This is a genomic window from Pseudoalteromonas sp. 31A1, assembly GCF_011378815.1.
Classification (GTDB): domain Bacteria; phylum Pseudomonadota; class Gammaproteobacteria; order Enterobacterales; family Alteromonadaceae; genus Pseudoalteromonas; species Pseudoalteromonas arctica.
Genome location: NZ_WTKY01000004.1, coordinates 230,687 through 288,357 on the forward strand (window position 1 = coordinate 230,687; position 57,671 = coordinate 288,357).

Annotated in this window: 47 protein-coding genes (2 of these 47 running past the window's edge); 36 read left to right on the forward strand and 11 right to left on the reverse strand. The window is 38.5% G+C overall.

The genetic code is table 11. The features are described from left to right. The 13 genes from pepN to GQR52_RS06500 form a co-directional block, all read left to right on the forward strand. Positions 1-916, forward strand: the end of a protein-coding gene (pepN, locus tag GQR52_RS06440; protein ID WP_165727869.1) for an aminopeptidase N. It extends 1,679 nt beyond the left edge of the window; the window shows 916 of its 2,595 coding nt (coding positions 1,680-2,595); its start codon lies off the left edge, out of view; its stop codon occupies positions 914-916. Continuing rightward, a complete protein-coding gene (locus GQR52_RS06445; protein ID WP_010552655.1) occupies positions 917-1,138 on the forward strand; it encodes a DUF2835 family protein in 222 nt (73 codons plus the stop codon). Positions 1,139-1,390: 252 nt separating this feature from the next. After that, the gene (locus GQR52_RS06450; protein ID WP_165727870.1) at positions 1,391-3,490 is read left to right on the forward strand and encodes a DUF1302 domain-containing protein; all 2,100 of its coding nucleotides are present in this window, start codon (positions 1,391-1,393) and stop codon (positions 3,488-3,490) included. A gap of 13 nt (positions 3,491-3,503) precedes the next feature. Then, positions 3,504-4,868 carry a DUF1329 domain-containing protein gene (locus GQR52_RS06455; protein WP_165727871.1) on the forward strand — a complete coding sequence of 455 codons (1,365 nt, stop codon included), beginning with the start codon at positions 3,504-3,506 and terminating at the stop codon, positions 4,866-4,868. A gap of 126 nt (positions 4,869-4,994) precedes the next feature. After that, complete coding sequence (locus GQR52_RS06460) at positions 4,995-5,990, forward strand: YCF48-related protein (RefSeq protein WP_165727872.1); 996 nt, start codon at positions 4,995-4,997, stop codon at positions 5,988-5,990. Next, positions 5,990-8,311 (forward strand): MMPL family transporter, encoded by a 2,322-nt coding sequence (locus tag GQR52_RS06465; protein ID WP_165727873.1) that lies wholly within the window; start codon positions 5,990-5,992, stop codon positions 8,309-8,311. The genes GQR52_RS06460 and GQR52_RS06465 overlap by 1 nt, the downstream gene beginning before the upstream one ends. 208 nt (positions 8,312-8,519) lie before the next feature. Continuing rightward, positions 8,520-13,361, forward strand: coding sequence for an NAD-glutamate dehydrogenase (locus GQR52_RS06470; RefSeq protein ID WP_033027177.1), 4,842 nt, complete (start codon positions 8,520-8,522; stop codon positions 13,359-13,361). Between the two features lie 120 nt (positions 13,362-13,481). Then, positions 13,482-14,492, forward strand: a complete 1,011-nt coding sequence (gene pyrD, locus GQR52_RS06475) for a quinone-dependent dihydroorotate dehydrogenase (RefSeq protein WP_165727874.1) — start codon at positions 13,482-13,484, stop codon at positions 14,490-14,492. Between the two features lie 117 nt (positions 14,493-14,609). After that, positions 14,610-15,140 (forward strand): cell division protein ZapC, encoded by a 531-nt coding sequence (locus GQR52_RS06480; RefSeq protein ID WP_007586900.1) that lies wholly within the window; start codon positions 14,610-14,612, stop codon positions 15,138-15,140. 91 nt (positions 15,141-15,231) lie between these two features. Further along, positions 15,232-17,349 carry a bifunctional 23S rRNA (guanine(2069)-N(7))-methyltransferase RlmK/23S rRNA (guanine(2445)-N(2))-methyltransferase RlmL gene (gene rlmKL / locus GQR52_RS06485; RefSeq protein ID WP_007586899.1) on the forward strand — a complete coding sequence of 706 codons (2,118 nt, stop codon included), beginning with the start codon at positions 15,232-15,234 and terminating at the stop codon, positions 17,347-17,349. Continuing rightward, complete coding sequence (locus GQR52_RS06490; RefSeq protein ID WP_007586898.1) at positions 17,342-17,581, forward strand: glutaredoxin family protein; 240 nt, start codon at positions 17,342-17,344, stop codon at positions 17,579-17,581. Before rlmKL ends, GQR52_RS06490 begins: the two co-directional genes overlap by 8 nt. Before the next feature lie 15 nt (positions 17,582-17,596). Beyond that, a complete protein-coding gene (locus GQR52_RS06495; protein WP_165727875.1) occupies positions 17,597-19,510 on the forward strand; it encodes an ABC transporter ATP-binding protein in 1,914 nt (637 codons plus the stop codon). 11 nt (positions 19,511-19,521) lie between these two features. After that, positions 19,522-21,261: a DUF3466 family protein gene (locus GQR52_RS06500; RefSeq protein ID WP_165727876.1), complete on the forward strand. Its 1,740-nt coding sequence runs from the start codon at positions 19,522-19,524 to the stop codon at positions 21,259-21,261. A gap of 121 nt (positions 21,262-21,382) precedes the next feature. On the opposite strand, the gene GQR52_RS06505 is transcribed toward GQR52_RS06500, so the two are convergent. Beyond that, positions 21,383-21,889 carry a DUF2062 domain-containing protein gene (locus GQR52_RS06505; protein WP_007586895.1) on the reverse strand — a complete coding sequence of 169 codons (507 nt, stop codon included), beginning with the start codon at positions 21,887-21,889 and terminating at the stop codon, positions 21,383-21,385. Here GQR52_RS06505 and GQR52_RS06510 point away from each other — a divergent pair. The 7 genes from GQR52_RS06510 to tcdA are packed head-to-tail and all read left to right on the forward strand — an operon-like array spanning position 21,869 to position 29,330. After that, the gene (locus GQR52_RS06510) at positions 21,869-24,136 is read left to right on the forward strand and encodes a DNA internalization-related competence protein ComEC/Rec2 (RefSeq protein ID WP_165727877.1); all 2,268 of its coding nucleotides are present in this window, start codon (positions 21,869-21,871) and stop codon (positions 24,134-24,136) included. The genes GQR52_RS06505 and GQR52_RS06510 overlap by 21 nt on opposite strands. A 60-nt stretch (positions 24,137-24,196) precedes the next feature. Beyond that, positions 24,197-25,942 (forward strand): lipid A export permease/ATP-binding protein MsbA, encoded by a 1,746-nt coding sequence (gene msbA, locus GQR52_RS06515; RefSeq protein WP_165727878.1) that lies wholly within the window; start codon positions 24,197-24,199, stop codon positions 25,940-25,942. Continuing rightward, positions 25,939-26,919: a tetraacyldisaccharide 4'-kinase gene (gene lpxK / locus GQR52_RS06520; RefSeq protein ID WP_165727879.1), complete on the forward strand. Its 981-nt coding sequence runs from the start codon at positions 25,939-25,941 to the stop codon at positions 26,917-26,919. The genes msbA and lpxK overlap by 4 nt, the downstream gene beginning before the upstream one ends. Next, positions 26,909-27,106 carry a Trm112 family protein gene (locus GQR52_RS06525; protein WP_002961789.1) on the forward strand — a complete coding sequence of 66 codons (198 nt, stop codon included), beginning with the start codon at positions 26,909-26,911 and terminating at the stop codon, positions 27,104-27,106. Before lpxK ends, GQR52_RS06525 begins: the two co-directional genes overlap by 11 nt. After that, a complete protein-coding gene (kdsB, locus tag GQR52_RS06530; protein ID WP_165727880.1) occupies positions 27,094-27,855 on the forward strand; it encodes a 3-deoxy-manno-octulosonate cytidylyltransferase in 762 nt (253 codons plus the stop codon). The genes GQR52_RS06525 and kdsB overlap by 13 nt, the downstream gene beginning before the upstream one ends. Beyond that, positions 27,852-28,532 (forward strand): TIGR01621 family pseudouridine synthase, encoded by a 681-nt coding sequence (locus tag GQR52_RS06535; protein ID WP_121954939.1) that lies wholly within the window; start codon positions 27,852-27,854, stop codon positions 28,530-28,532. Before kdsB ends, GQR52_RS06535 begins: the two co-directional genes overlap by 4 nt. Continuing rightward, the gene (gene tcdA / locus GQR52_RS06540) at positions 28,533-29,330 is read left to right on the forward strand and encodes a tRNA cyclic N6-threonylcarbamoyladenosine(37) synthase TcdA (protein ID WP_101216486.1); all 798 of its coding nucleotides are present in this window, start codon (positions 28,533-28,535) and stop codon (positions 29,328-29,330) included. A 6-nt stretch (positions 29,331-29,336) separates the two neighbouring features. Here the strand turns inward: tcdA and GQR52_RS06545 are convergent, their stop codons facing one another. The 3 genes from GQR52_RS06545 to GQR52_RS06555 all read right to left on the reverse strand — a co-directional run bounded on the left by GQR52_RS06545 (position 29,337) and on the right by GQR52_RS06555 (position 32,415). Next, the gene (locus GQR52_RS06545; protein ID WP_165727881.1) at positions 29,337-29,753 is read right to left on the reverse strand and encodes a SufE family protein; all 417 of its coding nucleotides are present in this window, start codon (positions 29,751-29,753) and stop codon (positions 29,337-29,339) included. A 33-nt stretch (positions 29,754-29,786) separates the two neighbouring features. After that, a complete protein-coding gene (locus GQR52_RS06550) occupies positions 29,787-31,013 on the reverse strand; it encodes a SufS family cysteine desulfurase (protein WP_165727882.1) in 1,227 nt (408 codons plus the stop codon). A 115-nt stretch (positions 31,014-31,128) separates the two neighbouring features. Beyond that, complete coding sequence (locus GQR52_RS06555) at positions 31,129-32,415, reverse strand: citrate synthase (RefSeq protein WP_007586875.1); 1,287 nt, start codon at positions 32,413-32,415, stop codon at positions 31,129-31,131. 420 nt (positions 32,416-32,835) lie between these two features. On the opposite strand from GQR52_RS06555, the gene sdhC reads away from it, so the two are divergent. From sdhC to sucD, 8 genes are all read left to right on the forward strand, one after another. Then, positions 32,836-33,213, forward strand: coding sequence for a succinate dehydrogenase, cytochrome b556 subunit (gene sdhC / locus GQR52_RS06560; protein WP_076914908.1), 378 nt, complete (start codon positions 32,836-32,838; stop codon positions 33,211-33,213). Continuing rightward, positions 33,204-33,551, forward strand: a complete 348-nt coding sequence (gene sdhD / locus GQR52_RS06565; protein ID WP_007586873.1) for a succinate dehydrogenase, hydrophobic membrane anchor protein — start codon at positions 33,204-33,206, stop codon at positions 33,549-33,551. Before sdhC ends, sdhD begins: the two co-directional genes overlap by 10 nt. Further along, entirely contained in the window at positions 33,552-35,324 is a 1,773-nt protein-coding gene (gene sdhA / locus GQR52_RS06570; protein ID WP_007375750.1) for a succinate dehydrogenase flavoprotein subunit, read from the forward strand. A 10-nt stretch (positions 35,325-35,334) separates the two neighbouring features. Beyond that, positions 35,335-36,051, forward strand: coding sequence for a succinate dehydrogenase iron-sulfur subunit (locus GQR52_RS06575; RefSeq protein ID WP_007375751.1), 717 nt, complete (start codon positions 35,335-35,337; stop codon positions 36,049-36,051). Between the two features lie 94 nt (positions 36,052-36,145). Then, on the forward strand, positions 36,146-38,965 hold the full coding sequence (gene sucA / locus GQR52_RS06580) for a 2-oxoglutarate dehydrogenase E1 component (RefSeq protein WP_165727883.1): 2,820 nt from the start codon (positions 36,146-36,148) through the stop codon (positions 38,963-38,965). A gap of 3 nt (positions 38,966-38,968) precedes the next feature. Next, a complete protein-coding gene (odhB, locus tag GQR52_RS06585; RefSeq protein ID WP_165727884.1) occupies positions 38,969-40,486 on the forward strand; it encodes a 2-oxoglutarate dehydrogenase complex dihydrolipoyllysine-residue succinyltransferase in 1,518 nt (505 codons plus the stop codon). Positions 40,487-40,663: 177 nt separating this feature from the next. Continuing rightward, positions 40,664-41,830, forward strand: a complete 1,167-nt coding sequence (gene sucC, locus GQR52_RS06590) for an ADP-forming succinate--CoA ligase subunit beta (RefSeq protein WP_007586870.1) — start codon at positions 40,664-40,666, stop codon at positions 41,828-41,830. Beyond that, a complete protein-coding gene (gene sucD / locus GQR52_RS06595; protein WP_010552674.1) occupies positions 41,830-42,702 on the forward strand; it encodes a succinate--CoA ligase subunit alpha in 873 nt (290 codons plus the stop codon). Before sucC ends, sucD begins: the two co-directional genes overlap by 1 nt. 59 nt (positions 42,703-42,761) lie before the next feature. On the opposite strand, the gene GQR52_RS06600 is transcribed toward sucD, so the two are convergent. Continuing rightward, positions 42,762-43,832 (reverse strand): DUF3083 family protein, encoded by a 1,071-nt coding sequence (locus GQR52_RS06600; protein ID WP_165727885.1) that lies wholly within the window; start codon positions 43,830-43,832, stop codon positions 42,762-42,764. A gap of 218 nt (positions 43,833-44,050) precedes the next feature. Between GQR52_RS06600 and glnS the strand changes: the two genes are divergently transcribed. After that, complete coding sequence (gene glnS / locus GQR52_RS06605) at positions 44,051-45,709, forward strand: glutamine--tRNA ligase (RefSeq protein ID WP_010552676.1); 1,659 nt, start codon at positions 44,051-44,053, stop codon at positions 45,707-45,709. Positions 45,710-46,015: 306 nt separating this feature from the next. On the opposite strand, the gene fur is transcribed toward glnS, so the two are convergent. From fur to GQR52_RS06630, 5 genes are all read right to left on the reverse strand, one after another. Further along, positions 46,016-46,459 (reverse strand): ferric iron uptake transcriptional regulator, encoded by a 444-nt coding sequence (gene fur, locus GQR52_RS06610; RefSeq protein WP_007586857.1) that lies wholly within the window; start codon positions 46,457-46,459, stop codon positions 46,016-46,018. Positions 46,460-46,645: 186 nt separating this feature from the next. Next, positions 46,646-47,173, reverse strand: a complete 528-nt coding sequence (gene fldA / locus GQR52_RS06615; RefSeq protein WP_007586856.1) for a flavodoxin FldA — start codon at positions 47,171-47,173, stop codon at positions 46,646-46,648. Between the two features lie 14 nt (positions 47,174-47,187). Further along, the gene (gene ybfE / locus GQR52_RS06620; protein ID WP_002962928.1) at positions 47,188-47,466 is read right to left on the reverse strand and encodes a LexA regulated protein; all 279 of its coding nucleotides are present in this window, start codon (positions 47,464-47,466) and stop codon (positions 47,188-47,190) included. A 2-nt stretch (positions 47,467-47,468) separates the two neighbouring features. Next, entirely contained in the window at positions 47,469-47,690 is a 222-nt protein-coding gene (locus GQR52_RS06625) for a DUF2788 domain-containing protein (RefSeq protein ID WP_002962930.1), read from the reverse strand. 95 nt (positions 47,691-47,785) lie between these two features. After that, positions 47,786-48,553 (reverse strand): alpha/beta fold hydrolase, encoded by a 768-nt coding sequence (locus GQR52_RS06630; RefSeq protein ID WP_007586854.1) that lies wholly within the window; start codon positions 48,551-48,553, stop codon positions 47,786-47,788. 220 nt (positions 48,554-48,773) lie between these two features. Between GQR52_RS06630 and seqA the strand changes: the two genes are divergently transcribed. From seqA to GQR52_RS06665, 7 genes are all read left to right on the forward strand, one after another. After that, positions 48,774-49,370, forward strand: a complete 597-nt coding sequence (seqA, locus tag GQR52_RS06635) for a replication initiation negative regulator SeqA (protein ID WP_024589204.1) — start codon at positions 48,774-48,776, stop codon at positions 49,368-49,370. Between the two features lie 9 nt (positions 49,371-49,379). Next, the gene (gene pgm, locus GQR52_RS06640; RefSeq protein WP_165727886.1) at positions 49,380-51,017 is read left to right on the forward strand and encodes a phosphoglucomutase (alpha-D-glucose-1,6-bisphosphate-dependent); all 1,638 of its coding nucleotides are present in this window, start codon (positions 49,380-49,382) and stop codon (positions 51,015-51,017) included. A gap of 121 nt (positions 51,018-51,138) precedes the next feature. Next, positions 51,139-52,191 (forward strand): succinylglutamate desuccinylase, encoded by a 1,053-nt coding sequence (gene astE, locus GQR52_RS06645; RefSeq protein WP_165727887.1) that lies wholly within the window; start codon positions 51,139-51,141, stop codon positions 52,189-52,191. Positions 52,192-52,456: 265 nt separating this feature from the next. Next, positions 52,457-53,671 carry a thiamine pyrophosphate-dependent dehydrogenase E1 component subunit alpha gene (locus GQR52_RS06650; protein ID WP_024596866.1) on the forward strand — a complete coding sequence of 405 codons (1,215 nt, stop codon included), beginning with the start codon at positions 52,457-52,459 and terminating at the stop codon, positions 53,669-53,671. Next, the gene (locus GQR52_RS06655; RefSeq protein ID WP_008171214.1) at positions 53,671-54,648 is read left to right on the forward strand and encodes a transketolase C-terminal domain-containing protein; all 978 of its coding nucleotides are present in this window, start codon (positions 53,671-53,673) and stop codon (positions 54,646-54,648) included. Before GQR52_RS06650 ends, GQR52_RS06655 begins: the two co-directional genes overlap by 1 nt. An 8-nt stretch (positions 54,649-54,656) precedes the next feature. Further along, entirely contained in the window at positions 54,657-56,240 is a 1,584-nt protein-coding gene (locus tag GQR52_RS06660) for a dihydrolipoyllysine-residue acetyltransferase (RefSeq protein WP_165727888.1), read from the forward strand. Between the two features lie 149 nt (positions 56,241-56,389). Next, positions 56,390-56,755 carry a DUF805 domain-containing protein gene (locus tag GQR52_RS06665; protein ID WP_165727889.1) on the forward strand — a complete coding sequence of 122 codons (366 nt, stop codon included), beginning with the start codon at positions 56,390-56,392 and terminating at the stop codon, positions 56,753-56,755. A 73-nt stretch (positions 56,756-56,828) separates the two neighbouring features. Here GQR52_RS06665 and GQR52_RS06670 read toward each other — a convergent pair whose 3' ends face one another. Further along, on the reverse strand, positions 56,829-57,671 hold the 3' portion of the coding sequence (locus GQR52_RS06670) for a putative manganese transporter (protein ID WP_165727890.1). The gene runs 333 nt beyond the window's last position; the window shows 843 of its 1,176 coding nt (coding positions 334-1,176); its start codon lies off the right edge, out of view — the gene reads right to left on this strand; its stop codon occupies positions 56,829-56,831.

Genomic DNA, 57,671 nt, shown 5'->3' on the forward strand with positions numbered 1-57,671 from the left:
TTTTTCACGTTGGGATGCACAACAGCAGCTATTCATTAAGGCGATTAAATCTCAAATCACCGATGCAACGAATAGCGTATTAAGCAGCGAAATTATAAATGCGCTACGTGTACTTATAAACACCAAAGAGGGCGATTTAGCTTTAATTGCAGAGCTGTTTAAATTGCCGAGTTTTGACACGTTAGCTGCTGAATTTGATGTAATACCTGTAGATGACATTATTGAAATAACAGAAAAGTTTGAGCAACAAATTGCTGATGAACTTGCTGATGAGCTGCTTAGTTGTTACGAATCTCTTGAAGATGATGGCAGTATAAGTGCAAGCGCTGTTGCGAATCGTGCTTTAAAGCAAATATGTCTGCACTACCTTGCTAAAACACAAAGTCCAGAAGCTGTAACCTTTATTCAAGAAGCTGCAAGCTCGACTAATATGACTAATGTACTTGGTGCCTTAAGCGCTGTGGTAAAAGCTTCACACCCTGTTAGAGATGAGCTTTTGAGTCATTTTGATAGTCAGTGGCGTCATGATGTTTTAGTCATGGATAAGTGGTTTGCACTACAAGCTATGCAATCAGGCAGTACTGCTATAGATGATATTAAGGCACTTTACGAACACCCGTGTTTTGATTTTTCAAATCCTAACCGTGTACGTGCACTTGTAGGAAGTTTTAGCCACTTTAATACAGCACAATTTCATCGAGCAGATGCTCAAGGCTATGCGTTATTAGGTGATTTATTAATAAAACTTAATGCAATTAATCCACAAAATGCATCTCGTATGTTAACACCGTTTATGTCGTGGAAGCGTTACGATGATGTACGCTCACAAGCAATGAAGCTGCAATTACAACGCTTAGCCAACTTAGATGGCCTAAGTGCTGACTTGTATGAAAAGGTTGAAAAAGCGCTCGCATAAATGATTGAGTATTATTTTACCTTAAGATTGAGCTATAACGAGTGCATGGATTACTACCATGGCCGTTTTAGCTCTTTACAAGTTGTAGAGGATGGCGGTAAAACAATTCGTTTTGCTGCTACGCATTTGAGGCCCTTCATTTCGAGCTTGGGTGTACGTGGCCGTTTTAGACTCTTATTAACCCCCGAAAACAAGTTCATCCGCCTAGAGCGAGTGGCCTGACACTCGGTTTTTATGTTATATATACATAAAAATATTGTATTTTTGTTAATTTCAATTTGTCCTATTGTTAAATTACGTGTATAAATTATCTGGTACGACGTCTTACCAATACGTAAGCGTTAACCAGAATAAGAAGTATATGACAGATTAGAGCGAGTATTTGTAATTTTACTGATTCGCTTCTATCGTTATGATTACACTAAAAACAATAACTTGATCACACAAAATGACCCGCGACAGGGGGGAACCAAAATGATAAGAAGATCGCTTTTTGTTAAAAATAGAATCGCTATAGGTTTAGCAGCCGCTAGTTTAGGTTTATCTGCAGCAAGTACTCAAGCTGTAACATTTGAAGCTGGAGGTTTTGATATTACCTTCGATTCAACCTTTTCATATGGGCAAAGTGTTCGTGTAGAAGACAGAGACTTTAACCTAATTGGCAAAAGTAATAACCCAGCATTTGATTGGACAGGATACAACCCAGCGCTAAGTAATACTATTTACTCATCACAAGATGTATGGGCACAACCGGGCTCTTACTCAAACAATGGTGATGCGGGTAATTTAAATTTTGATAGTGGTGACTCCTTCTCAAAACTATTGAAGGGCACACACGACCTTTCAATAAATAAAGATAACTACGGTTTGTTCACTCGCTTCATGTATTTTTATGACTTTGCGTTGATGGATGGCAATCATGCATATTCAAATCCTACATCAGGGCAGGGTGTTGATCCATGTGACGATAAAGACACCAAAGCACAAAGTTGTGCCGACATACGTTTATTAGACGCGTTTGTATGGGCCGATTTTGATTTAAATGATGGTAATAACCCTTTATCTGTCCGTTTAGGCCAGCAAGTAGTTAACTGGGGTGAAAGTACGCTTATATCTCATGGTATTAACGTAAACCCAGTTGATATAGATCGATTAAAAGCACCTGGCGCTGAGCTAAAAGAAGCATTTATACCAATCGGTATGCTTTGGGCATCGCTCGGAATTACTGAGAATATTACGCTTGAAGGTTTCTACCAATATCAATGGCAAGAAACACGTTTACCAGCAGCAGGTACATACTTTTCTACTAATGACTTTGCAGCAGAAAATGGTTATCAGCAGAATGTTCAATTAGGCTTTACGTCTAATCCTGATATTGATGTTGCTTTTTTAACGGATAGTTTAAATAACCTAACATCTGATTTTGCATTAGCAGCAGCTGCTCAAGGTATTGATCCTTCAAGTGCTGAAGGAAGCGCTTTATTAGCCCAAATGTATCTTGCTTACCCAACTAAGGTTGCATTAAAAGGCAAAGGGGATAATGGTAAAACAGAACCTGAAGATGGCGGCCAGTACGGTTTACGTTTAGGTATATTTTTACCTGAATTTAATGATACTGAAATTGCGTTATACCACGTGAACTACCACAGTCGTCGTCCGCTTATATCTGGTCGTGTATCAAACTTTTCGCAGGCAGCAATTGCTCAAGATTTAGCGATGATCATGACAACAGAAATTACGTCAGATAATGTTGCTGATTTAACCGCTTTTTCTAAAGCTGAAAACGACTACCCAGAAGATATTAAACTATATGGTTTAAGTTTTAACACAACTATTGGTGAAACAGCCTTTGCGGGTGAGTTTGCGTTTCGTCAAGATGAACCACTGCAAATTGATGACGTAGAGTTACTTTATACAGCTATGCCTGAGCAGTTAGCTCTTGCAGGTCTTCGTCCTGATTTTGCAGGTATTTCGCAAATGAGTTTTGGCGATGATATTAGTTCTGTTGGTGCGGGTGAAGTTGCTCAAGGCTATATTGAACGTGATACATCACAAATTCAATTCACGGCTACTCACTTATTTGGACCTTCATTAGGTGCTGATAGTTGGGCTGTAGTTGGTGAAGTGGGTGCAGTAAAAATTCATAACATGCCAGAATATGACGAAATGCGTTTAAATGTATCCGGTACTGGCCGTAGTGGCACAATTACAGGCCCAGGTACTACTGATTATTCAACATTGCAACTTGGTTTATCAAATGGCGCTGAAGAAAAATCATTCGCCACAGCATCTTCTTGGGGTTACCGCTTAATTGCTAAAGGTGATTATTTTAACCTTTACAAAGGTATTAACTTCTCTCCACGTTTTGTATTTTCTCATGACGTAAATGGTAATACACCAGACCCTATGTTCTTATTTATCGAAGACCGTAAATCTTTGGGTGCAACCATGAACTTTAACTACCAAAATGCGTGGTCACTTGATGTGAGCTATAACTCGTTTTGGGGCGGCGGCGATATTAATACTTTCTCAGATCGCGATTACGTTTCTTTTAACTTAAAATATTCTATTTAGGGGTAACATTATTATGATTAAAAAACCTACCCTCATCGCTACAGCTTTTTGTAGCTTGTTTGCAAGCAGCGCAGCTTTAGCTAAATTAAACGCTGATGAAGTTGCTCAATTAGGTCAAAACTTAACGCCAATGGGCGCAGAAAAAGCAGCTAATGCTGATGGCTCTATTCCAGCATGGAATAATGGCATTACTTCTGCACCAGCAGGTTATGAAGCTGGTATGCATCACCTTGACCCATTTACAGCTGATAAAGTGCTTTTCACTATTGATAAAAGTAATATTGAAAAGTACAAAGCCAATTTAAGTCCGGGTCAAATTGCTTTATTTGAAGCATACCCAGACACATTTAAAATGCCTGTGTATGAAACTCACCGTTCTGCGTCTTACCCTCAGTTTGTGTATGATGCGACTAAAAAGTTTGCACCGACTGCTGAATTAATTGAAGGCGGTAACGGTATTAAAAATACGGCGATTGGTATTCCTTTCCCTATTCCTAAAACGGGTTTAGAGGCAATTTGGAATCATTTATTACGTTACCGTGGCCAGTCTATTGAGCGTTTTGGTGGTCAAGCTGCACCAACTGCATCTGGTTCTTATAACTATGTTGGCTTTGATGAGCAGTTATTAGTTAAGTACTCAGACCCTAGTGCAACACCAGCAGAGCTACAAGACTCAAATATTTTGTTTAAGTTTAAACAAAGCGTTACAGAACCAGCTCGTTTAGCGGGTACTGCATTATTAGTTCATGAAACAATGGATCAAATATTAACGCCGCGCCAAGCATGGACTTATAACTCGGGGCAACGTCGTGTTCGTCGTGCACCTAATGTTGCATATGATGCACCAGGCACAGCTGCAGATAGCCTGCGTACTACCGATGATTTTGATATGTTTAATGGCTCGCCAAATCGTTACAACTGGACACTAAAAGGCAAGCAAGAGTTATATATACCTTACAACAGCTATAAACTTCATAGTGATAAGCTAGAGTACGATGATATTTTAATGCCTGGCCATATTAACCCAGAACATACACGTTACGAAAAACACCGTGTTTGGGTTGTTGAAGCTAACTTAAAAGATGATACACGTCATATCTATAAAAAACGTGTGTTTTACATCGATGAAGATAGCTGGCAAGTACAGGTTACTGATATTTATGATAACCGCGACCAACTTTATCGTGTAGCAATGGCTTATGGCCTTAACTACTACGAAGTACCTACACAGTGGAGTACGCTTGAGGTTTATCATGATTTGAATTCTCGTCGTTATTTAGCAATTGGTTTAGATAACCAAGAAAAAATGTACGATTTTTCACAGTCATTTAACGATAACGAATTTACTTCAAGCGCTTTACGTCGCGCAGGTAGATAGTATTAAACTAGGCATTTAACAATTTGTTAAGTGCCTTTTCCTTTCTCATCGCGTTTGTCTTACAGCGCGCAACGCTTTCCCCAGTAAAAAGACAAACAACTCTCTCGTACAAGGCGATTAAAATTTATGAAGTATTTGGTATATGCCAGCCTGATAATAAGCGGTGCGAGTGTTGCACAAGAAGCCCCTAGCAATGCAATCAGTGCAACAAATGCAGCTAAAACCTTACTCACCGACATAACCAACACAGGCAATGGTCTAATTGCAGTAGGTAAACACGGTACTGTTATTAAAAGTATCTCGGGTGATAAATGGCAACAAGCTGAGCTAGTCCCAACTCAAGTGCTATTAACTGCCGTTGATTTTAGTAATGAAAATAATGGATGGGCGTGTGGCCACGATGCAACAATAATAAATAGTACTGACGGTGGTGTTAATTGGCAACTACAACAAGTACAACCAAAATTAGACAAACCATGTTTAGATATTCTATTTGAAGATGATTTAAAAGGTTTTGCAGTGGGCGCATATGGCATGTTTTATCAAACCACCGATGGTGGTAAACATTGGCAAAAACGCTTTTTAGATTCGCTATTATTTAGTGATGATCGTGATTACTTGAACGATTTAAAAGAAAATGACCCCGAAGGATACGAAGCCGAAACTGCTTCAATTTTACCGCACTTTAATCGAATCGAAAAAACAGATAATGGTTTAATGCTGGTTGGTGAGATGGGCTTGATGGCCAGAAGCATTGATGATGGTCAAACTTGGCAAAGGATAGAAGAAATTTATCCTGGTTCATTCTTTGCAGTTGCATCAGATAGCACACAAGAAATTGTGGCAGGGCTTCGAGGTAATGTTTTTGCAAAGCAAAATGGTGAACAGCAGTGGCAGCATTTCGAAAATGTTAAAACAGCGACGATCAACAACATCATTAATTATAATAACAAACAATGGCTTATGCTTGCCAACAGTGGCGTTATTTTTCATCTTCAAGATGGGTTACTCACCCATGAGCAGCTTGCTGACGGTAAAGCGATTCTTGATGGTGTAATATTAGATAACAGGCTGATTATGGCTACAGAAGATGGCATTAAAGTGAAGGAGTTAACCCCTTAATGCATAAACTACTCGATTTTATTGAAAAGGCGATTTTTAGACATCGCTTAATTATGCTTATAAGTTTTGCACTTATAAGCTGTTTACTTGTATTCAAAGCGACTCAAATTCAATTAGATGCATCGTTTAATAAAAATATTCCGTTAAACCACGATTATATGAAAGTGTATACCAAGCATGAAAAGCAGTTTGGTGGTGCAAACAGTATTTTGATTTCAGTGTGTGATGACAGTGGTGATATATTTAATCCAGAGTTCTTTACTCAATTAAAAGCGGTTCACGATCAGCTTTATTTCATTCCTGGCGTAAATCGTCCATTAGTTAACTCAATATTTTCACCCAGTGCTCGTTTTGTTGAAGTAGTGGAGGATGGCTTTGCCGGTGGCCCAATTATTCCTGCTAACTTTAAAGCAGATAAGCGTGGTTTAGGTGTAGTAAAGGAAAACATTGAAAAAGCAAAAGTTGTAGGACGTATGATTGCCAGCGATTATTCGTGTGCAATGGTAACTGCTCAACTTTTAGAAACTGATCCTCAAACACAACAAAAATTAGACACATTAGCTTTTGCACAAAAGCTAGAAAGTGATTTAAGAGAGCCTTTAAGTACGGACAAAGTAAGTATTCATATTATTGGCTTTGCAAAAATGGCTGGTGATATAGCGGAAGGTGCAAAAGGGGTGGTTGTATTTTTTGCCATTGCTATCGCTTTTACCTTTATTATGGTCTGGCTATTTTGTGGCAGTTTAAAGCTGACTATTTTGCCTATCGCATGTTCCATTATTGCTGTTATTTGGCAATTAGGCCTGCTTTCAAGTTTAGGTTTTGGCCTTGATCCTATGTCTATTTTGGTACCGTTTTTAGTATTTGCTATTGGTGTAAGCCATGGTGTGCAGATGATAAATGCGATTGGTAAAAAAGTAGGTGAAGGTAAAACAACACGTATTTGTTGTCAGTCAAGTTTTAGGGCTTTATTAGTGCCAGGCGGTATTGCACTGCTTTCAGACACCGTAGGCTTCTTAACATTACTTACCATCGATATTGGTATTATCCGTGAACTTGCCATTACAGCGAGTTTAGGTGTAGCAGTAATTATATTTACTAATTTAATCTTATTGCCAGTTTGGGCTTCGTACATGAACTTTGAAAACAGTGTACATATTCAATCTGGTGATGCAGCAAAACCAAACATGCTTGATAAAATCCGCGACTTACTTGTTAAAGCGACTGATCCTAAAGTAGCTAAAATGATTATTGGTTTTACCCTTGTTCTATTTGCTTTAGGTTACTGGCAAGCAGATAAAATGCGTATAGGTGACTTACATGCAGGCGCGCCATCACTGCATCAAGATGCTCGTTATAATCAAGACACGTTTTTAATATCAGACAAGTACACTATCTCGTCTGATATCTTAAAGGTAATTGTAGAAGCGTATCCTGCAGCATGTACTGAGCATGATGTGATGGAGCGTATAAGCCGTTTTCAATACAAAGTAGAGAATGTAGCAGGTGTGCAGTCTGCTGTAAGTTTGAGCTCTGTAGCTCAATCGGTTAACGCAGGCTACAACGAAGGCAATTTGAAATGGCAAAGCTTGCCACGAAATTCAGCAAGTTTAGTGCAGTCAACGTCTCGAGTTGAAACTAGTACAGGTTTACTTAACGGTGATTGTTCAGTTATGCCAGTGATTATATTTTTAGATGATCATAAAGCACAAACTATAGATACTGTAATTAAGAGTGTTAAGCAATTTGCGCAAGAAGAGGGCACTGATAAATTAGCATTTAAATTAGCTTCAGGACCTGTTGGTGTAATGGCAGCGACTAATGAGTCGGTTGCAGAGGCGCAAATACCAATGATGCTTTATGTTTATGGTGCCGTTATTATTTTATGCCTAATGAGCTTTAGAAGCGTAAAAGCAACAATAGCCGTAGTATTGCCGCTTTATATTGTATCAACACTTGCACAAGCACTTATGGTTCAATTAGAAATAGGCTTAACCGTTTCTACACTGCCTGTAATTGCGTTAGGTGTTGGTATTGGGGTTGATTATGGTATTTATATACTGTCGTCAATGATGGGGCAGCTTAAGCAAAACGTACCACTGAGTATTGCTTATCGTAATGCACTTGTTGAGCGTGGTAGTGCTGTATTGTTTACCGGTATTACACTTGCGATTGGTGTGAGTACGTGGATATTCTCAGATCTTAAATTCCAAGTTGATATGGGTATACTGTTAACCTTCATGTTTTTAGTGAATATGTTAGGTGCAGTGTTGTTATTACCCGCTATTGGTAGCCTTCTCTGGACTGACCAGAAAAAATAATGTGAATAATTTTGCTCCTAAATGGCCTGTAAAGGCCATTTATATCTACAATTTGTGAATAGATGACCAAATAGCTGAAATGCTTAAAATGTTTTCATCGAAAAGGCTGTTTATTAGCTGTAAAAGGGTTAGAATTTGATTGACTCCACGCTAATGAATAGCTGTACAAATTCCTGCTCCTGAGCAGTAATAGATTAAGGAACATACAATGACACGAAATGAAGGCCAAGCCTCGGTTATCCTAGATAATGTCTGTAAGCTGATCCAGAAAAAAGTTCGCGCTGATAATGTGTTACTCGTTGAGAAATTCGCCAAAGCCTTGTACAGCAATATGTCTAAAGAGGATTTGGCAAACCGCAACGATAGTGACCTATATGGCGCAGCATTAAGCCTTTGGAACTCGCTAGAAAAAAATACTACCGACGACGCAGTTATCCGCGTTTTCAACCCTGAAGTGGCAAAAGATGGCTGGCAGTCATCACATACAATCGTAGAGATTATTACTAAAGACATGCCGTTTTTAGTTGATTCTGTTCGTATGGCCATGACTCGTGAAAATATCGCCTCTCACTTATTACTTCACTGCCCATTAAAAATTAAGCGCGATGAAAACGCTAAAATTTCTGGATTATCAAATTTAAAAGCAGAGCAAGAATCCTCATCTACTAAAACAGTATTTTTTATTGAAATTGACCGTCAAACAGATTCTTCTGTGATTGAGTCTTTCAAGAAAGAGTTAGAGTCGGTTCTTGTTGATGTATCAGTTGCTGTTGATGATTGGCAGCCAATTCGTAAAAAATTGATTGCAGTAACCAAAGAGTTACCTAAACGTCATCATAATAAAACGACAGAAGAAGTTTCAGAAACAACTGAGTTTTTAGATTGGTTAGCGAAAGATAACTTTACCCTAATGGGTTACCGTGAATATGAGCTAAGCCCAGTTCAAGGTGATTACCAATTAAAAGGTAAAATGGAATCAAGCCTTGGCTTGATGAAAAACTCTACTGAAGAGCACACACGATTATTATCAGAATTACCAGAAGTTGCCCGCCAAGAAGCACGCAGCAGCAACCTACTGATCCTAACAAAAACTAACTCTGTTTCTCGCGTTCACCGTCCAGCTTACATCGATTACGTAGGTATTAAGCGTTTTGACGATGAAGGCAATGTAATTGGTGAAGACCGCTTTATTGGTTTGTTCTCATCAAGCTTTTACAATAACAGTGCTACTGATGTGCCTGTTTTAAAGAGTAAAATTAACCGCATTATGGAAATGTGTGATTTTGCTAAAGGTACACACGCTTACAAAGCTGTTTTAAATATTTTAGAAACCTACCCACGTGACGAGCTAGTTCAAGCGCGCGAAAGTGAGCTACTTGAAGTTGCTATGGGTGTTTTACAAGTACAAGAGCGCGATATGTGTCGCTTGTTTGTACGTAAAGATGCGTATGGTCGCTTTTTATCTTGCATGGTTTATGTTCCTCGCGAACGCTATAACACGGCTCTTCGTCGTGAAACGCAAGATATATTAGCTAATGCATTTAATTCTGACGATAAAGTCGAATTTACTACTTATTTCTCTGAGTCAACACTGGCGCGTACTCATTACACCGTTCGTGTGACCGACAACAAGATCGAATATAACGTGAAAGACATCGAAAACAATTTAGTAGAAGCTGCACGTACGTGGGAAGATAAACTTCAATCTGCACTTTTAGAGTCTGCGGGTGAAGCACGTGGTAACGATTTAAATCGTAAATACTGTAATGCATTTGCACGCTCATACAAAGACGAAGTGCTTCCAAGTGCTGCGGTTGTTGATATTGAAAAGTTAGAACTACTTAGCGATGAAAACAAGCTAGAAATGCTGTTTTACCGTCCTCAAGAAGAAGCAAACAGTAATATTGTACGATTAAGCTTATTCCATAAAGATGAGCCAATTCACTTATCTGATGTTATGCCAATGCTTGAAAACTTTGGTCTGCGCGTTGTTGGTGAAACACCATATTCAGTTAAAACTAGCGATGGTCGTATTAACTGGATCATGGACTTCTCGATGCTTATTGACAGCAAAGGGATGGCAGACTTTGATAAAATTTCAGCACGTTTTCGCGCTGCATTAACAAATGTGTGGGGCAACCGCCTTGAAAATGATGGTTTTAACCGTTTAGTATTAATGGGTGGCCTAACTGGCCGCGAAGCCTCTATTTTACGTGCTTACGCTAAGTACATGCGTCAAATTGGTGTAACGTTCTCACAAAGTTACATTGAAAGCACATTTGCAAATTATCCAAACATTGCAGCGCAAATTGTTAATTTATTTGCTAAAAAGTTCTCAGTTAAGAGCCCAGCAAGTGCTAAAACACTTGAAAAGTTAAGTACGCAAATTTACTTAGAACTTGAAAATGTAGCAAACCTTGATGATGACCGCATTATACGTTTATACGTAGATATGATTGTTGCGACACTACGTACCAACTATTTCCAAAAAGATGATGCAGGTCAGTTTAAATCTTATGTTTCGTTTAAAATACAGCCTAGCTTAATTCCTGATGTACCACTTCCACTTCCTGCGTTTGAGATCTTTGTTTATTCTCCGCGCGTTGAAGGTGTGCATTTACGTTACGGTAAAGTAGCGCGTGGTGGTCTGCGTTGGTCTGACCGTCGTGAAGACTTCCGTACTGAAGTACTTGGCTTAGTTAAAGCGCAACAAGTTAAAAATACAGTAATTGTACCTGTTGGCTCTAAAGGTGGTTTTGTATGTAAACAATTACCTAGTGAGCGCGAAGCGTTTATAAAAGAAGGCCAAGAGTGTTACAAAATCTTTATCCGTGGTCTTCTAGATATTACAGATAACATAGAGCGCGGTGAAGTAGTGCCAGCTCGTGATGTTGTTCGCCACGATGAAGATGATGCATACCTAGTGGTTGCAGCCGACAAAGGTACAGCTACTTTCTCTGATATCGCAAACGGCATAGCTAATGAATACAATTTCTGGCTAGGCGATGCATTCGCATCAGGTGGCTCGGTTGGTTACGATCATAAGAAAATGGGTATTACAGCTAAAGGCGCATGGGAGTCAGTTAAACGACATTTCCGTGAAATGGATATCGATTGTCAAACGACTGACTTTACAGTGGTAGCCATAGGCGATATGGCTGGTGATGTATTTGGTAATGGTATGTTGTTATCTAAGCATATTCGTTTACAAGTTGCCTTTAACCATATGCACATTTTTGTTGATCCGAACCCAGATGCTGCTACTTCTTACCCAGAGCGCGAACGTTTATTTAATATGCCGCGTTCATCGTGGGAAGATTACAATAAAGAGTTAATTTCTGCCGGTGGTGGTGTTTTCTCTCGTGCTGCTAAATCAATTACGCTTAGCCCAGAAATGAAAAAAATGTTGGGCACTAAAAAAGCAAGTATGACCCCAAATGAGTTAATGAAAGCTTCATTGATGATGGAGTTCGATTTACTGTGGAATGGCGGCATTGGTACATACATTAAAAACTCTAAAGAAACTGATGCAGATGTAGGGGATCGTGCAAACGATGCACTACGTATCAATGGTAGAGATTTAGGCGCTAAAATAATTGGTGAGGGCGGTAACTTAGGTGCAACTCAATTAGGTCGTGTTGAATTTGCAGCTAAGGGTGGTCGTGTTAATACTGACTTTATTGATAACGTAGGGGGCGTTGCCTGTTCAGATAACGAAGTTAACATTAAGATTTTACTTAATGGCTTGGTTGCTGAAGGCGACTTAACACGTAAACAACGTGATGAGCTACTTTATTCTATGACAGATGAAGTATCTGAATTAGTATTAAAAGACTGTTACCGTCAAACACATACTATTTCAATTACGCAGTCTAAAGGTACTTCAACGCTTAAAGAAAAGATTCGCTTTATTCATGCACTTGAAAAAGATGGTAAGTTAAACCGTGCTATTGAGTTCATTCCAAGTGATGAAGAATTGGCAGAACGTGCAGCCGCAGGTAAAGACTTAACTCGCCCTGAGCTTTCAGTGCTAGTGTCTTACGCAAAAATGGTATTAAAAGAGTCTTTAGTAAGTGATGAAATTACTGAAAACCCTTACTATCGCCAATTGCTTGTGAAGTCATTCCCACGTCCTCTACGTGAGAAGTTTAACGATGCGATGAACAACCATCCACTTCGTAAAGAAATTATTGCAACTAAACTTGCTAACAGTATCGTTAATGATATGGGTTTAAACTTCATGGTACGTATGCATGAAGAAACCGGTGCCAACGAAGCTGAAATTGCAATGTGTTACTCAATTGCTAGCGAAATATTTGAAATGCGTGATACATGGTCTTCTATCAGCGCACTGGATAATAAAATACCAGCAGCGGTACAAACTGAAATGCTTTACCAACTTCGTCGTACTGTTCGCCGTACTACGCGCTGGTTCTTACGTCATCGTAATAAGTCACAAACGATTGAACAAGGAATTGAATTCTTTGCGCCAACGTTTAAAGATTTAAGCGATAATTTAAATACATACATGATTGAAAAAGAAAATGACCGTATTGTAATTGAAGCTAATAAGTTAATTGATGCCGGCGTTCCTGCAGATATAGCTAAGCGTATTGTTTCGTTATCAAGCTTATTCTCTGTGATGGATTTAGCTGAGGTTGCTAATAATTCAGGTAAGAGTATTTCGATGGTATCGAATACTTACTTTAAACTAGGCGCGAGAATGGGTCTGCATTGGTTCTTAGAGCAAATAACTAAGCAACCAGTAGCAAATCATTGGCAAGCACTTGCTCGTTCATCTTACCGTGAAGAGCTTGATTGGCAGCAACGTACGTTATCTGAAGTGGTGCTAAATAGCTTTGAAGGTGACGAGAGCGATGTTGATAGTCAAATAGATGAGTGGATGGATAGCCAAGATTTATTACTTCAGCGTTGGAAACAAATGTTGGCTGAGTTTAAAACATCACAAAGCCACGACTTTGCTAAGTTCTCAGTTGCACTTCGTGAACTTATGTTATTAAGTCACAACTGTGATACATCAGGAAAATAATTTAGCTTTAATCAGTTATTTGTTTAGTAAATAAATAACTGATTGTTAAAATTGTTATACAATACCTCAGCCTTGTCTGAGGTATTTTTTTGTCTGAAATTTAAAAAGAGGATTATATTGATGTTTTATGATTTAGCTCGCCGTTTTATGTTTACCCGTGATGCGGAGTGGGCGCATGAGTTTGCACTTAATAATCTTCGTCGTTTTGCTAATACGCCTCTAAATATAGCTTGGTCACAAAGTGTTTCAGATAAACCCGTAAACTTTTTAGGTCTTGAATTTAAAAATCCAGTAGGGCTTGCCGCTGGCCTGGATAAAAATGCAGAATGTATAGATGCATTTAGCCAAATGGGATTTGGTTTTATTGAAGTTGGAACGGTTACACCGCGTCCTCAAGTTGGTAATGACAAGCCACGTATTTTTAGACTTCCAGAGTCAAACGCAATTATTAACCGTATGGGTTTTAATAATAAAGGTGTTGATAATTTAGTCGAAAATGTAAAAGCAGCAAAGTACAGTGGCATACTCGGTATCAATATTGGTAAAAATAAAGATACACCTAACGAGCAAGGTAAAGATGACTACATTCATTGTATGCGTAAAGTATTTGAGCATGCCTCATATATTACGGTAAATATTTCATCACCAAATACCCCAGGGCTTCGTGATTTACAATATGGTGCTGCACTTGATGATTTATTGCAAAGTCTTAAAAATGAACAGTTAGATTTAATTGCAAAGCATAATAAGCAAGTTGCTATGCTTGTAAAAATTGCACCGGATCTCGATCAAATACAAATAGAGCAAGTAAGTGAGTCACTTTTAAATAATAAAATTGATGGTGTAATTGCCACAAACACAACGCTTGAGCGAGCCGCAGTCATGGGGCAGCAATATGCACAAGAGGCGGGCGGTTTATCAGGTCACCCTGTTAGAATGCGCTCTACAGAGGTAGTAAGTGAGCTAAAACGCTTAACACAAGGTAAGCTACCAATCATCGGAGTCGGCGGTATTGATGATGCTACATCTGCAAAAGAAAAGTTAGATGCAGGCGCAAATTTAGTTCAGGTTTATACTGGGTTCATCTACAAAGGTCCACAATTGGTAAAGTCGATCGTTAACGGCTTATAAGGATCAGTTATCTAAGCTTTTGATCGTTAGCTAAATGTTCTAAGCAAACATTTTAAAAATGGTCAAAAGCGGTTATACTCTGAGCAATAATTATTCAACATACCCAAGGAGGAGTAAATGTTACAAGCATCAAAGCAATGGCAGTGGATTACTTGTCCTGATAAAAATCGTTTGTTACTTGATTTAAATGACGACATGCAATTATGCACGCCTTATAAATTAAGACAGCTCACCGATTCTGTTTTTAAAAATCCACGTTTTAGTCTCGAAGATGCTGCATTTTACGAACAAGTTTATAATTATCTGGATGGATTTGAATTGTGGTCTGCGGCTCAAATTTGTCAAATATCATTAAATGCTACTGCTGTTAAGTATCACTTAAAACCCGTTTTAGCAAAAAGTTGGTTTTTTGAAGAATATACCGGGACAGAGCCAAGCGTAGAGGCAATAGTAAAATTAACATCTAAAGCGCAGTCAGGTGATTTTTTAATTGTAGAGCATTGTCCTGATGCATCTATTTGTTTGAATTTAAGTGAAACCTTTAAATTAGACGAAAACTTATCTTTAGCGCAATTTGAAGTAATCCGTATTTTGAATAATCGAGTCCACCCCATCCTAAATCAGCAATATCAAAGTCAAACCGCCTAACCAAATTTAAGTCTTAAGCGTGTCTTTATGGCGTGTTTGTCGCCCAACCTATGTTATAATCCTGCGCAATTAGCTATTAAGGGTTATTACTTTGCAATTTATCGCACTTACTTCTATCGGAATCGAAAATTTATTGGTTGATGAACTAACAGAACTTGGCGCAACCGTGTCTAAGCAAACTGTTGGTTCTGTTCGTTTTGAGGCTGACTCATTACTTGCGCAAAAGGTTTGTTTATCAACTCGTTTTGCAACGCGTGTGCTTATGCTTATTGAAGAAAAAGAAGGCGTAGATGACAAAAATAGCTTGTATAATTTTGCGCGCTCGCAACCTTGGCAAGAATGGTTTGGACCTACGCAAACATTCGCTGTCGACTTCAACGGTACCAATGACTCATTAAAAAACACGCAATTTTCGGGTCTTGTAATCAAAGATGCGATTGTTGACTATTTTAATGATTTATACGAGCAACGTCCTAACGTTGATAAGCAAGATGCTAACGTGCGCGTAGTTGCACGATTAAATCGTTACGGCGTATCGATGTATATTGACTATTCAGGTCCTCGTTTGTCAGAACGTGGTTACCGCCAAGGCCAAGGTAAAGCGCCAATTAAAGAGCACTTAGCTGCTGCATTAATTAAGCGAAGTGGCTGGCTTGAAAATGTAAAACAGCCTTTATTCGATCCATGTTGTGGTGCGGGTACTATTTTGATAGAAGCTGCCGGTATGGCGCGAAACGAAGCGCCAGGATTATTCCGTGAAGGTTTTGCTTTTGAGCGTTTACCCAGTTTTAGAGCCGCTAAGTTTAAAGAGCTTAAAGAAGAGTTACTCGCTAATATTACTGATCCTAAATTGTGGTTAATTGGCCACGATTACGATGAGCAAGTATTAAGTAAAGCAATTGATAATGCTAAACGTGCAGAGCTTGACGACGTGATTAAGTTTAAGCAAAGTGATGCAACTAAACTTACAGCTGTTGCAAAATTACCGGGTGTTGTAATTTCAAACTTACCTTATGGTGAGCGTATTGGCTCTATGGCTGAGCTTGTTGATTTACACCGTAATTTAGGCGTTGGCTTTAAAAAGCACTTCAATCACTGGAAACTTGCCTTATTGGGTATGGACGAGAGCCTATTTAAACTTTTAAAACTTGTGCGCCTCAAGCGTTATAAATTTAAAAATGGCCCATTAGATGTTGAGCTTAACTTATATCAATTAGATGATAAGCAAGTAAGTTTGACCACAGATGACAAAAAAGCACTCAATTTTGAAGGCTCAACATCATTTGCAAATAGATTGAAAAAGAATAAACAAGGCTTAAAAAACTGGCTTAAACAAAATAAAATAGATGCTTATCGCGTCTATGAAGCGGATATCCCTGAATACAATGTTGCTGTAGATATTTATGGTGACTCTGCTGTAATTTTTGAATATGCAGCGCCTAAAGAAATTGATGAAAAAACATCAGAAAAACGCCTGCAAGACGTAATAAGTTTAACGGCTCAACAGCTTGAGATTTCACCTGAAAACATTGCTGTAAAAGTACGTAAAAAGCAGAAGGGCGAAGATCAATACACAGCTATGTCTAAACAAAACCGTACTATGGTTGTTGAAGAGTTTGGTGCTAAGTTCAAAGTTAATTTATTTGACTACTTAGACACAGGCTTGTTTTTAGACCATCGCTTAATGCGCCGTTATATTCAAGAAAATGCTAAAGATAAACGTTTCTTAAACCTTTTTGCATACACAGGTACAGCTTCTGTACATGCTGCTCTTGGTGGTGCTAAAGCCATTACTACAGTCGATTTATCAAAGACCTACTTAAAATGGGGCCAAGATAACTTTGATTTAAATGGTATTAGTAATACACGATACCGTTTTGAACAAGCTGATTGTTTAAAATGGTTAGAGCACGCGACAGCACAATATGATTTGATATTTTTAGATCCTCCAACGTTTTCAAACTCAAAACGTATGAAAGACGCGTTTGATGTACAGAGCGATCACATTAAATTATTAACGTGGGTTAAAAAGATTTTAAGCCCATCAGGTACCTTAATTTTCTCTAATAACAAACGTGGCTTTGTGATAGATGAAGTTGGTCTGATTGGTTTAGGTTTAAAAGCCATTAATATTTCAGATAAAACGTTATCACCAGACTTTAAACGTAATAAAAAAATCCATAATAGCTGGTTAATCACACATGGCTAAATGGGTTTTATACCACACTGATGGTTGCCACTTGTGCGAGCAAGCTGAGCAACTTATCACTGAGGTACTTAGTAATACGAGTGAGTTATTACTAATCGATATTATGACTGATGAGCAGCTTATAGCTGAGTATCAAATTACTATTCCTGTATTAAAAAGTGAAAAAGGCGAGCAATTATTTTGGCCTTTTACTTTACACACTGTGCGCGAATTTTTAGCACAAGCAGAATAAGAGCAAATAAGAACTATGGATTTAATTAGAATTTTAAAAGCACAACTTGCTTTTGGTACGCATGCTTTGCTTAACAAAGCAGATGCCGTTATAGAAAGTGGCGAAAGAGTGTGTGTTGTTGGTCGAAATGGCGCGGGTAAGTCAACTCTATTAAAAGTGCTTGATGGCGAAGTTGTATTAGATGATGGTGAAATAAATCAGCTAGGCGGGATTAGAATTTCTCGTTTAGAACAAGATCCACCAAAAGGCGCAAATGGCACTGTATTTGATTACGTTGCGCAAGGTATGCCTGAGATTGCAAACTTACTAATTGATTTTCATCATGTAAGTAATGAGTTGCAAACAGTGTGTACTGATAAGTTATTAAACAAGCTTGAACGTTTATCAAATCAATTAGAAGCGGCTGATGGCTGGCGCTTTGATAGCCGAATTCAATTAGTGCTAACACAATTAGAATTAACGCCAGAAGCTAAACTTGAGTCTCTTTCTGGTGGTTGGTTACGTAAAGTAGCACTTGCACGTGCACTTGTTAGTGAGCCTGATTTATTATTACTTGATGAGCCAACAAACCATTTAGACATGGCAAGCGTCATGTGGCTTGAGCAATTTTTAAAAGAGTTTAAGGGCGGAATCGTATTTATATCGCATGACCGTGCGTTTATTCGCGCTGTTGCTACGCGTATTTTAGATTTAGACCGTGGTAAGCTTATTTCGTACCCTGGTGATTACGCCACGTACTTAGAGCAAAAAGCCCATGATTTAAAAGTAGAAGAAAGCCAAAATGCATTGTTCGATAAGCGTTTAGCCGAAGAAGAAACATGGATCCGCCAAGGTGTTAAAGCGCGTAGAACGCGTAACGAAGGTAGAGTTCGTGAGTTAAAACAGCTTCGTACAGAGCGTAAGCAACGTGTTGACCAAGTTGGTAAAACTGACTTTAATATTGAAACAGCAGATCGCTCTGGTAAGTTAGTATTTGAAGCTAAGAATCTTTGTCATGCATTTAAAGACAAAGTTATTGCTGATGATTTTTCTACACTGGTAATGCGCGGTGACAGAATCGGTCTAGTAGGCCCAAATGGTATTGGTAAAACAACACTATTAAAACTAATGTTTGGTGATTTAGAACCAGATCGCGGCATAACTAAGCAAGGTGTTAATTTAGAGTTTGCTTACTTTGACCAATATCGTGAAAAGCTTGATGAAGAAGCAACAGTTCAAGATAACGTTGCCGAAGGTAAACAAGAAGTGATGATGGGCGGCCGCTCACGTCATGTTTTAGGTTATTTACAAGACTTTTTATTCCCGCCAGCACGTGCTCGAACCCCTGTTAAAGCACTCTCTGGTGGTGAAAAAAACAGATTACTATTAGCTAAATTGTTTTTAAAACCGTCTAATATCCTTGTTCTCGATGAGCCAACGAATGACTTGGACATTGAAACGTTAGAGTTACTAGAGGACATCATTAATCAATACCAAGGTACAGTGCTGATTGTAAGCCATGACCGTGAATTTATTGATAATACATGTTCAAGTGTATGGGCGTTTGAAGGTAACGGTAAAGTTACAGATATTGTAGGTGGCTATAGCGACTATGAGGCTTACGTTAACTATTTAGCTGAACAAGAAAAAAAAACGCAGCAGCAACCAGTAAAAAAAGTTGAAAAAGTAGTCGCTCCAGTTGCTAAACCTGCAGCTAAAACAAATAAACTCTCTTACAAATTAAAACTTGAATTAGAGCAACTACCGAATAAAATGGAAAAACTAGAAGCTGAAATTGAAGCTCAACAAGCTGTAGTTAGTGACTCAGACTTTTTTAAACAAGAGAGTGATGTAACAACTAAAGCATTGAACCATTTGGCACAACTTGAGTCTGACCTTGAAGCTGCGCTTGAGCGCTGGGAAGAACTTGAAGAATTACAGAATCAGTAGTAAGGACTAAAATGAAATATAAATTACTCGCTGCCAGTATTTTAGCGACATTAAGCACTTCAGCAACAAGTGCTACGTACCAGTTAAGTGAATTAGGGACTCTTGAAGACGCTAAATATTCTTATGTAACAGATGTAAGCGAAAGCGGGCATATTATTGGTTTCGCAAATGGTTTATACAATTTACCTATTGATATCAGCTATATAGATTTTACTGAAAATATTATTGAAAATAGCTACGATAATACAGAGGCTGCATTTGATTTAAGTGATAAAGAGATTACCTTTACACTTGATGACATTGAAAATAATGATGCAGTACTTACTAATTCTGATGCACATACTTTCATGGTTAGTTTTTTATCTTCAATTTCTACAAATTTTGAATATCAAAAATTAAGCTCATTAGTTGGCATAAAGTACAATGACACACAAGTAACAGAGCAACCGTTATTTGATGTTGCATCTGTTGATTATGATGGCTTAACGCGTTCAACTATTAACCTTTTTAATGCTGTAAGTGAAGATGGCGTTTCGGTTGGTTGGGGCAGTGCACCTTATGACAAAGTATCTTTTACACCCGATGGTGATGATGAAGCAGAAACATGGTTCACTCATGAATTTATAGAGCGTGGGATTGTAATAAGTGCTGATGGCAGTATAAGTGTTGAGTTAGAACCTGAATTCAATGAATATGGCGGCACAAGTCGTGCTAACGGCATTATTAAAACAAATAGTGGTTATACTGTAGTAGGTAACGTTTCAACTAGTATACCAGTTGAAATGCAAGATGATATTGATGATAGGTGTGATAATGAAGACGAACCAACATCAGTATGCATTAATTTATTGAGTTCATCGTTTGGTGTATTCAATAAGCGTGCTGTTAAGTGGGAACTTGATGAATCGTTAAATATTATTTCTGTTGAAGAGCTTGGTATGGCACTGACACCTGATGAAGGTGAAACGGAAGATGACGCATTTACGAGTACTGCTTTAGCAGTGAACAACAACGGTACAATTGTAGGTTCATCAAATACGCGTTATTACAAAAATGATGATACGATTCTTACAATGCCAGTTTATTTTAAAGACGGTGCAGTCACTGACTTTATTAATCAAGAAGACGATTGGCAGGCTGGTAAATCAATCGCTATTAATGATAATGATGTAATTACAGGTTATGCGACAAAGCGTATTGAAGGTACTCTTCGTAATAAATTCTTCTATCATGACATCGAAACAGGTAATACAGTTTTTCCAACTGATTATTTTTCAAGTTCAAGTTCTTATGGCAACGATATAAATAATCAAGGATATATTGTAGGCGAAGGGGAAGTGGGTGTATCTGATAGTTCACGACTCAAAGAAGCCTTTATTTACAAAATTGGTGAAGATAAAATCACTAATTTGAATGATTTACTGCCTTGTTATGACACTGATGGCGAAACTGACTACGCTTACTCAATGGTTGAAGCAACAGCTATCAATGAAAATAATGAAATATTTGGTACTGCGACTAAGACAGTTGAAAAACTTGATTCTTTAGGCGGTGTTGTAACTGATATCAATGGTGAAATTGAATACGAAAGTATTGCAGTTGCAGTTAAGTTAACGCCAATTGCAAATGGTGAAGTAGAAAACTGTGCTCCAGTAGAAGCAGAAGTGTATGAGCGTAACTCTGCTAGCTTTCCTTGGTATACATTATTGCTATTACCATTAGTTGGCTTAAGACGTATATTTCGCTTTTAAAGTTGACTAATATTGATTATAAAAAAAACCAACTTAATAAAGTTGGTTTTTTTTCGTCTATAATATTTTATAAGATTAGGATTGCCATGAATCTTATAATTATTATTTAGCTTTAACGCTACTAATTATTTCGCGATAACCATGCCTTTTTAACAGAACGACGCCAAATAATATCAATACCAAAATAGCCGATAATTGATGCAATAGAAGCACATACTAACGAACCTAGTAAAAATGCAGGACCAATAGTTTCTATGCTCTCTAGAAACCAAGACCAACTAGCTTCAAATACAAAGTGTTGCTCAGGCTGATTAAGTATTAATGTACCCACTAAGTATGAGCCATAAAAAATAGGTGGCATAGTTAGAGGGTTTGTAAGCCATACTAGTGCTACTGAGATAGGTAAATTAACTCTAAATAATATAGCGCCGGCTGCTGCTAAAACCATTTGAAAAGGAACAGGGATGAAAGCAAAAAATAACCCGACTGCAAATGCACCTCGAGCAGAACGTCTATTTAAATGCCAAAGATTTGCATCTTGTAAAAGGCGTCCAAATATTCTTAGTGATTTATGATGTCTAATTTTATTTGGATCAGGTAAAAATCTTTGGATCGTTTTTTTAGCCATTTAAAGCAACCATTTACATCAGTGTGGATAAGTCTTGGGTTTGTAATTGGCTGTATAGCAACCGTATTTTATTATCAAACTCTCGAATTTACAGTATTCACAATTTTCATTGTAATAATGAGCGCTTATTTTAAGCCGTTTTCAAACGTATTGTTAGGCTTTATTTGCGCAATTTGCTTTGTCGGACTGCATTTTTACCTATTTTATAGTTTTGAAATACCAAAACCGGATGAAAAGTATGCACTTGATTCTACATTAATTGTTGAAGAGGTTATTTCTGACAAAAAACCTCAATATATTAAAGTTAAAATAGTGGCATTAGAAGGGAGTAATTTCTCGGATTTTAGAGCACCCAAAGCAATGCTCAGTGTTAATTCTGCACAGTCTTTAATAGTAGGTGATGAATTTTCTGCTTTAATTCATTTAAAACATTTTCGTAGTAATAAAAATTTTAATGTATTTGATAATGAACGTTATGCTTTTATAAGTAGAATATTATTTAAAGGTAAAGTACTTAATAAAAATCTTAATATTATAAATAGCGACAAACAAAGCATAATTTTAGATTATCAACACTTCCTTAAAAACACTTATACGGATACAAAACTACAGTGGCTCTATTATGCATTGCTTAGCGGTGAAAAATCTTTGATGAGCTACGCTGATAGACAATTAATGCAATCTCTTGGGCTAAGTCATTTACTTGCTATATCGGGGTTACATATTGGTTTGATTTTTAGCTTCGGTTATCTATTTACTCGATTCATTTTTGCAAAAATTAATTCTTCGATCGGGCAATCATTCAACCTGACTCTTTATTACAGTTCATGCGGATTTTTAGTAGCCTTGGTTTATGTGTACTTAAGTGACTTTTTAGTATCGGCAACGAGAGCGCTTATCATGCTGGGTTGTTATTTATTATTGTATTTTCTTGCTAAGCAGTCGCTGCGTTGGCGGAGCATTTTATTTGCCTTGGTTATTGTTCTTATTGTTAACCCATTTAATTTACTCAATCCAGGTCTCTACTTTTCATTTTTAGCGGTTGCTATCATTTTTACAGTTATTAATAAATTACCAATATTAAACACTCGCATAAAAAACAAAGTTATTTCACTGTTTGTTATTCAAATAGCGTTATTTATTGGTTTATTGCCACTTTCACTCTATTTTTTTAATGGGGTAAGTATTGCCGGTTTGATAATAAACTTAATTGCTATACCGCTGCTTTCAATTATTATCTTACCTTTTTTAATTGTTTTTACATTACTGAGTATTTTCTTAGATATAAGTATTTTAATAAACCTGTTTGATACTGGCTTATATGTGCTATTTAAATTGCTTAATGAAATACCAGAATCGTTAAGATGGATAACGACTGGCAGAATTGACTCAATATTTGTCGTTTTTACTTATATTATTATGTTGATGGTTTATTTTCTTCCTTATAAATGGCTCGCTTTTATTCCAGCAATAACGCTTTTATTAAATTATTGGCTAACAGAAAAGTCTAAGTGGCAACTACATGTATTTGATGTTGGGCATGGACTTATGGCATTAATTGAAAAAGATAATCAAGTGCTTATTTATGATTTTGGCCCCAGTTATTTCAATCGCTTTAGCCGTACGCGAAGTATTTTATTGCCTTATATTAAAGCCAATAATTTAACAGTGAAAACGGCGATTCTAAGTCATGAAGATAATGATCATGCTGGAGGATTACAACATTTCATAGATGCTGGCTTTGGTGAAACATTACAACAATTTCATCCTAAAAATACACATAATGTATGTGAAGTCATAAACATTGATTTTGCTGGATTAAAAGTACAAAGCTTTAGTACAAAAGGGTTTGGAAATGAAAATGATGATTCATGCGTTGTTAGGGTATCAGATAATACTCATAGCGTTTTACTTACTGGTGATATATCAAAAGCGCGTGAAGCATCGTTATTAGCGGATAATACATCATTAAAAAGTACAGTAATGTTAAGCCCGCATCATGGCAGCGATACATCCTCAAGTGTTAATTTTATAAATAACGTTGCTCCCCAAGTAGTCATTCATTCAAGTGCCTATAAAGGGCAATGGGAATTCCCCAAGCCCATTGTCGTTGAACGGTATAACCAAATAAATGCTCAGCAATTTACGACAGGCGTTGAAGGGCAAATTAGTATTAAATTTTATGCAAAGAATTTGGCTATAGAAACAGCAAGAGGGCAGGAAAGTTACTGGTTTATCAAAGATTGACGTTTAGTTTTATCTCATCGGAGGATACAATACAGATTGTTTCTGTATTTAGAGAGTGTTATGGATCAAAGTACTACACAAATTTATAAACGTCTTGTCTCATATGTTGGCACCTACAAAAGCGTCGCATTTGTCGCAATTATTGGGATGATAGGCTATTCAGCAATGGATGCTTTATTTATTCAATTAATGAAGCCGTTTATTGATCAAGGTTTGAACCAGCGTAATACAGAAGTTTTAAAGTACGCTCCTTTTGTCGTTATCGCGTTAGTTCTAGGGCGTGGTGTTTTTAACTTTATGTCTTCTTACTGCTTAAGTTATGTAGGCTCCCAAGTTGTACGCTCTTTACGCCAAGAGTTATTTGAGCACATATTGCACTTACCCGTTTCTTTTCATGACAAAAACTCAACGGGAGATTTAATTTCAAAAATCACATTTGATACAGAACAAGTTCAACAAGCGATTACTAAAGCCTTGCTAATAGTTGTACGTGAAGGGGCATTTGTTGTATTTTTACTTGCGGTAATGTTCTATACCAGTTGGCAACTATCACTGATATTTTTAGTGATCATTCCATTAGTGGCTATTATTGTTGCCGTAGTATCTAAACGCTTTCGCCATATTTCAAAAAATATTCAATCGGCTATGGGGCAAGTTACTCGCAGTTCTGAGCAAATGTTAAGTGGGCATAAAGTAATTCATGGTTTTGGTGGTCAAGATCAAGAGATTAATCACTTCTCGAAAATTAATAATCATAATCGTCAGCAACGTATCAAAATGGACGCAACTAAAGCGCTTAGTGTGTCTATAATTCAAATTTTAGCGGCAAGTGCCATGGCAGTTATTTTGTGGGCGGTGTCGTTGCCATCAATGATTGATACGATTACATCTGGTGACTTCATGGCATTAATTGCCTCAATGATGATGTTATTGCGTCCGCTAAAACAACTTGCCAATGTTAATAGTGATATGCAACGTGGTATCTCTGCAGCGCAAAGTATATTTTTAGTTTTAGACGAAGAAATGGAAAAAGACACAGGTACAGTTGCTGTTGATAAAGTTAAAGGGCTAATTGAGGTTAAAAACGTCAACTTTAAGTACCCAACGAAAGATGAAGCCGTATTAAACGATTTGTCGCTAACGATTGAGGCGGGTGAAAGTATTGCTTTAGTTGGGCGCTCAGGCTCAGGTAAGTCCACAATTTCTAACTTGTTACCACGCTACTATGACTTAGAGTTACCGAGTGAAATATTACTCGATGGTATAGCCCTGCAGGATTATAAATTAACAGATCTGCGTCGCCAATTTGCTTTAGTGTCTCAGCAGGTCGTGTTATTTAACGATACGATTGCTAACAATATTTGTTATGGGATAAAGCACGATGTGTCTGTTGAAGAGTTAGAACAAGTTGCCAAACAAGCACACGTGTGGGAATTTGTTAAAGACCTGCCAGAGCAATTAAACACCATGGTAGGCGAAAATGGGGTAATGCTCTCAGGTGGTCAACGCCAGCGAATAGCAATAGCGCGTGCAATATTAAAAGATGCACCTATTTTGATTTTAGATGAGGCAACGTCAGCACTTGATACCGAATCTGAAAAGCTTATTCAGCAAGCGTTAGAAACGCTAATGAAAGATAAAACCTCTATTGTTATAGCACACCGCTTATCTACTATTGAAAACAGTGACCGAATTTATGTTATTGATAACGGTCGTGTGATAGAAAGTGGCGATCATAGTAGCTTATTAGCAAATGACGGTACTTATTCAGCACTTTGCAAAATGCAGTTTGGTGATCAGGCGTGAGCAAAATAGAGCAAAGCTGGTATAAACCATTTGGTCTAATTACTTTATTGTTATTACCATTAAGTGCTTTGTTTTGGGTTGTATCGGTATTTCGAAAACTCTTGTACAGCGCTAAAATACTTAAACCTTTTGAGTGCAAAACGCCTGTTATTGTAGTCGGCAATATAAGCGTAGGCGGCAATGGTAAAACACCTTTTGTTTTGTGGTTGTATGAGTATTTGACCGAGCAAGGTTTATCAGTGGGTATTATTAGTAGAGGTTATGGTGGGCAATCAGATAATTACCCGCTGTTAGTCACTGAGCTTGTAGATGCTCAGCAGGCTGGAGATGAGCCTGTGCTTTTATACCATCGTTTAAAGTGCCCAATAGCTGTTGGCCCTAATAGACAACACAATATCGATTTATTAGAAAAAAATCATACGCTAGATGTCATTATTTCTGATGATGGGATGCAGCATTATAAAATGCCTCGTAGCATTGAGTGTTGTATTGTTGATAGTGAACGCCGCTTTGGTAATGGTTTTGTTATGCCCGCAGGGCCACTACGCGAAACAACTAAACGCTTACAAAGTGTTGATATAGTAATTGAAAATGGCGGTCAGGCTAATAATAGCTACGTGCTGCAAGTAAGTAACCTTCGCTTAGTTAATTCAGGTGATGATGCAAAACATACGGTAACTCACGCACATGCAATAAGTGCAATTGGGAACCCTAAACGGTTTGAAAACTCATTAGAAGCACAAAATATTAAGCTATTGTCGACTCATCACTTTAGAGATCATTATGCTTATACAGCAGATGATTTTATTCAGTTTGGTGATGATTGCATTATAATGACCGAAAAAGACGCGGTTAAATGTAAGTCCTTTGCAAAACCTAATTGGTATTATTTACCTGTAGATGCAGAGCCTTCCGATAGCGTAATAAACACATTAAATTCATTATTAAAAGAAAAAGGAATACTCAATGGCCTTTGATACAAAATTACTCGAGATAATTGCCTGCCCAGTTTGTAAGGGTAAATTACGCTTTGATAGAGAAAACAACGAACTAATTAGTACTGCAGCTAAGCTTGCTTACCCCGTTCAAGATGATATTCCAGTATTGCTTGAAAACGAAGCACGTGAGTTATCTTTAGAAGAGGTTGAAAAGTGGAATTCGTAGTTGTAATTCCTGCACGTTTTGCATCAACCCGACTACCGGGTAAGCCGCTTGCTGATATTTGCGGTAAGCCAATGGTTCAACATGTTTACGAAAAAGCATGTTTATCAGGTGCAAGTAAAGTGGTTATAGCAACCGATCATCAAAAAGTGTTTGATGCAGTAAGTTTATTTACTAGTGATGTTGTAATGACTCGCGAAGATCACCAATCGGGTACTGAGCGTTTAGCCGAAGTAGTTGATTTACTTGATCTCGACAGCGATACAATTGTGGTTAATGTACAAGGCGATGAGCCCTTACTTGCGCCAGAAAATGTATCCCAAGTTGCTGCACTATTAAGTGATTCAACAGCACCAATGGCAACGTTAAGTGTTGCTATTGAAGAGCGTGATGAAGTATTTAATCCTAATGCCGTTAAAGTGGTTAGCGATATAAATAAAAATGCGCTGTATTTTTCTCGTGCAAGTATTCCGTTTGATAGAAGCACAATGATGAATGACAGCAGTGCTCTTAATTTAGCGCCATTTCAGCGCCACGTAGGTATTTATGCGTACAGAGCGGGTTTTATTAAACAATATATAGAATTGAGCGTATCGCCACTTGAGCTACTTGAATCGCTTGAGCAGTTACGTGTGTTGTATCATGGTTATAAAATCAAAATAGAGCAAGCTCAAATAGCACCCCATGCTGGAGTTGATACGCCCGATGACTTAGCGAAAGTGATAGCGCATATTAAAAGTACAAACGCGTGAGTGAACAAGTAAGTAAAATATTAAAAATCATTTTTACACATAACGATTTTTATATTTTAGAAAAGCCAGCGGGTCTTAATTTTCATTCAGAAGATGGCCCCGGCTTTGTTGTGTTAGCCGAACAACAATTAACGCAAAAGCTTTATGCCGTTCATCGTTTAGATAAAGTGACATCAGGGCTGATTATTTTAGCGCGAAACAAAGCCGCTGCTGCCAGCTTTACTGTTATGTTTACTGAGCATGCGATTGCTAAATTTTATTTAGCGATTAGTGACGCTAAACCAAAAAAGAAGCAGGGGTGGATCAAAGGCGATATGGCTAAGTCTCGCCGTGGCTCGTTTAAGTTACTAACGAGTAAGCTTAACCCTGCAATCACCCGATTTTATTCGCTAAGCTATAAGCCGGGATTTAGAGGGTATATTTTAAAGCCTTATTCAGGAAAGACGCATCAATTAAGAGTGGCACTAAAAAGTATTGGCTCTGCTATTTTAGGCGATGCAATGTATTCAGGCACGCCATCAAATCGTACCTATTTACATGCATATGCATTGAGCTTTTTATGGCAAGGTGAACAAATACAGCTAACTTTATTACCCGATAATGGTGATGAGTATTTGGCGTTAATTAAACATCAAGATTTTCAAGCATGGCAGTCGCCATGGCAACTGGATTGGTAAATGAGCGAAAAAGTTACAGATATACGTTTTGGTGGTATTAAACGTTTATATGGTCATCAACAGTTTGATTGGCTTCAAGAAGCACATTTTTGTGTAGTAGGGATTGGTGGTGTAGGGAGCTGGACAGCAGAAGCACTTGCACGTACTGGTGTTGGTAAAATAACATTGATTGATTTGGATGATATTTGCGCGACTAACGTCAATAGACAAATTCATGCGTTAACGGGCACTATTGGTCAAGCTAAAGTAGATGCAATGAAAGCGCGCTGCGAGCTTATTAATTCACAGTGCCAAGTTAATGTGATAGATGATTTTATTACGCTTGATAATATTCAAGAGCATATTCAAGGTTTTGATTATGTGATTGATTGTATTGATGCAGTTAAAGAAAAAGCAGCATTAATTGCTCACTGTAAACGTAATAAACTACCTATAATTACAACTGGTGGTGCTGGCGGGCAAACAGATCCTAGCCAAATAACTTTTGGTGATGTAGCTAAAACTACGCAAGACCCATTACTTGCAAAAGTACGTTATATTTTGCGTAAGCAGTATAATTTTAGTAATAATCCTAAACGTAAGTTTAATATTGATTGTGTTTACTCAACAGAGCAATTGGTTTACCCAGGAAGCGATGGCAGCGTATGTCATGCTAAGCAAAGTGCTGATGGCTCGATGAATATGGATTGTAATAATGGTTTTGGATCTGTGACTATGATCACAGGAAGCTTCGGCTTTTTTGTTGCGGCAAAAGCGGTGCGTAAATATCTAGATAAAAAACAACGCTCGCAAGCTTAGTTTTTGCTAACTAAGCTTTTGTTGTGCCATGGTTTGTATTTTATCAACCATGGCTTTAATACCATTACTACGTGATGCGCTTAAGTGGCTTATAAGGCCGAGCTTTTCAAATTCTTCATACGCATTTTTATTCACTACTTGCTCTGGTGTGAGGCCATTGTAAAGCGCTAAAATAATGGCTAATAATCCTTTTACTATACGTGTATCTGAGTCACCAATTACAACAAGTGTATTTTCTGTTAAATCAAATTCAACAAACATCCATACTTTGCTTTCACAGCCCGGTACAAGTGCATCATCAGTCTTCAAAACATCAGCTAAAACAGGTAAAGTTTTTCCTAAAAGCATTATCTCACGATATTTTTGCTGCCAAGCGGGCGCATTTTTTATAGATTCTGTGACTTTGTTAAACGTATTTGTCATGAGTTATCCTAATTAATTCTATTAAAGTGACGTTTAGTCCAGTAAAGCGATACATTTTTTAAGTGAATCAATGAATATATCTACATCTTCATAGGTATTATAAAAACAAAAGCTCGCTCTTAGCGTTCCATTAAGCCCTAAATGTGTCATTAATGGCTGTGTACAATGGTGTCCACTCCTTACTGCAACCCCGTACCCGTCAAGTAAGGTTGCCAAATCATAAGGATGTTCATCATTTAAGTTGAAGCAGAGTGTACCAATATTGTCAGATAGGTTGCTATATATTGTAATACCATCAACCTTTACCAATTTTTGAGCGGCATAACTAAACAATTTTTGCTCATATTGCTGAATTTTTGCGTGATCTAATTCATTTAAATAGTCTAATGCGGCACCAAAGCCTAAAACTCCAGAGATATTTGGTGTTCCAGTTTCAAATTTTGCAGGCGCAGGACGATAAGTACTGTGAGTTAAGTACACTTTATCGATCATTTCCCCACCTGATTGGTAAATATCAAGGGTATTTAATTGCTCATATCGACCATAAAGTACACCTAATCCTGTTGGGCCGAGCATTTTATGGCTTGAGCAGACATAAAAGTCACAGTTTAATTCACGTAAATCGGGTTTTAAATGCAGTGCACCTTGTGCACCATCGACTAAAACAAGAGAATTGACGTCTTTTGCAGCTCTAATTAGTGGTTTTAAATCGGTGATATTACCCAGTGTGTTAGATGCTTGTGTAATAGCTAATAGGGCTGGTTTTGTTTCTTTTATAAATTCACAGCATTCTTTGGTGTTCAGCGTGCCATTTTTATTTAGTGGAAGCGCTATTAATTTAGCACCCGTTTGTTGACTCACTATTTGCCAAGGCACTATGTTTGCATGATGCTCAAGCGGAGATATCATTATGGTATGACTTTCATTTAAGCGCTTTTTTAATCCGTTAGCGACCAAGTTGATGGCTTCTGTAGCACCTTTAGTCCATACAATCTCTTTACTAAATACATTGAAATACTGTGCAGTTTTATCCCGTACTTGTTCATATGAATAAGTTGCTTGCTCGCTAAGTGTATGGCGTCCACGGTGTACATTAGCGTTTTGAAACGTATAGAATTCAGTAATTGTATCTATAACTGATTGAGGCTTTTGTGAGGTTGCTGCTGAGTCTAAATAAACAAGCGGGCAGCCGTTTATTGTTTGATTTAATGTTGGGAAGTCGTTTCTAATTTTATTTATATCAAACTTTAAAGCAAGCATGGCTCATCTACATAGTGTTTTTAAGGCAGGAATTGTAATCGGTTTATGATAATTCTCAAGTGTTGTTAATAAAAAAGGCCGCAAAATGCGGCCTTTTTAAACTAACCAACGTTAATTAACGCTTGTCAGTTGATACGTAGTCACGTTGAGTGTAACCAGTATAAAGTTGACGAGGACGGCTGATCTTATGACCAGGTTGAGATAGCATCTCATCCCAGTGAGTGATCCAACCAACAGTACGTGCCATTGCAAAGATTACAGTGAACATGCTTGTTGGAATACCAATCGCTTTTAAGATAATACCAGAGTAGAAATCTACATTAGGGTATAGTTTTTTCTCTACAAAGTATGGGTCTTCAAGCGCAATTTGCTCAAGCTTCATAGCAATATCAAGAAGTGGATCTTGGATATTCAGCTCAGCTAAAACTTCGTGACACGTTTGACGCATTACTGTAGCGCGTGGGTCAAAGTTTTTGTAAACACGGTGTCCAAAGCCCATAAGGCGGAACGGGTCAGCTTTATCTTTAGCTTTAGCTACGTATTCATCGATACGGTCAACAGAGCCAATCTCTTCTAACATGTTTAAACATGCTTCATTAGCGCCGCCGTGAGCAGGGCCCCACAAAGATGCAATACCAGCTGCAATACATGCATACGGGTTAGCACCAGATGAACCAGCAAGACGAACTGTTGAAGTTGATGCATTTTGTTCATGATCTGCATGAAGCATAAAGATTTTATCCATCGCTTTTGCAGTTACTGGATTAACTTTATATTCTTCAGCAGGTACAGAGAACATCATGTGTAAGAAGTTTTCTGCGTAGCTTAAATCGTTACGTGGGTATACAAACGGTTGGCCGATATTTGTTTTATAAGCCATTGCCGCGATTGTTGGTAACTTAGCAACAAGCTTAACTGCGCTTGTTTTACGTTGTTCAGCATCAGTAATATCAAGGTCTTCATGATAGAAAGATGATAATGCACCTACTACGCCACAAAGCATTGCCATTGGGTGAGCGTCAAAGCGGAAACCTTGGAAAAAGTTAGCAATTTTCTCGTCAAGCATAGTGCTTGTAGTGATTTCATTCTTAAAAACTTCATATTGTTCTTTAGAAGGTAACTCACCATTTAAAAGTAAGTAACAAAGTTCAATGTAATTTGAGTCTTCAGCTAATTGCTCAATTGGGTAACCACGGTGAAGTAGTACACCTTTACCACCATCAATATAGGTGATTGCAGATTCACAAGAACCAGTCGACATGAAACCTGGGTCATAAGTAAAGTGACCGTGTGAACCTAACGTACGTACGTCGATTACATCTTGGCCAGCAGTGCCTTGATAAATTGGAAGTTCGATTGGATCTAGTCCATCAATTTGGACTGTGGCTTTTTTATCTGCCATCGTTATGTATCTCCTATTAAGATATCTATTCTGATTTTTAGATTTTAAAGTTCTGAAATCTGTTTTAAGCACATCTTCTCATTTTAACGTGAAAGAGGGGGTTAAAGTCAATTTTTATAAACATTATGCATATATGTATAATAAATATTCGGTATTAATTAAATATAATACTATTGGCTAATTCGCAAACATCTCTAAATAAACAAGAATTGTAAAAAGCCCTGTGGGTATATATACTAACGGTGGTTTTAAACCGTATTGTATTTGGGTAAACATATTCTTAACAGCTTAAAATTTACAGGTTTGTGAACTTTAATTGTTTTGGTACGTTTATTTTGATAGTTCCATCAGTAATATTTGGTGGGTTTTTAGAAAAACAAGTAGATGAGCTCCACTGTGAGCAAAGATGGGCAAGTAACTGTGAAAAAGCAAAGACCTGTAAATCTAGATCTAACAACTATATCTATGCCGGCAACGGCTAAAGCTTCAATTTTTCACCGCGTCACCGGTGTTGCATTATTTTTTGCTTTAACGTTTGTCATTTGGGCTTGGTCTGAGTCTCTCTCTTCAGCTGAAAGTTTTGAATTCGTCAAGGGTCTGTTTAACGGATTCATTGCCAAATTTATAGCTTGGGGCACTGTTTCTGTATTAGGTTATCACCTTATTGGTGGTATCCGTCATATGATTATGGATATGGGACATTGGGAAGAACTTGAATCAGGTAACCTCAGCGCTAAAGTTTCAATGGCTCTTGGTGTTGTGTTTGCCGTATTGGCAGGGGTGTGGATATGGTTTTAAATCAAGCAACTCTAAAACGTGATGGTGTACAAGATTTCGTATCTTTACGTACCACGGCATTAATAATCAGCGCTTACGCGATTTTTATTATCGGCTATTTTTTAGCGACGCCAGAAGTCACTTTCGAAGCCTGGACAGGCCTCTTCTCTAACCTAGCAATGAAAGGGTTTACGTTAATTACCCTTGTTTGCATTATGGTTCATACCCGCATTGGCCTTTGGCAAGTTCTTACAGACTATGTTAAGTGCGCAAAGCTTCGTGCAGTTTTAGGTTTTGTATTAAACCTAATGGCCGTTGCTTACGTAGCTATTGGTCTAATCGTATTATGGGGTGTTTAAGTGAAATATTCTGTTCGTGAATTTGACGCCGTAGTAATTGGTGCAGGTGGTGCAGGTATGCGCGCTGCTTTAGCAATTACAGAATCTGGCAAAACGTGTGCATTAATATCTAAAGTATTTCCAACGCGCTCACACACTGTATCTGCTCAAGGCGGTATTACGGTTGCGCTTGGTAATTCACACGAAGATAACTGGGAATGGCATATGTACGATACCGTTAAAGGTTCCGATTTTATCGGTGACCAAGACGCTATTGAATACATGTGTCAAACTGGCCCAGAAGCTATTACCGAATTAGAAAACATGGGTTTACCATTTTCTCGTTTTGAAAATGGCCGTGTTTACCAACGTCCTTTCGGTGGTCAATCGAAAAACTTTGGTGGTGAACAAGCCGCACGTACTGCAGCAGCTGCTGACCGTACTGGTCATGCTTTATTACACCTTCTATATCAACAAAACGTTAAAAACAAAACAAATGTATTCTCTGAATGGTATGCACTTGATTTAGTTAAAAACGATAATGGTGATGTAGTAGGGTGTACTGCAATTGAGATTGAGACAGGTGAAGTTACCTTCTTCAAATCTAAAGCTGTTGTATTAGCTACTGGTGGTGCAGGTCGTATATTTGCATCAACCACTAATGCTCACATTAACACTGGTGACGGTGTTGGTATGGCAACACGTGCTGGTATTTCTATGCAAGACATGGAAATGTGGCAGTTCCATCCAACGGGTATCGCAGGTGCTGGTACGCTAGTAACTGAAGGTTGTCGTGGTGAAGGCGGTTATCTTTTAAATAAAGATGGCGAACGCTTCATGGAACGTTACGCACCAAACGCAAAAGACTTAGCGTCTCGCGACGTTGTTGCACGTTCAATGATGACTGAAATCCGTGAAGGTCGTGGTTGTGATGGTCCTTGGGGTCCACATCTTAAGTTAAAACTTGACCATTTGGGTGAAGAAACACTTAATTTACGTCTTCCAGGCGTATGTGACCTTGCTAAAACATTTGCTCACGTTGACCCTGCAAAAGAGCCAATTCCAGTAATTCCAACTTGTCATTATATGATGGGTGGTGTTCCTACTAATGTAAATGGACAAGCGCTACAAATCGATGCTCAAGGCAACGAAACAGTAGTTCAAGGTTTATTTGCAGTAGGTGAGATTGCATGTGTATCTGTACACGGTGCAAACCGCTTAGGTGGTAACTCATTACTTGATTTAGTTGTGTTTGGTCGTGCTGCGGGTAACTTCTTAGGTAAGTACCTAAATGACGTTGAAATATCTAAAGCTGCTTCAGAATCAGATTTAGAAGCGTCTCTTGCACGTTACAATCGTTGGGAAAATTCAACGGCTGGCCAAGGTGAAGATCCAGTTCAAATCAAAAAAGACCTACAACAATGTATGCAGCTTAACTTCTCGGTATTCCGTGAAGGTGACTCAATGGCTGCAGGTCTTCAAGAACTTAAAGAAATTCGCGAACGTCTGCAACATGCTCGTCTTGATGATAAATCATCAGACTTCAATACGCAGCGTATCGAATGTCTTGAACTAGACAACTTAATGGAAACAGCTTACTCGACTGCAGTAGCTGCAAACTTCCGTACAGAAAGCCGTGGTGCACATTCTCGCTTTGACTACCCAGATCGTGATGACGAAAACTGGTTATGTCACTCAGTATTCAATCCTGTAACGGATGAAATGAGTAAGCGTGATGTAAACTATGCGCCTAAAACGCGTGAAGCTTTCCCACCTAAAGCACGTGTTTACTAGGAGATAGACGATGGCACAAGTACAATTTTCAGTTTATCGTTATAATCCAGATGTTGACAACGCTCCTCGTATGCAAGAATACACCTTGCAAACAGAGGAAGGTCACGACATGATGGTGTTGGATGCACTTATTCTTCTAAAAGAACAAGATCCTACATTATCTTTCCGTCGTTCATGCCGTGAAGGTGTGTGTGGATCTGATGGTGTTAACATGAATGGTAAAAATGGTTTAGCATGTATTACTCCTTTATCTACGCTACAAAAAAATGGCAAAGGTAAAATCGTAGTACGTCCATTACCAGGTTTACCTGTGGTTCGTGACCTTGTTATTGACATGAGTCAGTTCTACACTCAGTACGAAAAAGTTAAACCTTATTTAATTAATGATCAGCCTGCAGCAGGCGAACGTCTTCAAACTATTGAAGAACGTGATAAATTAGATGGGCTTTATGAGTGTATTTTGTGTGCATGTTGTTCAACATCGTGTCCTTCGTTCTGGTGGAATCCAGACAAGTTCATTGGTCCAGCAGGCCTTCTTCATGCTTACCGTTTCTTGGCTGATAGCCGAGATACAGCAACTGAAGAACGTTTAGCGGATTTAGACGATGCGTTCAGTGTGTTCCGTTGTCACAGTATCATGAACTGTGTTAGCGTTTGTCCTAAGGGTCTTAATCCGACCAAAGCAATTGGACAAATCAAATCTATGTTACTAAACCGAGCGGTTTGATAGCTTAGTAAAGGTAAGATGGCTAATATTAAATTATATTAGCCATCTTGTTATAATAACTATTAATTTCTGCGCTAAAAAAAAGGGCTTATAAATGCACGAAGGTGTGATGAAGGCATGGCTAGAATCTTCACATTTAAACGGCGGCAACGTTGCTTATGTAGAAGAGCTTTATGAAGCGTATTTAGACGATGCGACTTCTGTGCCAGACGAATGGCGAGAAGTGTTTGAACAATTACCTAAAGTTGATGGTGTGGATGTTGAAGTAAAACATTCAGAGGTTCGAGCACAGTTTGCACAGCTTGCAAAAAACAAGCATAGAGAAGTAGTGGTAGCAGAGGGTAGTGGCGGTGACCTTAAACAGGTTAAAGTTCTACAACTTATTAATGCTTTCCGTTTTCGTGGACACCAAAATGCAAACCTAGATCCATTAGGTATTTGGCAACGAGAGCGTGTACGAGATTTAGAGCTAGAGTACCACGACCTATCTTCAAGTGATTTTGACCGCGAGTTTAACGTAGGGTCGTTTGCCGTAGGGCGCGATACTATGCCTTTAGGTGAACTATACCAAGCACTAAAAACTACATATTGTGGTTCAATTGGCGCTGAGTATATGCACATCACATCAACAGAGGAAAAGCGTTGGTTACAACAGCGTTTAGAATCTGTCCAGTCTAGGCCAAAATTCTCAAAAGATGAAAAGCTACGTATCCTAAAAGGTCTTACGGCTGCTGATGGTCTTGAAAAATATTTAGGGGCTAAGTTCCCAGGTGCTAAGCGTTTCTCACTCGAAGGTGGCGATGCGTTAGTTCCAATGCTAAAAGAGCTTATTCACCGCGCTGGTGAAAGCGGCCAACAAGAAGCTGTTATTGGTATGGCTCACCGTGGTCGTTTGAATGTTCTTGTGAATGTACTAGGTAAAAACCCATCAGAATTATTTGATGAGTTTGCCGGTAAACACAAAGAGACATTAAGTTCTGGCGATGTTAAATATCACATGGGTTACTCATCTGACTTTGCTACTAAAGGTGGCAACGTACATATGGCGCTTGCGTTTAACCCATCTCATCTTGAAATTGTAAATCCAGTAGTTATGGGCTCAGTTCGTGCTCGTCTTGATCGCTTAGGTGATAGCTCTGGTATTAAAGCTCTACCAATTACAATTCATGGTGACTCTGCAGTTACTGGTCAAGGTGTTGTACAAGAAACATTTAACTTGTCACAAACTAATGGATTTAGCTGTGGTGGTAGTATACGCATTGTTGTAAATAACCAAGTAGGTTTTACAACGTCTAAACAAGATGATGTACGCTCAACTGTATATTGTACTGACATAGCTAAAATGGTTCAGTCACCAATATTTCATGTTAATTCTGATGATCCTGAAGCTGTTGCATTTGTTACACAGCTTGCACTTGATTTCAGAAACCAGTTTAAGCGCGACGTAGTTATCGATTTAGTGTGTTACCGTCGCCATGGTCACAATGAAGCTGATGAGCCTAATGCAACTCAGCCTGTCATGTACCAAAAAATTAAAAAACATCCAGTTCCACGTTTAATTTACGCTGATCAACTGATTGCAGAAGGCTCTTTCTCTGAACAAGAAGTTAAAGCTCTAGCAGATGATTACCGTAATGCATTAGATGAAGGCAACTGTGTTGTTTCAGAAATACAGCCAGAGACTTCGCATTCTTCAGATTGGGCTAAATATGTTGGCCACGAGTGGAATGTTGATTACGACGCGAGTGTTTCTGTTGAAAGACTAAAAGAACTGGGTGAAAAAATTGCAACTTACCCAGAGCAATATGTTGCTCAATCTCGTGTTAAAAAGATTTACGATGATCGTAAGTTAATGGCAAGTGGTGAAAAAGCGCTTGATTGGGGTATGGCAGAAACACTTGCTTATGCAACAATTGCGACAGAAGGCACTGACATTCGTTTAACTGGACAAGATTCTGGTCGTGGTACATTCTTCCATCGCCATGCTGTTGTTCATAGTCAAACTGATGGTGCTACGTACACTCCTTTAGAGCACCTAAGTAAAGACCAAGGTACTTTTCAAGTATTTGATTCGGTTTTATCTGAAGAAGCCGTTGTTGCTTTTGAGTATGGTTATGCAACAGCAGAGCCTACATCACTAATACTTTGGGAAGCGCAGTTCGGTGATTTCGCCAATGGTGCACAGGTTGTATTTGACCAATTCTTAAGTTCTGGTGAGCAAAAATGGGGCCGTTTATGTGGTCTTACAATTTTGTTACCGCATGGCTACGAAGGTCAAGGACCAGAGCATAGTTCAGCGCGTTTAGAGCGTTTCTTACAACTATGTGCTGATCACAACATGCAAGTGTGTGTTCCGTCTACTCCGGCACAAGTTTACGCTATGCTTCGTCGTCAATCAGTTCGACCACTTCGTCGTCCACTGATTGTAATGACACCTAAGTCGTTACTTCGTCACCCTCTTGCTACTTCATCACTTGAAGAGCTTTCACACGGTGTTTTCCATAATATGATCGATGAAATTGATGATATTAACCCGGAGAAAGTAGAACGTGTTGTATTTTGTAGTGGTAAAGTTTACTACGAACTATTACAAGAACGTCGTAAGCTTGAGCAAGATAATGTTGCAATTGTACGTGTTGAACAGCTATATCCGTTCCCGCACGATGAAATGAAAACAATTATAGAGCGCTACCAACACGTAACTGATTTTGTATGGTGTCAAGAAGAGCCACAAAACCAAGGTGCATGGTACTGTTCACAACATCACTTTATTGATGCAATCCCACAAGGTGCTAAATTAAAATATGCAGGACGTAAAGCATCTGCATCACCAGCGTGTGGTTACATGTCAGTACATACTAAAGAACAACAAGCGCTCGTTGCCGACGCGCTTACTATAGAAAATAAAGGATAAGCAATGAGCACAGAAATTAAAGTTCCTGTTCTTCCTGAGTCGGTTGCAGATGCTACCGTTGCTACATGGCATGTAAGTGTTGGCGACAAAGTAACTCGCGATCAAAACTTAGTAGACATTGAAACAGATAAAGTGGTTCTAGAAGTTGTTGCACAGCACGACGGTGTAATTACAGAGATATCACAAGAAGAAGGTGCAACCGTACTTGGCGATCAAGTTATGGGTTTACTTGGTGATGCTGATGCAGCGCCAGCAAGTGAAGGTTCAACTAAAGAAGAATCAGCACCAGCTAAATCAGAAGACGCGCCAGCGGCGCAATCAGCACCAGCATCAGAAGGTAAAGAAGTGGATATTAAAGTACCTGTACTTCCAGAATCAGTTGCAGACGCAACAATTGCTACATGGCATGTACAACCAGGTGACGCTGTAACACGCGACCAAAACTTGGTAGATATTGAAACAGATAAAGTTGTTCTTGAAGTAGTAGCTCAAGAAGATGGCATCATGGGTGATATCATTCACGGAGAAGGTGATACTGTATTAGGCGAGCAAGTAATTGGTTCGGTTAAAGCAGGCGGTGCACCAGCGGCTCCAGCTGCAAAAGCAGACGCAGCGCCAGCAGCAGATTCAAGCGAAAGCTCAGATGTGTTAACTCCATCAGTTCGTCGTTTAATCGCTGAAAAAGGCTTAGACGCTTCTAAAATTAAAGGCACGGGTAAAAATGGTCGTGTAACTAAAGAAGACGTTGATACTTTCTTAAAAGCACCAGCGCCAGCGGCTAAAAAAGCAGAAGCTTCTGCTCCAGCAGCACCGATGGGCGATCGTACACAAAAACGTGTACCTATGACTCGTTTACGTAAAACGATTGCGACACGTCTTCTTGAAGCTAAAAACTCAACTGCAATGTTAACAACATTCAACGAAGTGAACATGGGACCAATCATGAGCCTTCGTAAGCAGTATCAAGAAACGTTTGAAAAGCGTCATGGCATTCGTTTAGGTTTCATGTCTTTCTACGTGAAAGCGGTAACTGAAGCACTTAAACGTTTCCCTGATGTTAACGCATCAATTGATGGTGACGATATTGTTTACCATAACTATTTCGATATCAGCATTGCAGTATCTACTCCACGTGGTCTAGTTACTCCAGTACTTAAAGATTGTGACAAACTATCTGTTGCTGAAATCGAAAAAGGTATTCGTGAACTAGCACTTAAAGGTCGTGATGGTAAGCTAACGCTTGCTGATATGACGGGTGGTAATTTCACTATTACTAATGGTGGCGTATTTGGTTCATTGCTATCTACACCTATCATTAACTTGCCACAATCTTCGATTTTGGGTATGCATAAAATCCAAGATCGTCCTATGGCAGTAAATGGTAAAGTTGAAATACTTCCTATGATGTATTTAGCACTTTCTTATGACCACCGCATCATTGATGGTAAAGAATCTGTTGGTTTCTTAGTGACTATTAAAGAGTTACTTGAAGATCCAACTCGCTTATTGCTAGATGTTTAATCTAGTTGTATGAAATGTAAGCTGTGAATGAACATTCACAGCTTTTTTTTTGCGCCTTTGGTCGTACTGGGGTTTTCATGTTAAGCCTTGGGATCTATACTAGGTGCGCAATTTGGGATAGTTGTTTATTTGAAAAAATATTCAGCTCTTTTAGTATAAAAAATTGGATAAAGCATCATGAATTTGCATGAGTATCAGGCAAAACAACTTTTTGCCGAATATGGTTTACCCGTTTCTACAGGTTACGCTTGCGATACACCTGAAGAAGCTGCTGCAGCTGCTGAAAAAATTGGCGGCGATATGTGGGTTGTTAAAACTCAGGTTCACGCAGGTGGACGTGGTAAAGCTGGCGGTGTAAAGCTAGTTAAAACTATCGAAGAAGTAAAAGCGTTTGCAGCTAATTGGTTAGGTAAAAACCTAGTTACTTACCAAACAGACGAGAAAGGCCAGCCAGTAGCTAAAATTTTAGTAGAAAGCTGTACTGACATTGCTAACGAATTGTACCTAGGTGCAGTAGTTGACCGTGCATCTCGTAAAGTAGTTTTCATGGCGTCTACTGAAGGCGGCGTTGAAATTGAAACTGTTGCTGAAGAAACACCAGAGCTTATCCACAAAGCAGAGATCGACCCGTTAGTAGGTCCTCAAGCTTACCAAGCACGTGAACTAGGTTTCAAATTGGGTCTTAACCCAGTACAAATGAAACAGTTTGTTAAGATCTTTATGGGTCTTGGTAAAATGTTCACTGATTTTGATTTCGCACTACTTGAAATCAACCCGTTAGTAATTACAGATGAAGGCAACCTTCACTGTCTTGACGGCAAAATCGGTATTGATGGTAATGCACTTTACCGTCAACCTAAAATCCGTGAATTCCACGATCCATCTCAAGAAGATGCTCGTGAAGCACACGCAGCAAGCTTCGAGCTTAACTACGTTGCTCTAGACGGTAATGTTGGTTGTATGGTTAACGGTGCAGGCCTAGCAATGGGTACTATGGACATCGTAAACCTACACGGCGGCAAGCCGGCTAACTTCTTGGATGTTGGTGGCGGTGCTACTAAAGAACGTGTTTCTGAAGCATTCAAAATCATTCTTTCTGACGACAATGTTAAAGCTGTTTTAGTAAACATCTTTGGCGGCATCGTTCGTTGTGACATGATTGCTGAAGGCATCATTGGCGCAGTTAAAGAAGTTGGCGTAACCGTACCAGTAGTTGTACGTTTAGAAGGTACTAATGCTGAATTAGGTCGTGAAGTTCTTAAGAACTCTGGTCTAGATATCATTGCTGCTGAATCACTAACAGACGCTGCTGAAAAAGTTGTTGCTGCTGCGGAGGGCAAATAATGTCTGTATTAATCAATAAAGATACAAAAGTTATCTGTCAAGGTTTCACTGGTGGCCAAGGTACTTTCCACTCAGAGCAAGCGCTTGAGTACGGTACACAAATGGTTGGTGGTGTTAGCCCAGGTAAAGGCGGTCAAACGCACCTTGGTCTTCCTGTATTCAACACAGTTCGTGATGCTGTAAAAGAAACTGGCGCAACTGCTTCAGTTATCTACGTACCAGCTCCTTTCTGTAAAGATGCAATCTTAGAAGCTATCGATGCTGGCATCGAGCTAATAGTTTGTATTACTGAAGGTATCCCTACACTTGATATGGTTGATGTTAAAATTAAACTAGATCAAACAGGTACTCGTATGATCGGTCCTAACTGCCCAGGTGTTATTACTCCAGGTCAGACTAAGATTGGTATCATGCCTGGTCATATCCACAAACCTGGTAAAGTAGGTATTGTTTCTCGCTCTGGTACTTTAACGTACGAAGCAGTTAAGCAAACTACTGATGCTGGTTTTGGTCAGTCTACGTGTGTTGGTATTGGTGGTGATCCAATTCCAGGTACTAACTTTATCGACGTTCTAGAAATGTTCGAAAAAGATCCACAAACTGAAGCAATCGTAATGATTGGTGAAATTGGTGGTACTGCAGAAGAAGAAGCTGCAGAGTACATCAAAGCTCACGTAACTAAACCTGTAGTATCTTACATTGCTGGTGTTACTGCACCAGAAGGTAAGCGTATGGGTCACGCTGGCGCAATCATTGCCGGCGGTAAAGGTACTGCTGATGAGAAATTTGCTGCATTAGAAGCTGCGGGCGTAAAAACTGTACGTTCACTTGCTGATATCGGTAAAGCACTTAAAGAGAAAACAGGCTGGTAATCGCTTGCTTCCTTTGAAAAGGCCCGCATATGCGGGCCTTTTTGTTATTAGATGAAAATTTAGAACGGGTAACTAATATGCTGGAAAAAACGTACAGATAAGTCTTGGCGTTGTTTATTTATAGCCAGCTCATTACACAGAGTATAGATTGTTTTTTCTACTTGGTTCATAAATCGACCGTAGCCCATTTCATGTTTATCCTGCTGCGTTGCTACTACTACAAAATGCAGCGTTTCTACTAATTTACTTGCTTCATAAAAGTGCTTAATTTGATTTTCATTAGATTCAATATCAAAACTTAACTTTTGAAGTTCATCATTGCCTTCACTTTTATCTATTTTACTGTTGCGTATAATAGGCGTTGCACCGTTAGCAACCATAGCGCCATGGTTTAAGTTATTATTTTGGCACGCACGTAAAAATGCATAAGCAAAGTAGTCATAAAATTTAGCATAATCGTTTGTGTTCATTAGTGTTTGAAACTGCGTTTTAATTGCGCGCGAAACCGGTATAGTAAAAGTGGCGTAAGTCATCTCTGCATAATCATTGGGTATGCTGCATTGTCTTGATTGGTAGCGAGGGTAGAGACTTCTTAATTTGTAACCATAGCTTTCCTTGTTGCCTTTTTCTTTAGCAAATAGGTCATACGTTAAGTGTTGATGGTCGCGTAGTTTAAACTGGGGCTGATTTATTAAGAGTTGTCCTTGTAAAGTGTCTAACACTTTTTGAACTTTATTATGAAATTCTGCAGAGTTGGCTCGCAAATCATCGCCTGTTGCTAAAAATAGAATGCGTATTTTTTTACTCGGTGTACCTTCAGTGTAATAAATCTTATGCGCTTCGTGATAACGGGGATTATAAAAAAAGAGCATTTGTTTATCTGTTTCTAATTGATAAGACTCATCATTAAATCTTACAACGGGTAGTTTATCATTCGCTAATAAGTGCACATTATAAAGCTCGTACTCATCACAAGAAGCAAACAGCTGGCGTGCAATACGTTCATAGCAGCAATTTATATCACTAAAGCTTTTATAAAAATCGTGATTAGGGGTTATTTCAGCTAAAAGGTAGTGGTTAGCGCGTGCATTAGTTGGAATATATACACGATGTTGATTAAGTGTCGCCATCTTTAAATCCTTATAATGTAGGTTATTTACCTACTATAAACTGTTTAGATGACTTAAATATTGCGTTAAAACAAATTTTATTCATAAACAATGGTTCAGCTGAATTAAAGTTAAGCAATATCAAAAATAAACCTTAATCTAGTGCTGTATGTTAGTGTATGTTTTTGTAATAATGCATTAGTTTTGTTATTACGTAATATTTAGAGGACTACACTCCTATGGCGGAAATTGAGAATCGCCCAAGTAACTTTATTAGAACCCGAATTGATGAAGACTTAGCAAGTAAAAAGCATGCAACAACGCATACACGTTTTCCACCTGAACCAAATGGCTTTTTGCATATTGGTCATGCCAAATCAATTTGTTTAAATTTTGGCATCGCAAAAGATTATAACGGTTTATGTAACTTACGTTTTGACGATACAAACCCAGAAAAAGAAGACATTAACTACGTTAATTCTATAAAAGAAGACGTACAGTGGTTAGGTTTTAACTGGGATGGCGATATAAAGTATTCTTCTAACTATTTTGATACTTTATATGGTTACGCTGTTGAGCTTATAAATAAAGGCTTAGCGTACGTTTGTTTTTTAACAGCAGACGAAGCACGCCAATACCGTGGTACATTGAAAGAGCCAGGTAAAAATAGCCCGTACAGAGATACATCAGTTGAAGAAAACCTAGCGTTATTTGAAAAAATGCGTGCTGGCGAATTCAAAGAAGGCGAATGTGTCCTGCGTGCTAAAATTGATATGGCTAGCTCATTTATGGTGCTTCGCGATCCAATTATTTATCGCGTACGTTTTGCTCATCATCATCAAACAGCAGACAAGTGGTGCATTTACCCAATGTATGACTTCACGCACTGTATTTCTGATGCACTCGAAGGTATTACACATTCATTATGCACACTCGAGTTTCAAGATAACCGTCGTTTGTACGACTGGGTACTTGATAACATTAGTTTAGAGTGTCACCCACAGCAAATTGAGTTTTCACGTTTAAATCTTGAATACACAATTATGTCTAAGCGTAAGCTAAGCGATTTAGTGGTAAATAACCATGTAGAAGGGTGGGATGACCCACGCATGCCTACAATTGCAGGCCTGCGTCGCCGTGGTTATACACCAGGTTCAATCCGTGAGTTTTGTTTGCGCATTGGTGTAACAAAACAAGAGAATATGGTTGAAATGGGTATGCTTGAAGCATGTATCCGTGAAGATCTAAACGAAAATGCACCACGTGCAATGGCCGTACTCGATCCTGTTAAAGTTGTTATTGAAAACTACGATGCAGACAAGGTTGAGGTTTTATCTGTGGCTAACCACCCAAATAAAGAAGAAATGGGTCGTCGTGATGTACCGTTTACTCGCGAAATTTACATCGAACGAGAAGACTTTAAAGAAGAAGCAAATAACAAGTTTAAACGTTTAGTGCTTGATAAAGAAGTACGTTTGCGTGGCGCTTATGTTATTAAAGCACAGCGTGTTGAGAAAGACGAAAACGGCGAAATTACAACTATCTTCTGTACTTACGATACTGAAACACTTGGTAAAAATCCAAGTGATGGACGTAAAGTAAAAGGTGTTATTCACTGGGTTTCAGCACCAGAGTCTATTACGGCAGAAGTTCGTTTATACGATCGTTTGTTTAGTGTGCCAAACCCAGCTGCCGCTGATGAGTTTGAAACAACATTAAATCCTGAGTCACTGGTTGTTTTATCAAACGCTAAATTAGAGCCATCGCTTGCTAATTCACAAGCAGAGCAGGGCTTTCAGTTTGAGCGTACGGGTTATTTCTCTCGTGATTCTAAATCAGAGAACGTTGTATTTAACCAAACAGTGGGTCTTCGTGATTCATGGTCTAAGACTCAATAAGTAATATCTAAAAACCTGAACCCTGGATAATAAATCTATCTCGAGCAGCTATTTTCAGCGCTAACTGCGTTGAATTTACTTGCAATAGGTCAGCTATTGACGCGTGAATTCGCCTTGTTTTCACTTAAAATCTCTGGCTAGAGAAATAAATTTAAATATCACCATGATTCAATACGTTGGTAAATCTCTTAACCAGAGTTCAGGTTTAATATCCCCAGTTTTTACTGGGTATGTTTATTACAAGCGTATTTTAGACACAAAAAAACCTGCACTTAGCAGGTTTTTTATTGCTTTTTAAAATCAGTATTAGCTGTTAGCGTCGCTAAATTCTTTACACGCTGCTTTATCATTACACTCACCGTATAAATATAAAGAATGGTTTGTAAGTGTAATACCATTTTCTTCAGAAATTTCAAGTTGACGACGTTCAATCATCTCATCTTCAAACTCTACAACTTTGCCACACTTCAAACATACTAAATGATCGTGGTGTGTGCTTCCTGAAAGTTCAAATACTGATTTGCCACCTTCAAAGTGATGACGGCTTACAATACCCGCATCATCAAATTGGTTAAGTACGCGGTATACAGTTGCAAGACCAATTTCTTCACCTAGATCCAAAAGAATTTTGTAAACATCTTCAGCACTGATGTGTTGGTTATCTGGAGATTGTAAAATCTCTAATATTTTAATACGCGGTAAAGTTACTTTTAAACCGGCTTTTTTAAGTTCCAAGTTATGATCAGTCATTAAATCTGTCTCAATTTTATTTGGTTATACTAGACATCTTGCAAAGATGTACACGACACATTAGCAACAAACAGGATAACGTGCCTAAGCGTTAAGTGCAAAGAACAATTGATTTATATTGCCACTAAAGCTTAAAACGCTAACTGTTTGATAATTATTTAAACAGCTAGCGATATATGCAGTAAATTAGTCAGCTAATTCACTTAAACACATTTCTTCATATACTTGAGCAGACCATGCTTTAACACGTTGTTCTGTAAGTTCTGGTTGACGGTCTTCGTCGATACCCAAACCTACAAAATGCTTATCATCAGCCATGCCTTTAGATGCTTCAAAGTCATAGCTTTCGCTCGGCCAATGACCAACAACAATAGCGCCACGTTCAGTAACGATATCGTTGATCATGCCCATCGCATCTAAAAAGTACTCAGCGTAATCTTCTTGGTCTCCACAACCAAAAATAGCAACAAGTTTACCTTCAAAGTCTACTTCTTCAAGTTCTGGAAAAAAGTCATCCCAGTCACATTGTGCTTCGCCGTAGTACCAAGTAGGGATACCGAATAAGATTAAATCAAATTCAGCAATCTCTTCTTTAGAGCTTTTTGCAATATCATGAACAGCCACTAGCTTTTTACCCAATTCTTTTTGGATCATTTTTGCTACGTGTTCTGTGTTACCTGTGTCACTTCCGAAAAAAATGCCTACACTTGCCATGGATTTAAAACCTTTTATGTATCAATAGCCAATCTTTCTTGTAAAATCGTTTCAATCAGCGCACTGCGGCTAATATTTTGTGCATCTGCCATATCACTCAATGCTTGATATAACTGCGATGAAACTTTAAATTCAACACGCTTTAAGCCACGTGCTTTATCTCTTTTTATTTGATTACGTTTATTTACCTTTAACTGCATATCCCGTGAAAGGGGATTGGTTTTAGGTCTGCCTGGGCGTTTTTCGTATTCAAATAAATCGAGTGTAGTTCTATCTGTTTCTGACTTCGCCATGCTTAACCTACACCTGCGCCTTGCCAAAATACTTGAATAAGACCTTTAGCAATAAAGCCTGAACAACCTAAAAAGAGCACACCCCAGACAATGTATTGTCCGAACTTAGGCACATTGCCACTTTTTAGTACGTCTTTAATTGCCATGCCGATGAATATGAAAATACCGGCTAAGCCAAAATACAACCCTAGGGTATCAAATTCGTTAATTAACTGACTGACCATCAACGTATAACCTTTAAATTAAACGGCGCGTACTATAGCATATAATTATTCATATATTTAGTGCGCAAAATCAAAAACACGCGATTAAAATTGCTTTAAACCGCAGTTAAAAAGTCGTTTATCGCTTTATTTACGGCAAGTGGCTTTTGAGCATGAAGCCAATGGCCTGCGCCATGAATTATTTTAGCCTTGGTATTTTTAAAGCGAGCTTTAATTGCAGTACGATGCTCGGGCAAAATATAGTCAGAATCATTACCTTTAATGAAAAGAGTATCGCATAAACAAGAATTGTTTTCATTAACATTGGATGTAATTGTAGAATATTTTTCGTCAAGCACATTTAAATTAAATCGCCATGCAAAATGACCTTCCTCATTTTTAGCGAGGCTTTTAAGTAGAAACTGTCGAACTCCCAGCTCTTCTATGTAAGGCTGCATTAGAGCATCAGCTTGTTTTCTATCGTCAATTGATTGTGCTGAAACCGCTTTTAATGCCTGTAATATTTTTGTGTGCCGAGCAGGGTAACTAACAGGTGCTATATCAAGTACAACAAGCTTATTTACAAGTTCAGGATGTGTAAGCGCTAATTCCATTGCCACTTTACCACCCATAGAGTGCCCAACTAAATGTGCTTTATCTATGTTCAAATGTGCTAATAACTCAACAATATCTTGTGCCATTGCTGGGTAGTTCATTTCATCACTATGAGGAGAAAGCCCGTGGTTACGTAAATCAACGTTAATAACAGTAAAGTGTTCACTTAATGGTTTTGCTATTACATTTAGGTTTTCTAATGATCCAAAAAGCCCATGTATCAAAATAACATTAGGACCTTGCCCTTGTTGCTTGTAATTTAACTGCATACCCGCCTCCTGAAAATTTCGCCATAGTTTGCCGAGCATTGCTCTAAAAAGCAAAAAATACAGCGACTATTTATTAAATTGGGCTTTTGGGCGTTAAATCAACAACAATGAGGTAAATATTAATATGTTTACGGGAGTGCTTGTTGTAACTCGCATTTCTGATTGGTTTGGGTATAATCACACGGGAGAAAAAAATGTGACCCGTAATGACAGGAAGAACATGAAACAAATCGACATAGACGACGAGTTATATCAATATATTGCTAGCAATACGCAAAGTATTGGTGAAAGTGCATCCACTATTTTACGTCGTTTATTAAATCTGAGCGGCGAAAAAATTCAAACCGCAAACGTAGAACTAACTCAAAATAATCAAACTGCGACTACGTCTACCGCCACATTAAAAAGCTCAGAGCCATCTGCTGCTGAGACTTCAAAAAAACAAACGCCTGTAGCTCACGCACCCGTGAAGCAAAAAAGCGATAATGTTTTTAATGTATTAAATAAAGAAGAGCTGGCAATGCAAAAAGGTGTTGTTGGACGCTTTTTGTTTATTTTAAGTGCATTTTACCGCACACATAAAACTGATTTTTCTGCGGTATTAGACATAAAAGGGCGTGACCGTGTTTACTTTGCTACTAGTAAAGAAGCTTTAGTAAATAGCGGTAGTAGTATGAATCCTAAAAACATAACCGATAGTGAATATTGGGTTATGACTAATTCTAATACAACGCGTAAAAAAATGATGCTTCATGAAGTTGCTCTTTGCCTTGGATATAGTGCAGAGCAAGCTGAAAAAATTCGCGATTACCTGTAAGGAAATATAATGGCTATTCACTCAGGCGCAGGCAAAACTGCTCCACAATCGGCACTGGTTAACGTACCTAAATTAGTATCTGCGTATTACTTAAATGAACCTGATCTTGAACAAAATCCAGAGCATTGTGTTGCCTTTGGTACCTCAGGCCACCGTGGTTGTTCTTACGATGTTAAATTTAACGAGTCACACATTCTAGCGATTACTCAGGCTATTTGTGATTACAGAAAACAAAATGACATATTTGGTCCGTTATTTTTAGGCAAAGACACACACGCATTGAGTGAAGCCGCATTTAACTCTGCAATAGAAGTACTTGTTGCGAATGAAGTGCAAGTGATCACACAAGAAGATGGTGATTTTACGCCAACACCAGTGATTAGCCATGCAATCGTTAGCCACAATAAGCTACACCCAAATGAATTAGCAGACGGGATTGTTGTTACGCCTTCGCATAACCCTCCTGAAGATGGTGGCTTTAAATACAACCCACCTAATGGCGGACCAGCAGATACCGACGTCACTAAATGGATTGAAGACAGAGCTAATCAACTTTTACTAGAAGATTTAGTTGAAGTTGAGTTATTCCCATTCGCTAAGGCATCGCGTTCTGGCTTTATCCGCTACGAAGATTTAATGACTCCTTATATTGATGACTTAGCAAATATCGTTAATTTAAAAGCAATTAGCGATGCAGGTATTAAAATTGGTATTGATCCACTAGGTGGTTCAGGTATTAATTTTTGGCCAGTCATTGCAAAAAAATATAATTTAGATTTAACCGTAGTTAATGATGTTGTTGATCCACGTTTTGCTTTTATGCCACTTGATAAAGACGGCAAAATTCGTATGGATTGTTCATCACCTTATTCAATGGCAAATCTTATTGCACTAAAAGATGATTTTGATGTGTCTATTGGTAACGACCCTGACTACGATCGTCACGGTATTGTAACGCCAGATGGTTTGATGAATCCAAACCACTTTTTGGCAGTCGCAATCGATTACTTACTTAAACACCGTGATTGGAACTCAAGCGTAGAAATTGGTAAAACATTGGTTTCTAGCTCTATGATCGACAAAGTAGCTGCTCGTAACAACCGTAAGGTTAAAGAAGTACCAGTAGGCTTTAAATGGTTTGTTGAAGGCTTAAGCAAAGGCAAGCTTGCCTTTGGTGGCGAAGAAAGCGCAGGTGCTGCATTCTTACGTTTTGATGGCTCTGTATGGTGTACAGATAAAGACGGCTTCATTATGGGTCTACTCGCTGCAGAAATACTTGCTGTGACAGGTAAAACGCCATCAGCGCTTTATAAAGAATTAGAACAAGAGTTTGGTTCTCCAATTTATAAACGCCTAGATGCACCAGCCACAAGCGGTCAAAAATCACGTTTACAAGCATTGAGTGCTTCTGATGTAAAAGCAGATACACTTGCTGGCGAGCCTATTTTGCAAAAATTGACTCATGCACCAGGTAACGATGCTGCCATTGGTGGTTTAAAAGTGGTTACTGAAAATGGCTGGTTTGCAGCCCGTCCATCAGGTACTGAAGATATTTATAAAATATACCTTGAATCATTTAAAGGTGAAGAGCATTTAGCGTTACTTGAAAAAGAAGCTAAAAAGCTTGTAGATTCAGTTATAAGCTAACTTAATCTAATAATTTTAAAACGGCTGATTTATTCAGCCGTTTTCGTTTCTATACCTTGTGTATTTATAAAAATATATGCATAAGAGTCTACTCTCACATTATTTTTAAAGGGCTTATTATATGTCAGCCAATCCATCTTACTTAAATGAATTAAAACAAACAGGCGATTTTTTAACGCTTAGTCGTGACAACGAATGGCATTTAGATGCAGGTGAGTTTGTTTTAGATAATGGGACTCGTGTAAATATACACGATACCGGAGTCATTGAGTTTCAACCTGCTGTTATAACGTCAAAAGATGTAGTTTATTCAAGCGCTGTACACGGTAACGAAACTGCGCCAATTGAAATTTGTGATGCACTTATTAAACAAATTATAAAAGGCGAGCTGATACTTAAGCAGCGTGTTTTGTTTATTTACGGTAATCCACAATCAATTAATATTGGCCTGCGTTTTGTAGAAGAAAACTTAAATAGATTATTTAATGGTCACCATACAATTGAAGGTGTACCAATGAATAATGAGCGAAACCGCGCTGCAAAGCTTGAGCAGTACGTAAGCGATTTTTATACACGTGGCGAGCAAGGCAGTACGCGATGTCATTACGACTTACACACTGCAATTAGAGGCTCTAAAAACGAAAAATTTGCTGTGTATCCATTTTTACATGGTAAGCCATGGAAAAAGTCGCAGCTACAATTTTTATTGAGTTGTGGTGTAAATACCGTGCTTATGATGAAATCTCCTGCAACAACATTTAGCTATTATTCGTCATTTATACACGGTGCTGATTCTTTTACGGTAGAGCTGGGTCAAGTTAAGCCATTTGGTCAAAACGATATGGCTCGCTTTGAAAAAACAAAGCAAACCTTAACTGCATTAATTAGTCAAAATGAAGTTAAATATCCTGAATTTAATGCAAACGATTTTGAATTGTTTGCTGTCCATCGCACAATAAATAGAACGCAGAACGATTTTAGCTTTCCTTTTTCTGACGATGCCGAGAACTTTACTGGCTTTGCGAAAGGTGCACTACTTGCAACCGACGGTGATACAGCGATTTACGCTGACGTTGAAGGAGAGGCTATTATTTTTCCAAATGCGAGCGTAGCATTAGGGCAAAGAGCACTCCTTACTGTTATTCCAATGGATATTGATAGCAATTTCGTCTAATTTAACTCATCAGACCACTAGTAACTTAAAGTTAACTATATGATTACTATTAATTAAAGTAACCGTATCGTTAACTTGCCACTTATTTAACCAGTATTTGCTTTTGTTTCGTCCCAGATCTGTTGAATAACACTTTACGTTAACGTAAAGTGTTGGCAGCTTTAATTAAAGATAGTGCAGATGTTGCAAAGTTTAACCAGCAACAATCACCCACAATAATAATTTAAAGGGGCACTGTTTTACTGACAACAAAAGAAGGTAGGTTATGAGTAATCCAAATAACGTATCGCTGAATATTAACCACGAGCTTGAATTTATTGATGGTCAAGCGCTTAATATTCCAACCCTTAGTATTTTAACTGAGGACGGCGACATTCATCCTAGTGCAACCGCACCTGACATTTCAAAACATACCGCTATTAAGTTATATGAAACAATGCGTTTTATACGTTTGTTAGATGAACGTATGCAAGGCGCGCAGCGCCAAGGCCGTGTTAGTTTTTATATGCAATGCCTAGGCGAAGAAGCCGCAGTTACAGCCTCTGCTGCTGCACTGGATCAAGACGATATGATCATGGCTCAATATCGTGAACAGGCAGCCCTGCATTATCGTGGCTTTACGCTTGATCAATTTATGAACCAAATGTTTTCAAATGAATTGGATTTAGGCAAAGGCCGTCAAATGCCAATTCATTATGGGTCTAAAGCGCTAAACTACATGACGATTTCATCGCCATTGGGTACGCAAATACCACAGGCAACGGGTTATGCATATGGCCAAAAAATAAAGCACATCGACGCTAAAACAGGCGAGCTTGCCAGCACAATTGATAATGTGACTATTTGTTACTTTGGTGAAGGTGCTGCATCTGAAGGTGACTTTCATGCCGGTTTAAATATGGCCGCTGTTCACAAAGCGCCGGTTATATTTTTTGCACGTAATAACGGCTATGCCATATCTACCCCTGCTGATGAGCAGTTTAAAGGCGACGGTATTGCGTCGCGTGGTGTGGGTTATGGCATTAAAACAATTCGTGTTGATGGCACAGATGCACTTGCTGTTTATGCGGCAACTAAAAAAGCACGCGAAATAGCCTCAACACAAGGTGAACCTGTACTTATTGAATCGATTGCTTATCGTTTGGGTGCGCACTCTACGTCAGACGATCCAAGTGGTTATCGCTCTAAAGATGAAGAAGCGAATCATCAAACGTGTCCTATTGATAAATTTAGAAAATGGCTGGTCAAGCAAGACTGGTTAAACGAAGAAGACGATATAAAAGCAAAAGAGTCGATTCGTGAAGAAATTTTAGCAGCGCTTAAACGTGCTGAAGTTGTTGCAAAGCCCGCTTTAGAAGAACTGGTATCTGACGTTTACGATACACCAATTCCATTACTGCAACGCCAGTACGAGCAACTAAAAGAACATATAAAACAGCATCCAGATGCTTACCCAGTAACCGCAGGGAGAATTAAGTAATGGCTAAAATGAACATGCTCCACGCAATTAACTCTGCTCTCGATATTACGATGAATGAACACCCTCAAGCCTGTATTTTTGGTGAAGATGTTGGTTACTTCGGTGGTGTATTTAGAGCAACATCGGGCTTGCAAGAGAAGTACGGTAAACATCGTGTTTTTAATACGCCTTTAACCGAGCAAGGTATTTTAGGTTTTGCTAATGGTTTAGCTGCTTTTGGTGCGCCTGCATTGGCAGAAATTCAATTTGCTGATTATATTTTCCCAGCGTTTGATCAAATAGTAAATGAAGCCGCTAAATTTCGTTATCGCAGTGGTAATGAATTTAATGTCGGTAACTTAACTATTCGTACACCTTATGGTGGCGGTATTGCCGGTGGTTTATACCATTCACAATCACCCGAGGCGTATTTTGCGCACACACCTGGTTTGAAAGTAGTTGTACCGCGTAACCCTTATCAAGCTAAAGGTTTATTACGTGCATCAATTAAAGATGATAACCCGGTCATATTTTTTGAGCCTAAGCGTTTATATCGTGCATCAATTGGCGAAGTGCCAGAAGAAGATTATAGTATTGAATTAGGCACGGCTGAAGTAGTACAAGAGGGGGCCGATATTACGCTTTTAGCGTGGGGTGCTCAAATGGAGATTATTGAAGATGCAGCAAAGCAAGCAAGTGAGCAAGGTATAAGCTGTGAAGTTATTGATCTTCGTAGTATTTTACCATGGGATGTTGAAACGATTGCTAAATCGGTTATTAAAACCGGCCGTTTAATCGTGAGTCATGAAGCGCCTATAACCAATGGCTTTGGTGCAGAGATAGCCGCGACAATACAACAAGAGTGTTTCTTGCATTTAGAGTCGCCAATTTTACGTGTATGTGGTCTAGATACGCCATACCCGCTGGCACTTGAAAAAGAATACGTACCGGATGCACTAAAAGTGTTGGCTGCAATTAAACAATCAATGGATTTTTAGGGGTTACCATGGCTAAAGATTTTATATTACCCGATATTGGTGAAGGCATTGTTGAATGCGAAGTAGTTGAATGGCTAGTACAAGAAGGCGATACCGTATCTGAAGATCAGCCAATTTGCGATGTTATGACAGACAAAGCATTAGTACAAATTCCGGCAGTGCATGATGGCGTTATTTCAAAGCTATATTATCTAAAAGGTGAGATTGCTAAAGTACATGCCCCTTTATTCGCTATGGATGTAGCAGGTGAAAGCATTAGCAATGAAGTAGTACAAGAGCCAGTACAAGCTGAAAATAAAACTAATGATGCAGCTGATGTGGTTGAGGACTTTATATTACCGGATATTGGTGAAGGTATTGTTGAGTGTGAGATTGTTGATTGGTTAGTTGCTGAAGGCGACGAAATAGAAGAAGACCAAGCGGTTTGTGACGTAATGACCGACAAAGCATTAGTACAAATTCCGGCAAAATATACAGGCACAGTAAAAAAACTATATTACCAGAAAGGTGAAATAGCAAAAGTACATAGCCCGTTGTTTCAAATGACAATTGCAGGCAGTGCAGCAAAACCAAATGTTGATATAAACCAAGCGGTCGTAAAGGCTCAAACTAATGCCGTCGCTGAAAAAGTTGCCCCTGTTAAAACACAGCAAACTGCTAAAGTTATCAATCAAAAAGCGGTTGCATCACCTGCGGTTCGTCGTAAAGCACGTGAGCTAGATGTTGATTTAACCTGTGTACCAGGTAGTGGTAAAAATGGACGTATTTACAAGCAAGATATTGAAGAGTTTGTAAAAGGCGAAGTGCCAAATACTATTGATACTTCACCGCTTAATAGCGATGCTTCTCAAAGTGCAGTACAAAACCAAACACAGAATCAAAGCGGTGGCGTACGAGTAGAGCAAATTAAAGGTATTAAAGCGGCCATGGCCAAGCAAATGGTAGCTTCGGTTTCAACTATTCCGCACTTTACGTTTAGTGATGAAATAGACTTAACACAGCTTATAGCTTTGCGTAGCGCTTTAAAAGAGCAGTATAAAGCACAAGGCGTTAAGCTCACCATGATGCCATTTTTTGTAAAAGCACTCTCGCTAGCAATGAAAGAGTACCCTGTACTTAATTCAAAAGTGAACGATGAATGCTCAGAGCTTACCTATTATAACGATCATAATATCGGTATAGCGGTTGATTCTAAAATTGGCTTGTTAGTGCCTAATATTAAATCGTGCCAGAGTAAAAGCATTGTTGATGTGGCAAATGATTTAACCCGTTTAACTCATTCTGCGCGAGAAGGCCGTGTTGCACCCGATGATTTAAAAGGTGGGACAATTAGCATCTCTAACATTGGTGCTATTGGCGGCACTATCGCGTCCCCTATAATTAATAAACCAGAAGTGGCTATTGTTGCGCTAGGTAAACTGCAGCATCTACCGCGTTTTGATGAAAGTGGGCAGGTTGTGAGTAAAGCTATTATGCAAGTGAGCTGGTCTGGCGATCATCGCGTTATTGATGGCGGCACTATTGCTCGCTTTAATAACCTATGGAAATCGTACTTAGAAAACCCATCGGCAATGATGATGGCTATGAGTTAATAGCTAAATTGTTAATATGTAATAAAAACCAGCTTTTAGCTGGTTTTTTGTTTTAATGTCAGCTGTTTTTAATTAAGATACAAATGTTACTAAAAAGTAATAAAGTTAACCCCGTTAGGGAATATAAAAAATAACACTAAGGAAATTTCATGGAACATTATATGAACGCGTTGCGTAGCTACGCAGATTTTTCAGGCCGTAATCGTCGTAAAGCATATTGGATGTTTATACTAATTAATATTGTTTTTTCGCTTTTAACAAGTGTTGTAGATGGTATTACAAACACAATGTTCGTAAGCACAATATATAGCTTAGCTTTATTGATCCCTCAACTAAGTGCAGGCGCACGTCGCCTTCATGATACTGGTCGTTCAGGCTGGTGGCAGCTACTTTGGTTAGTGCCAGTAATTGGCTGGATTGTTTTAATTGTTTTCCTTGCTCAAGATTCACAAGAAGGCGAAAACGATTTTGGTCCAAATCCAAAAGAATTAGCAGTAGAACCTGCAACAGTATAAGTAAGCATAACTCAACATGTTAAGAGCTCAGCAATTGCTGAGCTTTTTTGTATTTGTTATTTACAATATATTTTTAGATTTCAGCAAAAAAATACAACCCATAACCAACTATTAATGCGGGAATAGACGTATAAAGTGTAGCTATAACTGCAGCTTTGGGCGCCATTGCTATTGCTGGAAATAACGCATCACCATCGTTAGAAATTGCGTTTCCTGCTAAAGCACTAAAGGGAATAATGCCTTGAATATAAAGCGTTGTAACAATTATTTGCGGGCCACAGCCGGGTAAAAATCCAATAAGCACTGCAATTAATGGGGCTAAATAGGCGTAATGTACAAACCACGTTTTTAAATCAAGTCCTGCAATGTTAACCAAAATCTCAAATAGCATAAAAGAGGCTACAACCCATGCCGTTACAAAATGGGTATCTTGTAATACTTTTATTATTTTAGAGGTGGGGTTACATGCATCGTCTTCTGACGTTACTTCTTGATAGCTTTCACCTCTTGACGAAAGTGCCCAAATACTAACAATAAACAAAGCCATAGCAGCGCCAAAAATACTAATAGTTGTATTTGTGTACTTACCAAACTGACTAAAATCAATATTAAAGGCGATTAAAAAGGCAATAATAAGGCTTGGGATAATTGCTATCATCCAAACTGGTTTACTGATTTTAATAATGTTAGTTGAGAGTATTTTAATTTGGTGGTTTTGTTCTTGCGCTGTTGGGCGTAAAAAGTCTTTTTTGTGTATTGTATTAACCAGTAAACCACTGAATGTACCCACAACTAACCCTATTCCCATAATTAACAAGCCTTCAGTAGGGCGGGTAGCAAGTAATAAAAATGCTGCATCTCCCATTGTAGCTGTTAGCACAGCAACAATAGCACCAAAGCTTGCTTGGCCTTTTGT

Coding starts and splice junctions, on each gene's coding strand:
- sucD (WP_010552674.1), top strand. CDS start 41,830: ATGTCTGTATTAATCAATAAAGATACAAAAGTTATCTGTCAAGGTTTC.
- fur (WP_007586857.1), bottom strand. CDS start 46,459: ATGACTGATCATAACTTGGAACTTAAAAAAGCCGGTTTAAAAGTAACT.
- sucC (WP_007586870.1), top strand. CDS start 40,664: ATGAATTTGCATGAGTATCAGGCAAAACAACTTTTTGCCGAATATGGT.
- GQR52_RS06455 (WP_165727871.1), top strand. CDS start 3,504: ATGATTAAAAAACCTACCCTCATCGCTACAGCTTTTTGTAGCTTGTTT.
- fldA (WP_007586856.1), bottom strand. CDS start 47,173: ATGGCAAGTGTAGGCATTTTTTTCGGAAGTGACACAGGTAACACAGAA.
- GQR52_RS06575 (WP_007375751.1), top strand. CDS start 35,335: ATGGCACAAGTACAATTTTCAGTTTATCGTTATAATCCAGATGTTGAC.
- GQR52_RS06555 (WP_007586875.1), bottom strand. CDS start 32,415: ATGGCAGATAAAAAAGCCACAGTCCAAATTGATGGACTAGATCCAATC.
- GQR52_RS06525 (WP_002961789.1), top strand. CDS start 26,909: ATGGCCTTTGATACAAAATTACTCGAGATAATTGCCTGCCCAGTTTGT.
- pgm (WP_165727886.1), top strand. CDS start 49,380: ATGGCTATTCACTCAGGCGCAGGCAAAACTGCTCCACAATCGGCACTG.
- pyrD (WP_165727874.1), top strand. CDS start 13,482: ATGTTTTATGATTTAGCTCGCCGTTTTATGTTTACCCGTGATGCGGAG.
- glnS (WP_010552676.1), top strand. CDS start 44,051: ATGGCGGAAATTGAGAATCGCCCAAGTAACTTTATTAGAACCCGAATT.
- GQR52_RS06630 (WP_007586854.1), bottom strand. CDS start 48,553: ATGCAGTTAAATTACAAGCAACAAGGGCAAGGTCCTAATGTTATTTTG.
- GQR52_RS06550 (WP_165727882.1), bottom strand. CDS start 31,013: ATGCTTGCTTTAAAGTTTGATATAAATAAAATTAGAAACGACTTCCCA.
- GQR52_RS06600 (WP_165727885.1), bottom strand. CDS start 43,832: ATGGCGACACTTAATCAACATCGTGTATATATTCCAACTAATGCACGC.
- GQR52_RS06625 (WP_002962930.1), bottom strand. CDS start 47,690: ATGGTCAGTCAGTTAATTAACGAATTTGATACCCTAGGGTTGTATTTT.
- GQR52_RS06660 (WP_165727888.1), top strand. CDS start 54,657: ATGGCTAAAGATTTTATATTACCCGATATTGGTGAAGGCATTGTTGAA.
- sdhD (WP_007586873.1), top strand. CDS start 33,204: ATGGTTTTAAATCAAGCAACTCTAAAACGTGATGGTGTACAAGATTTC.
- GQR52_RS06470 (WP_033027177.1), top strand. CDS start 8,520: ATGACACGAAATGAAGGCCAAGCCTCGGTTATCCTAGATAATGTCTGT.
- GQR52_RS06505 (WP_007586895.1), bottom strand. CDS start 21,889: ATGGCTAAAAAAACGATCCAAAGATTTTTACCTGATCCAAATAAAATT.
- GQR52_RS06665 (WP_165727889.1), top strand. CDS start 56,390: ATGGAACATTATATGAACGCGTTGCGTAGCTACGCAGATTTTTCAGGC.
- odhB (WP_165727884.1), top strand. CDS start 38,969: ATGAGCACAGAAATTAAAGTTCCTGTTCTTCCTGAGTCGGTTGCAGAT.
- astE (WP_165727887.1), top strand. CDS start 51,139: ATGTCAGCCAATCCATCTTACTTAAATGAATTAAAACAAACAGGCGAT.
- GQR52_RS06460 (WP_165727872.1), top strand. CDS start 4,995: ATGAAGTATTTGGTATATGCCAGCCTGATAATAAGCGGTGCGAGTGTT.
- sucA (WP_165727883.1), top strand. CDS start 36,146: ATGCACGAAGGTGTGATGAAGGCATGGCTAGAATCTTCACATTTAAAC.
- tcdA (WP_101216486.1), top strand. CDS start 28,533: ATGAGCGAAAAAGTTACAGATATACGTTTTGGTGGTATTAAACGTTTA.
- seqA (WP_024589204.1), top strand. CDS start 48,774: ATGAAACAAATCGACATAGACGACGAGTTATATCAATATATTGCTAGC.
- GQR52_RS06450 (WP_165727870.1), top strand. CDS start 1,391: ATGATAAGAAGATCGCTTTTTGTTAAAAATAGAATCGCTATAGGTTTA.
- GQR52_RS06650 (WP_024596866.1), top strand. CDS start 52,457: ATGAGTAATCCAAATAACGTATCGCTGAATATTAACCACGAGCTTGAA.
- GQR52_RS06655 (WP_008171214.1), top strand. CDS start 53,671: ATGGCTAAAATGAACATGCTCCACGCAATTAACTCTGCTCTCGATATT.
- GQR52_RS06545 (WP_165727881.1), bottom strand. CDS start 29,753: ATGACAAATACGTTTAACAAAGTCACAGAATCTATAAAAAATGCGCCC.
- GQR52_RS06500 (WP_165727876.1), top strand. CDS start 19,522: ATGAAATATAAATTACTCGCTGCCAGTATTTTAGCGACATTAAGCACT.
- ybfE (WP_002962928.1), bottom strand. CDS start 47,466: ATGGCGAAGTCAGAAACAGATAGAACTACACTCGATTTATTTGAATAC.
- GQR52_RS06445 (WP_010552655.1), top strand. CDS start 917: ATGATTGAGTATTATTTTACCTTAAGATTGAGCTATAACGAGTGCATG.
- GQR52_RS06465 (WP_165727873.1), top strand. CDS start 5,990: ATGCATAAACTACTCGATTTTATTGAAAAGGCGATTTTTAGACATCGC.
- GQR52_RS06495 (WP_165727875.1), top strand. CDS start 17,597: ATGGATTTAATTAGAATTTTAAAAGCACAACTTGCTTTTGGTACGCAT.
- msbA (WP_165727878.1), top strand. CDS start 24,197: ATGGATCAAAGTACTACACAAATTTATAAACGTCTTGTCTCATATGTT.
- GQR52_RS06480 (WP_007586900.1), top strand. CDS start 14,610: ATGTTACAAGCATCAAAGCAATGGCAGTGGATTACTTGTCCTGATAAA.
- GQR52_RS06490 (WP_007586898.1), top strand. CDS start 17,342: ATGGCTAAATGGGTTTTATACCACACTGATGGTTGCCACTTGTGCGAG.